Annotated in this window: 50 protein-coding genes and 7 tRNA genes (1 of these 57 running past the window's edge); 44 read left to right on the top strand and 13 right to left on the bottom strand. The window is 66.9% G+C overall.

What is annotated here, in order from left to right; translation table 11 throughout:
- The 6 genes from acnB to M0L44_RS05760 all read right to left on the bottom strand — a co-directional run.
- Window positions 1–2,306, bottom strand: the 5' portion of a protein-coding gene (gene acnB / locus M0L44_RS05785; RefSeq protein ID WP_252768706.1) for a bifunctional aconitate hydratase 2/2-methylisocitrate dehydratase. It extends 280 nt beyond the left edge of the window; only the first 2,306 of its 2,586 coding nucleotides appear in the window; the start codon lies at window positions 2,304–2,306; the stop codon falls past the left edge of the window.
- 36 nt (window positions 2,307–2,342) lie between these two features.
- On the bottom strand, window positions 2,343–2,747 hold the full coding sequence (locus M0L44_RS05780; RefSeq protein WP_252768705.1) for a type II toxin-antitoxin system VapC family toxin: 405 nt from the start codon (window positions 2,745–2,747) through the stop codon (window positions 2,343–2,345).
- Between the two features lie 6 nt (window positions 2,748–2,753).
- Window positions 2,754–2,999 carry an AbrB/MazE/SpoVT family DNA-binding domain-containing protein gene (locus M0L44_RS05775; protein ID WP_022981638.1) on the bottom strand — a complete coding sequence of 82 codons (246 nt, stop codon included), beginning with the start codon at window positions 2,997–2,999 and terminating at the stop codon, window positions 2,754–2,756.
- 147 nt (window positions 3,000–3,146) lie between these two features.
- Window positions 3,147–3,671, bottom strand: coding sequence for a hypothetical protein (locus tag M0L44_RS05770; RefSeq protein WP_252768704.1), 525 nt, complete (start codon window positions 3,669–3,671; stop codon window positions 3,147–3,149).
- An 83-nt stretch (window positions 3,672–3,754) separates the two neighbouring features.
- Entirely contained in the window at window positions 3,755–4,792 is a 1,038-nt protein-coding gene (locus M0L44_RS05765) for an HpcH/HpaI aldolase/citrate lyase family protein (protein ID WP_252768703.1), read from the bottom strand.
- A gap of 105 nt (window positions 4,793–4,897) precedes the next feature.
- Entirely contained in the window at window positions 4,898–5,884 is a 987-nt protein-coding gene (locus M0L44_RS05760) for a malate dehydrogenase (RefSeq protein ID WP_252768702.1), read from the bottom strand.
- A gap of 250 nt (window positions 5,885–6,134) precedes the next feature.
- On the opposite strand from M0L44_RS05760, the gene M0L44_RS05755 reads away from it, so the two are divergent.
- The 7 genes from M0L44_RS05755 to gltA all read left to right on the top strand — a co-directional run bounded on the left by M0L44_RS05755 (window position 6,135) and on the right by gltA (window position 12,074).
- Window positions 6,135–6,908: a GntR family transcriptional regulator gene (locus tag M0L44_RS05755; protein WP_252768701.1), complete on the top strand. Its 774-nt coding sequence runs from the start codon at window positions 6,135–6,137 to the stop codon at window positions 6,906–6,908.
- A 175-nt stretch (window positions 6,909–7,083) separates the two neighbouring features.
- Window positions 7,084–7,512 (top strand): succinate dehydrogenase, cytochrome b556 subunit, encoded by a 429-nt coding sequence (gene sdhC / locus M0L44_RS05750; protein ID WP_252768700.1) that lies wholly within the window; start codon window positions 7,084–7,086, stop codon window positions 7,510–7,512.
- A gap of 16 nt (window positions 7,513–7,528) precedes the next feature.
- Window positions 7,529–7,891, top strand: a complete 363-nt coding sequence (sdhD, locus tag M0L44_RS05745; RefSeq protein ID WP_252768699.1) for a succinate dehydrogenase, hydrophobic membrane anchor protein — start codon at window positions 7,529–7,531, stop codon at window positions 7,889–7,891.
- 5 nt (window positions 7,892–7,896) lie between these two features.
- Window positions 7,897–9,705 carry a succinate dehydrogenase flavoprotein subunit gene (gene sdhA, locus M0L44_RS05740; protein ID WP_252768698.1) on the top strand — a complete coding sequence of 603 codons (1,809 nt, stop codon included), beginning with the start codon at window positions 7,897–7,899 and terminating at the stop codon, window positions 9,703–9,705.
- A gap of 20 nt (window positions 9,706–9,725) precedes the next feature.
- Window positions 9,726–10,430 carry a succinate dehydrogenase iron-sulfur subunit gene (locus M0L44_RS05735; protein WP_252768697.1) on the top strand — a complete coding sequence of 235 codons (705 nt, stop codon included), beginning with the start codon at window positions 9,726–9,728 and terminating at the stop codon, window positions 10,428–10,430.
- 33 nt (window positions 10,431–10,463) lie between these two features.
- Window positions 10,464–10,736: an FAD assembly factor SdhE gene (locus M0L44_RS05730; RefSeq protein WP_252768696.1), complete on the top strand. Its 273-nt coding sequence runs from the start codon at window positions 10,464–10,466 to the stop codon at window positions 10,734–10,736.
- A gap of 27 nt (window positions 10,737–10,763) precedes the next feature.
- Window positions 10,764–12,074, top strand: coding sequence for a citrate synthase (gene gltA, locus M0L44_RS05725; protein WP_252768695.1), 1,311 nt, complete (start codon window positions 10,764–10,766; stop codon window positions 12,072–12,074).
- Between the two features lie 95 nt (window positions 12,075–12,169).
- On the opposite strand, the gene bla is transcribed toward gltA, so the two are convergent.
- Window positions 12,170–13,063 carry a class A beta-lactamase gene (bla, locus tag M0L44_RS05720; RefSeq protein ID WP_252768694.1) on the bottom strand — a complete coding sequence of 298 codons (894 nt, stop codon included), beginning with the start codon at window positions 13,061–13,063 and terminating at the stop codon, window positions 12,170–12,172.
- A 100-nt stretch (window positions 13,064–13,163) separates the two neighbouring features.
- Here bla and M0L44_RS05715 point away from each other — a divergent pair, with 100 nt between their 5' ends.
- Entirely contained in the window at window positions 13,164–14,045 is an 882-nt protein-coding gene (locus tag M0L44_RS05715) for a LysR family transcriptional regulator (RefSeq protein WP_252768693.1), read from the top strand.
- Here the strand turns inward: M0L44_RS05715 and M0L44_RS05710 are convergent.
- On the bottom strand, window positions 14,033–14,680 hold the full coding sequence (locus M0L44_RS05710; protein ID WP_252768692.1) for a GntR family transcriptional regulator: 648 nt from the start codon (window positions 14,678–14,680) through the stop codon (window positions 14,033–14,035). The genes M0L44_RS05715 and M0L44_RS05710 overlap by 13 nt on opposite strands.
- Window positions 14,681–14,823: 143 nt before the next feature.
- Between M0L44_RS05710 and scpA the strand changes: the two genes are divergently transcribed.
- The 10 genes from scpA (at window position 14,824) to bufB (ending at window position 29,068) form a co-directional block, all read left to right on the top strand.
- A complete protein-coding gene (scpA, locus tag M0L44_RS05705; protein WP_252768691.1) occupies window positions 14,824–16,977 on the top strand; it encodes a methylmalonyl-CoA mutase in 2,154 nt (717 codons plus the stop codon).
- 31 nt (window positions 16,978–17,008) lie between these two features.
- Window positions 17,009–17,497 carry a GNAT family N-acetyltransferase gene (locus M0L44_RS05700; protein WP_252768690.1) on the top strand — a complete coding sequence of 163 codons (489 nt, stop codon included), beginning with the start codon at window positions 17,009–17,011 and terminating at the stop codon, window positions 17,495–17,497.
- Between the two features lie 4 nt (window positions 17,498–17,501).
- Window positions 17,502–18,539 (top strand): methylmalonyl Co-A mutase-associated GTPase MeaB, encoded by a 1,038-nt coding sequence (gene meaB, locus M0L44_RS05695; protein ID WP_252768689.1) that lies wholly within the window; start codon window positions 17,502–17,504, stop codon window positions 18,537–18,539.
- Between the two features lie 41 nt (window positions 18,540–18,580).
- Entirely contained in the window at window positions 18,581–20,113 is a 1,533-nt protein-coding gene (locus M0L44_RS05690) for an acyl-CoA carboxylase subunit beta (protein ID WP_252768688.1), read from the top strand.
- A gap of 22 nt (window positions 20,114–20,135) precedes the next feature.
- Window positions 20,136–22,211: an acetyl-CoA carboxylase biotin carboxylase subunit gene (locus tag M0L44_RS05685; RefSeq protein WP_252768687.1), complete on the top strand. Its 2,076-nt coding sequence runs from the start codon at window positions 20,136–20,138 to the stop codon at window positions 22,209–22,211.
- Between the two features lie 10 nt (window positions 22,212–22,221).
- Entirely contained in the window at window positions 22,222–22,689 is a 468-nt protein-coding gene (locus tag M0L44_RS05680) for a VOC family protein (RefSeq protein ID WP_252768686.1), read from the top strand.
- Window positions 22,690–22,841: 152 nt separating this feature from the next.
- Window positions 22,842–24,788 carry a DUF1631 family protein gene (locus tag M0L44_RS05675; protein WP_252768685.1) on the top strand — a complete coding sequence of 649 codons (1,947 nt, stop codon included), beginning with the start codon at window positions 22,842–22,844 and terminating at the stop codon, window positions 24,786–24,788.
- Window positions 24,789–24,896: 108 nt separating this feature from the next.
- A complete protein-coding gene (locus tag M0L44_RS05670; protein WP_252768684.1) occupies window positions 24,897–26,807 on the top strand; it encodes a propionate--CoA ligase in 1,911 nt (636 codons plus the stop codon).
- 199 nt (window positions 26,808–27,006) lie between these two features.
- On the top strand, window positions 27,007–27,291 hold the full coding sequence (bufA2, locus tag M0L44_RS05665) for a BufA2 family periplasmic bufferin-type metallophore (RefSeq protein WP_252768683.1): 285 nt from the start codon (window positions 27,007–27,009) through the stop codon (window positions 27,289–27,291).
- 61 nt (window positions 27,292–27,352) lie between these two features.
- Window positions 27,353–29,068: an MNIO family bufferin maturase gene (gene bufB, locus M0L44_RS22155; protein ID WP_354004098.1), complete on the top strand. Its 1,716-nt coding sequence runs from the start codon at window positions 27,353–27,355 to the stop codon at window positions 29,066–29,068.
- Window positions 29,069–29,078: 10 nt separating this feature from the next.
- Here the strand turns inward: bufB and M0L44_RS05650 are convergent, their stop codons facing one another.
- The 5 genes from M0L44_RS05650 to M0L44_RS05630 form a co-directional block, all read right to left on the bottom strand.
- Entirely contained in the window at window positions 29,079–29,672 is a 594-nt protein-coding gene (locus tag M0L44_RS05650; RefSeq protein WP_252768682.1) for a CBS domain-containing protein, read from the bottom strand.
- A gap of 100 nt (window positions 29,673–29,772) precedes the next feature.
- Entirely contained in the window at window positions 29,773–30,396 is a 624-nt protein-coding gene (locus M0L44_RS05645; RefSeq protein WP_252768681.1) for a PqiC family protein, read from the bottom strand.
- A 21-nt stretch (window positions 30,397–30,417) separates the two neighbouring features.
- Complete coding sequence (locus M0L44_RS05640; protein ID WP_252768680.1) at window positions 30,418–31,425, bottom strand: MlaD family protein; 1,008 nt, start codon at window positions 31,423–31,425, stop codon at window positions 30,418–30,420.
- Window positions 31,422–32,204, bottom strand: a complete 783-nt coding sequence (locus M0L44_RS05635; protein ID WP_252768679.1) for an ABC transporter ATP-binding protein — start codon at window positions 32,202–32,204, stop codon at window positions 31,422–31,424. Before M0L44_RS05635 ends, M0L44_RS05640 begins: the two co-directional genes overlap by 4 nt.
- A gap of 2 nt (window positions 32,205–32,206) precedes the next feature.
- The gene (locus tag M0L44_RS05630) at window positions 32,207–33,340 is read right to left on the bottom strand and encodes an MlaE family ABC transporter permease (RefSeq protein ID WP_252768678.1); all 1,134 of its coding nucleotides are present in this window, start codon (window positions 33,338–33,340) and stop codon (window positions 32,207–32,209) included.
- A 228-nt stretch (window positions 33,341–33,568) separates the two neighbouring features.
- Here M0L44_RS05630 and M0L44_RS05625 point away from each other — a divergent pair, with 228 nt between their 5' ends.
- The 26 genes from M0L44_RS05625 to M0L44_RS05500 form a co-directional block, all read left to right on the top strand.
- Entirely contained in the window at window positions 33,569–34,468 is a 900-nt protein-coding gene (locus tag M0L44_RS05625) for a LysR family transcriptional regulator (protein ID WP_252768677.1), read from the top strand.
- Window positions 34,469–34,528: 60 nt separating this feature from the next.
- Window positions 34,529–35,941 (top strand): 3-isopropylmalate dehydratase large subunit, encoded by a 1,413-nt coding sequence (leuC, locus tag M0L44_RS05620; RefSeq protein WP_252768676.1) that lies wholly within the window; start codon window positions 34,529–34,531, stop codon window positions 35,939–35,941.
- An 11-nt stretch (window positions 35,942–35,952) separates the two neighbouring features.
- Entirely contained in the window at window positions 35,953–36,090 is a 138-nt protein-coding gene (locus M0L44_RS05615) for an entericidin A/B family lipoprotein (protein ID WP_435526388.1), read from the top strand.
- A 9-nt stretch (window positions 36,091–36,099) separates the two neighbouring features.
- Window positions 36,100–36,750, top strand: a complete 651-nt coding sequence (gene leuD / locus M0L44_RS05610) for a 3-isopropylmalate dehydratase small subunit (protein WP_252768675.1) — start codon at window positions 36,100–36,102, stop codon at window positions 36,748–36,750.
- A gap of 47 nt (window positions 36,751–36,797) precedes the next feature.
- Window positions 36,798–37,889, top strand: a complete 1,092-nt coding sequence (gene leuB / locus M0L44_RS05605; protein WP_252768905.1) for a 3-isopropylmalate dehydrogenase — start codon at window positions 36,798–36,800, stop codon at window positions 37,887–37,889.
- 97 nt (window positions 37,890–37,986) lie between these two features.
- Window positions 37,987–39,114: an aspartate-semialdehyde dehydrogenase gene (gene asd, locus M0L44_RS05600; protein WP_252768674.1), complete on the top strand. Its 1,128-nt coding sequence runs from the start codon at window positions 37,987–37,989 to the stop codon at window positions 39,112–39,114.
- A 298-nt stretch (window positions 39,115–39,412) separates the two neighbouring features.
- On the top strand, window positions 39,413–42,139 hold the full coding sequence (locus tag M0L44_RS05595) for a FimV/HubP family polar landmark protein (RefSeq protein ID WP_252768673.1): 2,727 nt from the start codon (window positions 39,413–39,415) through the stop codon (window positions 42,137–42,139).
- Window positions 42,126–42,965, top strand: a complete 840-nt coding sequence (gene truA, locus M0L44_RS05590; RefSeq protein ID WP_252768672.1) for a tRNA pseudouridine(38-40) synthase TruA — start codon at window positions 42,126–42,128, stop codon at window positions 42,963–42,965. Before M0L44_RS05595 ends, truA begins: the two co-directional genes overlap by 14 nt.
- A 19-nt stretch (window positions 42,966–42,984) precedes the next feature.
- On the top strand, window positions 42,985–43,644 hold the full coding sequence (locus tag M0L44_RS05585) for a phosphoribosylanthranilate isomerase (RefSeq protein ID WP_252768671.1): 660 nt from the start codon (window positions 42,985–42,987) through the stop codon (window positions 43,642–43,644).
- Between the two features lie 20 nt (window positions 43,645–43,664).
- On the top strand, window positions 43,665–44,876 hold the full coding sequence (gene trpB, locus M0L44_RS05580) for a tryptophan synthase subunit beta (protein ID WP_252768670.1): 1,212 nt from the start codon (window positions 43,665–43,667) through the stop codon (window positions 44,874–44,876).
- A complete protein-coding gene (trpA, locus tag M0L44_RS05575) occupies window positions 44,873–45,685 on the top strand; it encodes a tryptophan synthase subunit alpha (protein ID WP_252768669.1) in 813 nt (270 codons plus the stop codon). Before trpB ends, trpA begins: the two co-directional genes overlap by 4 nt.
- A gap of 31 nt (window positions 45,686–45,716) precedes the next feature.
- Window positions 45,717–46,589, top strand: a complete 873-nt coding sequence (accD, locus tag M0L44_RS05570) for an acetyl-CoA carboxylase, carboxyltransferase subunit beta (protein ID WP_252768668.1) — start codon at window positions 45,717–45,719, stop codon at window positions 46,587–46,589.
- 74 nt (window positions 46,590–46,663) lie between these two features.
- Window positions 46,664–47,956 (top strand): bifunctional tetrahydrofolate synthase/dihydrofolate synthase, encoded by a 1,293-nt coding sequence (folC, locus tag M0L44_RS05565; RefSeq protein WP_252768667.1) that lies wholly within the window; start codon window positions 46,664–46,666, stop codon window positions 47,954–47,956.
- Between the two features lie 74 nt (window positions 47,957–48,030).
- On the top strand, window positions 48,031–48,969 hold the full coding sequence (locus M0L44_RS05560; RefSeq protein ID WP_252768666.1) for an SPOR domain-containing protein: 939 nt from the start codon (window positions 48,031–48,033) through the stop codon (window positions 48,967–48,969).
- 7 nt (window positions 48,970–48,976) lie between these two features.
- Complete coding sequence (locus tag M0L44_RS05555) at window positions 48,977–49,510, top strand: CvpA family protein (RefSeq protein WP_252768665.1); 534 nt, start codon at window positions 48,977–48,979, stop codon at window positions 49,508–49,510.
- Between the two features lie 13 nt (window positions 49,511–49,523).
- Window positions 49,524–51,047, top strand: a complete 1,524-nt coding sequence (gene purF, locus M0L44_RS05550; protein WP_252768664.1) for an amidophosphoribosyltransferase — start codon at window positions 49,524–49,526, stop codon at window positions 51,045–51,047.
- The gene (locus M0L44_RS05545) at window positions 51,044–52,273 is read left to right on the top strand and encodes an O-succinylhomoserine sulfhydrylase (RefSeq protein ID WP_252768663.1); all 1,230 of its coding nucleotides are present in this window, start codon (window positions 51,044–51,046) and stop codon (window positions 52,271–52,273) included. The genes purF and M0L44_RS05545 overlap by 4 nt, the downstream gene beginning before the upstream one ends.
- Before the next feature lie 8 nt (window positions 52,274–52,281).
- On the top strand, window positions 52,282–53,676 hold the full coding sequence (gltX, locus tag M0L44_RS05540) for a glutamate--tRNA ligase (RefSeq protein WP_252768662.1): 1,395 nt from the start codon (window positions 52,282–52,284) through the stop codon (window positions 53,674–53,676).
- 96 nt (window positions 53,677–53,772) lie between these two features.
- A tRNA-Ala gene (locus M0L44_RS05535) sits at window positions 53,773–53,848 on the top strand.
- 33 nt (window positions 53,849–53,881) lie between these two features.
- Window positions 53,882–53,957 (top strand) — tRNA-Glu (locus M0L44_RS05530).
- 68 nt (window positions 53,958–54,025) lie between these two features.
- Window positions 54,026–54,102, top strand: a tRNA-Asp gene (locus M0L44_RS05525).
- Window positions 54,103–54,170: 68 nt separating this feature from the next.
- Window positions 54,171–54,246: transfer RNA gene (locus tag M0L44_RS05520), tRNA-Ala, on the top strand.
- Window positions 54,247–54,272: 26 nt separating this feature from the next.
- A tRNA-Glu gene (locus tag M0L44_RS05515) sits at window positions 54,273–54,348 on the top strand.
- Between the two features lie 69 nt (window positions 54,349–54,417).
- A tRNA-Asp gene (locus M0L44_RS05510) sits at window positions 54,418–54,494 on the top strand.
- A 97-nt stretch (window positions 54,495–54,591) separates the two neighbouring features.
- Window positions 54,592–54,668: transfer RNA gene (locus M0L44_RS05505), tRNA-Asp, on the top strand.
- A gap of 373 nt (window positions 54,669–55,041) precedes the next feature.
- Window positions 55,042–57,184: beta strand repeat-containing protein (locus M0L44_RS05500; protein ID WP_252768661.1), on the top strand; the 2,143-nt coding region annotated here is incomplete at its 3' end.

Raw genomic sequence — 57,184 nt, 5'->3', positions numbered from 1 at the left:
GGCATCTCGGTGCGGGCACCGGCCGCGCCGAAGGCGGCGTACTGGCCTTCCTTCATCAGCTCGGAGGCGTCCATCTTGGTCGGCGGGGCCACCCACAGCTTGACCGGGATGTCACGGGCGCCGCCCAGCACGGTGGCCGCCGCGCGGAAGTGGCCGATGTTGGTCATGCACGAGCCGATGAAGGCCTCGTCGATCTTGGTGCCGGCCACCTCGGACAGGGTCTTGGCGTCGTCCGGGTCGTTCGGGCAGCAGACGATGGGCTCCTTGATGTCGGCCAGATCGATCTCGATCACGGCGGCGTACTCGGCGTCCTTGTCGGCTTCCAGCAGATCGGGCTTGGCCAGCCAGGCTTCCACCTTCTCGATGCGGCGCTGCAGGGTCTTCGCGTCCTGGTAGCCGTCGGCGATCATGTTCTTCATCAGCACGATGTTGGAGCGCAGGTACTCCTTGATTGGCTCGGGGTTGAGCTTGATCGTGCAGCCGGCGGCCGAGCGCTCGGCCGAGGCGTCGGACAGCTCGAACGCCTGTTCCACCTTCAGGTCGGGCAGACCTTCGATTTCCAGGATGCGGCCCGAGAAGATGTTTTTCTTGCCGGCCTTGGCCACGGTCAGCAGACCGGCCTTGATGGCGTACAGCGGGATGGCATGCACCAGGTCACGCAGAGTGACGCCCGGCTGCATGCTGCCCTTGAAGCGCACCAGCACCGATTCGGGCATGTCCAGCGGCATCACGCCGGTGGCGGCGCCGAAGGCCACCAGGCCGGAGCCCGCCGGGAAGGAGATGCCGATCGGGAAGCGGGTGTGGCTGTCGCCGCCGGTGCCGACGGTATCGGGCAGCAGCAGGCGGTTGAGCCAGCTGTGGATCACGCCGTCGCCCGGGCGCAGGGCCACGCCGCCGCGGCTGCTGATGAAGGGCGGCAGCTCGCGGTGCATCTTGGCGTCCACCGGCTTCGGATAGGCCGCGGTGTGGCAGAAGGACTGCATCACCAAGTCGGCCGAGAAGCCCAGGCAGGCCAGGTCCTTCAGCTCGTCGCGGGTCATCGGGCCGGTGGTGTCCTGGCTGCCGACGGTGGTCATCTTGGGCTCGCAGTAGGTGCCCGGACGGATGCCCAGGCCTTCCGGCAGGCCGCAGGCGCGGCCGACCATCTTCTGGGCCAACGTGAAGCCCTTGCCGCTGTCCTTGGGGGCCACGGGCAGGCGGAAGGTGGTGGAGGCGGGCAGGCCCAGGGCCTCGCGGGCCTTGGCGGTCAGCGAGCGACCGATGATCAGGTTGATCCGGCCGCCGGCGCGCACTTCGTCGAACAGCACATCGCTCTTGAGCTTGAACTCGGCGACGGTCTCGCCGTTCTTCGCGATCTTGCCGTCATAGGGCAGCACATCGACCACATCGCCCATTTCCAGCTTGGAAACGTCGACCTCGATCGGCAGCGAGCCGGAGTCTTCCTGGGTGTTGAAGAAGATCGGGGCGATCTTGCCGCCCAGGGTGACGCCACCAAAGCGCTTGTTGGGCACGAAGGGGATGTCCTGGCCGGTGGCCCAGATCACCGAGTTCGTGGCGGACTTGCGGCTGGAGCCAGTGCCCACCACGTCGCCCACATAGGCCACCAGGTGGCCCTTCTTCTTCAGGTCCTCGATGAACTGCATCGGGCCGCGCTTGCCGTCTTCCTCGGGCTTGAAGGCCGCGTCGGGACGGGTGTTCTTCAGCATCGCCAGGTAGTGCAGCGGGATGTCCGGGCGGCTCCAGGCGTCCGGGGCGGGCGACAGGTCGTCGGTGTTCGTCTCGCCGGGCACCTTGAAGACGGTGATGGTGATCTTCTTCTCGACTTCGGGGCGGCTGGTGAACCACTCGGCATCGGCCCAGCTCTTCAGCACTTCCTGGGCCTTGGCGTTGCCGGCCTTGGCCTTGGCTGCCACGTCGTTGAAGTAGTCGAACATCAGCAGGGTCTTCTTCAGACCGGCGGCAGCGACGTCTGCCACTTCGGCGTCGTCCAGCAGTTCGATCAGCGGATGCACGTTGTAGCCACCCACCATGGTGCCCAGCAGCTCGGTGGCTTTGGCCTTGGAGATCAGGGCGACCTTCACCTCACCGTGAGCGACGGCGGCCAGGAAGCTGGCCTTGACCTTGGCGGCATCGTCCACGCCCGGGGGCACGCGGTGGGTCAGCAGGTCCAGCAGGAAGGCCTCTTCGCCGGCCGGCGGGTTCTTGATCAGCTCGATCAGCTCGGCCACTTGCTTGGCGTCGAGGGCCAGCGGCGGGATGCCGAGCGCGGCGCGTTCGGCGGCATGTTGGCGATAGGCTTGCAGCATGGTGTGCTCTCCAGGGGTGAAACGGAAACGGGGGCGTCAGGCCGCGTGCGGCACGATGACCTTGAGCCCCTTGAAGTAATCGCGAAAGAAGGTGTCGTCGCGGGTGATCAGGGCGTCGCACTGCAGCAGCGCGTGCGCGCCCACGAGAAAGTCGGGCAGGGTGCGCTCCCGGCGGCCGCCCCGCTGGCGGTAACGCCGCTGCATCTCGCCAGCCCGGATGGCCGATTTGGCTTCGGTGGCCGAGAAGCGCACGCCCATCTCCTCCAGCACCTCCAGCACCTCGGTGCCGTTGCGCAGGGCCGTGCAGACCTCGGTCAGGGCCACGTCGCAGACCACCACCGGCCCGACGCTGAGCGACTGGCGCAAGCAGGCCTCGGCCGCATCGGCCGCGGGGCCATCGGCCAGCAGGTCGATCAGCACGGAGGAGTCGATGGCGATCATGGGGGATCAGACGTCCAGGGGGTCGCCGGGCGCCCGGCCACGGATGCTGCGCATCGCGTCGTCGGTGTCGGCAAAGCCATCAAGCTTGAAGCGACCGCGGGCCTTGGAGATGGCGTCGGAGACATCCTTGCGCAGCACGATGCGCGCACCATCGAGCTCCACCTTGAGCACGGTGCCCTTGGTCAGGCCCAGGGCATCGCGCACGGCCTTGGGCAGGGTGATCTGCCCACGCTCGGCAACTGTGGCTTCCATCGGCGTCTCCGGGGTGATCCGAAAGATTCGGTATGCATGAATTCTACATACTTCGGATTGCATGCACAGCGGGAAGGGGCACGGTTTTGGTGGGGTGGCGGCGAAAAAAAACGGACCCGAGGGTCCGTTTCGTGCCAGCGCGAGGCCTTATTGCTTGGCTTCGGTCTTGCTGGCGTTCGGGTCGACCAGCAGGGCCTGCTGGGGCGCGCCCTCGGCGGCCTTCTTGGCGGCCAACTGCTTCTCGCTGACGCATTCGTCCACCAGGCGGCGGCCCACCTGGGTGTCCATCAGCATGGACTTGTAGGCGATCTGCAGCATCAGGGTCTTGCCGCGCACATCTTCCAGGCGCACGGCGCCGGTGGAGGACAGCACCGGCTTCATCGTGTAGACGTTCTTGCCGAACGTCACGTCCACGTAGCCTTCGTGCTTGGGATTCATCGCCACGTTGACCGTCTGGCTGAATTCGCAGTCGTAGTGGCCGAAGCCGACCAGCGCCGCAGCGGCGTTTTGGGGACCGTCGGCGTCAGGCAGCGCCAACTCGGGTTCGGGCACCGGCGCGGCAGCCTTCTTGGCGCTCTTGCTGGTCTTGGCCTTGGCGGGCTGGACGGCGTGAGCCGCCTGGGCGCCCAGCAGGCCCAGCGACAATGCAACGGTCAGGAACGCACGGATCATGCGTATCACTCCTCGGGAAACGGGTGGGTAGAAAACAGATGAGATTGTGCGCCTTAAAGCCTGATTTTTCGTGACCTTTGGTTTCATGCGCCGGCTGTCTCGGCGAAAAAGCGCGCCCTGACCTCGGCCGGCAACTGGGGTCCCTCGCTGAAGGATGTGCGGTGGGCGCGTTGCAGCACTTGCCAGAAGTAGCGGTAGCTGGCGCGGTCGTGCAACTGGTCCCGGCCCAGGTGCCGGTGGCGGATCGGTGCCCAGTCCGCGGCCTGCGCTGCCAGCAGAATTTCCGCGGCCTGGTCGATCTCGGCGGTCGTGGGGGAGAAGGCGTCGACGATGGGCCGGATCTGGTCAGGGTGGATGCTCCACATCCGCGTGTAGCCCAGTTGTCGGCAGGCCTTCTCGGCCGCTTGCTGCAGGGCGTCGCTGTCCTTGAATTCGGTCACCACGCAGTGCGAGGGCACCTTGCCGGCGGCGTGGCAGGCCGCGGTGATCTCCAGCTTGGCGCGCAGCACCAGGGGATGCTGGAACTGGCCTTCGACGCCCATGGCCGATTGCGGAATGGCGCCCCGGTGGGCCGAGACGAAGTCCATCAGCCCGAAGGACAGGGACTCGATGCGCGGGTGGGCCGCCATGGCGAACGCGTCGCGCAAGGCGCCATGGGTTTCGACCAACGCGTGCAGGGGCAGGGCGCGGGTGAGATTCGCCTGGGCTGACAGCGCGTCGATGGTGGTCACGGCCTGCTGGAGGTCGGCCAGGTGCCGCGGCTTGGGGATCATCAGGTACGCCAGGCGCTCGCCAGCGCGGGGCAGCAGCGCCTCCAGCATCGGCACGAAGGCGGGGTGGTCCACCGGCACCACCCGCGCGCCGACCCGGCCAAACCGGTTCTGTGCCGAGGTGGCCAGCTCCGCGATCAGGTGGGCGTGCTCGACTTCCCCCCCCACGGGGGCGCCGTCTTCGCCGTCCAGGGTGACGTCGAAGACCGGGCCGAGCTCGGCCTGCAGGTCCAGGCTCTTGCGCATGCGGGCTTCGACGCCGCAGTAGTGATCGCAGACAGGCAGGTCGGGCACGGCATCGCCTTCCTCGAAGAGCACGTCACGGGGATGGCGGAGCGAGGCGTCGGTCATGGCGGGCAAACTCTCAAACTCGGGTGGGCATGAAAAAAGCCGGTGGCGCGTGGGCGCCGACCGGCTTCGCAGCTTAGCGTGCCCTTCAGGAGAAGGGCTCGGGCATCACAGCAGGTGCTTGACGCCGTCCTTTTCGCCTTCCAGCTCGGCCAGGGTCTTGTTGATGCACTCTTGCGAGAAAGCGTCGATCTCCAGGCCTTCAACGACCTTGTACTCGCCGTTTTCGCAGGTCACCGGGAAGCCGAACATCACATCCTTGGGGATGCCGTACCAGCCTTGCGAGGGGATGCCCATCGTGACCCACTTGCCCTTGGTGCCCAGGGCCCAGTCGTGCATGTGGTCGATGGCGGCGTTGGCGGCCGAAGCGGCCGACGACAGGCCGCGGGCGGCGATGATGGCGGCGCCGCGCTTGCCCACGGTCGGCAGGAACACGTCCTTGTTCCAGACCTGGTCGTTGATGGCATCCTTGACCGACTTGCCGTTCACGGTGGCGAAGCGGTAGTCAGCGTACATGGTGGGCGAGTGGTTGCCCCAGACGGCCAGCTTCTCGATGTCACCGACGGCGCAGCCGATCTTGGTGGCGATCTGCGAGGCGGCGCGGTTGTGGTCCAGACGCAGCATGGCGGTGAAGTTGCCCGGCTTCAGGTCCGGAGCCGACTTCATGGCGATGTAGGCGTTGGTGTTGGCGGGGTTGCCGACGACCAGCACCTTGACGTTGCGCGAAGCCACGGCGTTCAGGGCCTTGCCCTGGGCGGTGAAGATCTGGGCGTTGGCGGCCAGCAGATCGGCGCGCTCCATGCCGGGGCCGCGGGGACGGGCACCGACCAGCAGGGCGTAGTCGGTGTCCTTGAAGGCGGTCATCGGATCGCTGTGGGCTTCGATGCCGGCCAGCAGCGGGAAGGCGCAGTCTTCCAGTTCCATGATCACGCCCTTGAGCGCGTTCTGGGCCTTTTCGTCCGGGATCTCCAGCAGTTGCAGGATCACGGGCTGGTCCTTGCCCAGCATCTCGCCAGAAGCGATGCGGAACAGCAGGGCGTAGCCGATCTGGCCTGCGGCGCCGGTCACGGCCACGCGCACGGGTTTCTTGCTCATGTGGAAATCTCCGAGGAAGGGTAGGGGAGCGGAATGGGTCGCGTGGCAGGGGCTTCCGACTGCGCGGACGGGCCGTGTCGCCACCGGCACTCTGTGAGCGGCGCGCACGCTGTGCAAGCGCGCACCGGCCATGAGTGTAGCTCGCGAGTCTAGGGGGGTGTTGACCCTCGGTCAAGAATCTTATGTCTTATATAAGACAACTTGCGATTGCGGTGGACGACCGGCCCCGCGTGTGCTGCAATGCCGCCCCATGCCTGCTCTGCCCGCCCCCGATTCGATGGACGCTGCGCCTGCCGCCGCCTCCGCGGGGCCGGCGTTCAGTCCGCTCTACCGCCAGATCAAGGCCTTGCTGGTCAAAAGCCTCAACAGCGGCGAGTGGAAGCCCGGTGAGTTGATCCCCAGCGAGCAGGAGCTCGCCGTCCGGTTTGGGGTCAGTCAAGGGACCGTGCGCAAGGCCATTGACGAGATGGCCATGGAGAACCTGCTGACCCGCCGTCAGGGCCGGGGCACCTTCGTGGCCACCCATACCGAGCAGAACATCCAGTACCGCTTCCTGCGGCTGGCGCCGGACAAGGGGCCCGCCAGCGGCATGGCGCGGCACTTCATGGACTGCCGGCGCATGCGGGCGCCAGCCGAGGTGGCCCGGGCGCTGGAGCTCAAACCGGGCGACAGCGTGCTGCAGATCCATCGCACGCTGTCGCGCATGGGACGGGCGGTGGTGCTGGACGAGATCTGGCTGCCCGCCACGCCCTTCAAGGGTCTCACGGCCGAGCGGCTGGCCCAGTACGCAGGGCCGATGTACGGGCTCTTCGAGACCGAATTCGGCGTGCGGATGATCCGGGCCGAGGAAAAAATCCGCGCCGTGGCGGCCGATGCGCGCACCGCGGAGATCCTTCAGGTGGCCGTCGGCGCGCCCCTGCTCAATGTGGAGCGGCTGTCGCACACCTATCACGACAAGCCCGTCGAATTGCGCCGGGGCTGGTACGACACCAGCACTCATTACTACAGGAACGAGCTCAATTGAAAACCTGTGATGTTCACCGGGCCTCCGGAAAGGCCCCTGAAAGCCTGGTGCGTTGCAATAAAATCATTCGGTTTCGCTGAGGTTACAGCCCCTCAACGTTCCGCTCGTTCCTTCGAATTTCTCGTTTCGACGAGAGACAACCACAACCAGGACTGACACAACCAGGACAGACGCCATGGCAGATACGCTCAAGCAACGTCCGGAGTTCCGCAACATCCATGTGACGGAAATCCGCAACTACCGGCTCCCTCCAGCCGGCATCGTTTCCATCCTGCACCGCGTCAGCGGCGCCATCCTGTTCGTGCTGCTGCCCTTCGTGGTGTGGCTGTTCGACGTCAGCGTGACCTCCGAAGTCTCGTTTGAATCCTTCCGCAGCGCCTTCGTGGCCGGCATCGGCTTCGTGCCGGGCTGGTTCGTGAAGCTGGTCTGCCTGGGTTTGATCTGGGGTTACCTGCACCACTTCACTGCGGGTGTGCGCCACCTCTGGATGGATGCCACCCACAGCGTCACCAAGGAACAGGGTCGCTCGTCGGCCATTGCGACTCTGGTGATCAGCCTGGCCCTGACCGTGCTGCTCGGCGCCAAGCTCTTCGGCCTGTACTGATCGGAGTTCTCAGCAAATGGCAATCAACTACGGAAGCAAGCGCACCGTCGTCGGTGCGCACTATGGTCTGCGCGACTGGCTGGCCCAGCGTGTCACGGCAGTGCTGATGGCGCTGTTCACGGTGGTCCTGCTGGTGCAGGTCCTGATGCCCGGTGAACTGGGCTACGACAAGTGGGCCGGCATCTTCGCGGCCCAGTGGATGAAGTTCCTGACCTTCACGGTCATCGTGGCGCTGGCCTACCACGCGTGGGTGGGTGTGCGCGACATCTGGATGGATTACATCAAGCCGGTGGGTCTGCGCCTGGCGCTGCAGGTCTTCTCCATCGTCTGGCTGGTGGGTTGTGCCGGCTGGGCTGTTCAAGTGCTCTGGAGGCTGTAAGCAAAATGGCACAGACCAACAATATTTCCAAGCGCAAGTTCGACGTCGTCATCGTCGGTGCCGGTGGTTCCGGCATGCGCGCCTCGCTGCAACTGGCCAAGGCTGGCCTGAACGTGGCGGTTCTGTCCAAGGTGTTCCCGACCCGCTCCCACACCGTGGCTGCGCAGGGCGGCATCGGTGCCTCGCTGGGCAACATGTCCGAGGACAACTGGCACTACCATTTCTACGACACGATCAAGGGCTCGGACTGGCTGGGTGACCAGGACGCCATCGAGTTCATGTGCCGTGAAGCGCCGAAGGTCGTCTACGAGCTGGAACACTTCGGCATGCCGTTCGACCGCAATGCGGACGGCACGATCTATCAACGCCCGTTCGGTGGCCACACCGCCAACTACGGCGAGAAGCCGGTGCAGCGTGCCTGTGCCGCAGCCGACCGCACCGGCCACGCCCTGCTGCACACCCTGTACCAGCAGAACGTGCGCGCCCGCACCAACTTCTTCGTGGAGTGGATGGCGCTGGACCTGATCCGCGACGCCGACGGCGACGTGGTGGGCGTGACCGCGCTGGAACTGGAAACCGGCGACATCCACGTCCTCGAAGCCAAGATCGTGCTGCTGGCCACCGGTGGTGCCGGCCGCATCTTCCAGGCCTCGACCAACGCCTTCATCAACACCGGTGACGGCCTGGGCATGGCGGCGCGTGCGGGCATCCCGCTGCAGGACATGGAGTTCTGGCAGTTCCACCCGACCGGCGTGGCCGGTGCGGGCGTGCTGCTGACCGAAGGCTGCCGCGGCGAGGGCGCCATCCTGCGCAACGCCAATGGCGAGCGCTTCATGGAGCGCTATGCCCCGACGCTGAAGGATCTGGCGCCGCGTGACTTCGTCTCGCGCTGCATGGACCAGGAGATCAAGGAAGGTCGCGGCTGCGGTCCCAACAAGGACTACGTGGTTCTGGACATGACCCACCTGGGTGCCGAGACCATCCTCAAGCGTCTGCCCTCGGTGTTCGAGATCGGCCACAACTTCGCCAACGTCGACATCACCAAGGAACCGATTCCCGTGGTGCCGACCATCCACTACCAGATGGGTGGCATCCCCACCAACATCCACGGTCAGGTGTCGGTGCCCAAGGGCGACGATCATCGCAGCCCCATCCCGGGCCTGTATGCCGTGGGTGAATGCTCCTGCGTGTCGGTGCACGGCGCCAACCGTCTGGGCACCAACTCGCTGCTGGATCTGGTGGTCTTCGGCCGTGCCGCCGGCAACCACATCGTCGAGTCGCTCAAGAACGAGCCCAAGGCGCACAAGCCGCTGCCGGCCGATGCGGCCGACAAGACCCTGGCCCGCCTGGCGCGCCTGGAGTCCAGCACCTCGGGCGAGTACGCGCAGACCGTCGCGAACGACCTGCGCGCCTGCATGCAGTCGCACGCCGGCGTGTTCCGCACCCAGGCCCTGATGGACGAAGGCGTGACGCGCATCGCCGAGATTCGCGAGCGCGTGAAGAACGTCACCCTGAAGGACAAGTCCAAGGTCTGGAACACCGCCCGCATGGAAGCGCTGGAAGTCGACAACCTGATCGAGGCCGCCCAGGCCACGATGGTGTCGGCCGCGGCGCGCAAGGAATGCCGTGGTGCCCACACCGTGAACGACTACGAGCGGGGCGCGGACGATGCGGAGTTCCCGCTGGGCCGCAACGACAAGGAGTGGCTCAAGCACACCCTGTGGGACAGCGCCTCGAACGGCCTGTCCTACAAGCCGGTGAACCTGAAGCCGCTCACCGTTGACAGCGTGCCCCCCAAGGTCCGTACCTTCTGAGCGCCCAAGGAGCAATTCACATGACCAAGCGCACCTTTCAGATCTACCGTTACGACCCGGACAAGGACGCCAAGCCCTACATGCAGACCATTGAGCTCGAGCTGCAAGGCAACGAGCGCATGCTGCTGGACGCCCTGATCAAGCTCAAGGAGGTCGATCCCTCGATCGCCTTCCGCCGCTCCTGCCGCGAAGGCGTCTGCGGTTCCGACGCGATGAACATCTGCGGCAAGAACGGCCTGGCCTGCCTGACCAACATGCGTTCGCTGCCCGACACCATCGTGCTGCGTCCGCTGCCGGGCCTGCCCGTGATCCGCGACCTGATCGTGGACATGACGCAGTTCTTCAAGCAGTACCACTCGATCAAGCCCTACCTGCTCACCGACGCGCCGCCGCCCGAGAAGGAGCGTCTGCAGACGCCCGAAGAGCGCGAAGAGCTCAACGGGCTGTACGAGTGCATCCTGTGCGCGAGCTGCTCGACGAGCTGCCCGAGCTTCTGGTGGAACCCCGACAAGTTCGTGGGTCCGGCGGGCCTGCTGCAGGCCTACCGCTTCATTGCGGACAGCCGCGACGAAGCCACCAGCGAGCGACTGGACAACCTGGAAGATCCGTACCGGCTGTTCCGTTGCCACACCATCATGAATTGCGTTGACGTGTGCCCCAAGGGTCTGAACCCGACCAGGGCCATCGGCAAGATCAAGGAATTGATGGTGCGTCGCGCCGTCTGAGCACGCACTTTGGTCTGCGTGGAGCAAGCCCCTATGGATGACACCACCCGCGTGGAGCCTTCCGTCGTCAGCCGCCTGAAATGGAGCTGCCGCCGGGGCTTGCTTGAAAACGACCTGTTCATGGAACGGTTCTTCCGCCGCTACGAAGAGACATTGACGGCGCGGCAGGTGGAAGGACTTCAATTGCTGATGGATCTGGCGGACAACGACCTCTTGGACCTGCTGCTTGCGCGGAAGGACCCCGAGGGCTCCCTGGACATCCCGGTGGTACGGGATGTGCTGGTGCAGTTGCGCCAACCCACTTGATGGTTTTGAGTGAGAAAGGACCCGACGATGACTCCCTCCGACGTGAAAGCCACCCTGTCGTTTTCCGACGGCAGCCCCAGCATGGAACTGCCGATCTACAAGGGCACGATCGGGCCCGATGTGATCGACATCCGCAAGCTGTACGGCCAGACCGGCAAGTTCACCTACGACCCCGGTTTCCTGTCGACGGCCTCGTGCAATTCGACCATCACCTACATCGACGGTGACAAGGGCGAACTGCTGTACCGCGGCTACCCGATCGAGCAGCTGGCGGTGAACTGCGACTACCTGGAAACCTGCTACCTGCTGCTGAACGGCGAACTGCCGAACGCGACGCAGAAGAGCGAGTTCCAGGCGCGCGTGACCAACCACACCATGGTCAACGAGCAGATGCAGTTCTTCCTGCGTGGCTTCCGCCGCGACGCGCACCCGATGGCCGTGATGACCGGCCTGGTGGGTGCCTTGTCGGCCTTCTACCACGACAGCACCGACATCAATAACCCCGAGCACCGCGAGATCGCGGCGATCCGCCTGATCGCCAAGATGCCGACGCTGGTGGCCATGGCCTACAAGTACACCGTCGGCCAGCCCTACATCTATCCGAAGAACGACCTGTCCTACTCGGGCAACTTCCTGCGGATGATGTTCGCCACGCCGTGCGAGGAGTACAAGGTCAGCCCGGTCATCGAGCGCGCCCTGGACCGCATCTTCATCCTGCACGCTGACCACGAGCAGAACGCCTCCACCTCGACCGTGCGTCTGTGCGGCTCGTCGGGCACCAACCCGTTTGCGGCCATCGCTGCTGGCGTGGCCTGCCTGTGGGGCCCGGCCCACGGCGGTGCGAACGAAGCCTGCCTGAACATGCTGGAGGACATCCAGAAGATGGGCGGCGTGGCCAAGGTCGGCGAGTTCATGAACCAGGTGAAGGACAAGAACTCGGGCGTGCGCCTGATGGGCTTCGGTCACCGCGTCTACAAGAACTACGACCCGCGTGCCAAGCTCATGCAGGAAACCTGCAAGGAAGTGCTGATGGAGCTGGGTCTGGAGAACGACCCGCTGTTCAAGCTGGCCATGGCGCTGGAAAAGATTGCGCTGGAAGACGATTACTTCGTCGCTCGCAAGCTGTACCCGAACGTGGACTTCTACTCGGGCATCGTGCAGCGCGCCATCGGCATCCCCGTACCGCTGTTCACCGCCATCTTCGCGCTCGCCCGCACGGTGGGCTGGATCGCCCAGCTCAACGAGATGATCGCCGACCCTGAGTACAAGATCGGTCGTCCGCGTCAGCTGTTCGTGGGCGCCGCCAACCGCGACGTCAAGCCGCTGGCACAGCGTTGATGCCTGCGGAGCGGGCAGGGCGTCCATGCCCTCCCGCTCCGAAGCGAAGGCCCCCTCGGGGGCCTTTTTTCATGCCGATTCGCCAGGCTTGATCGTCAGGTCTGCTGCCAGCGCGGCAGCAGCCGGCCCACCTCGGCCAGGCAGCTCTCCTGCACCTCGCGCGGGCTGCGGCAGTCACTCAGCAGCGCCACCACCACCCAGGGGGCAACTTGCCCCGGCGGCCAGACGATGGCCACATCGTTGCTGATGCCGTCTCCCGTGCCGGTCTTGTTGCCGATCTGCCAGCCCGCTGGCAGACCGGCGCGCAGGCGCTGGGCGCCCGTGATGCTGGCTTTCATCCAGGCCAGCAACTGGGCCTGCACTGTCGCGGGCAGGCCTGCGCCTAGGCTCAGCCGCTGCACGGTGTCCGCCATGGCCGCCGGAGTCGTTGTGTCCCACTCGCCGGTCGGGTCAGCGAGGTTGAGATCGGGCTCGCTGCGATCCAGACGGGTTTGGGTGTCGCCATGGGCGCGCAACCAGCGCGTCAGGCCGGCGGGGCCGCCTTGCGTCTTCAGCAGCAGCAGGGCCGCGGTGTTGTCGCTGGTGGTCATGGTGGCCTCGCACAGCTGGGCCACGCTCAGGTGGCCGCGGCCCACGGCCTTCTTGGTCACGGGTGACCACTCGACCAGGTCGCGACGATCGAACGAGAGCGGTCGGTCCAGCCGTTCTTCGCCAAGGGCTGCGCGCTCCAGCACCTGGGCACACAGCAGCAGCTTGAAGGTGCTGCACAAGAGAAAGCGTTCGTCGGCGCGATGGAGCCACCGGCGGCCGCTGCCGGTGTCCAGCACGGCCAGGCCCAGGCGCCCTTTGGCGCGGGCTTCGATGTCCCGCAGGGCCTGTTGGAGGGCAGGGGAAGGGGTTGGATTTTCCTGGGGCTCCAACGGATTGGCCAGCGCAGATCCCAGGCAGCCCAGGCCGAGCAGATGGGTCAGAAAGTCGCGTTTCTGCATGGTTCTCTCAGTGGTGAAGGTGACCGAAGGTTAGGGACTGGAGGGCGGAGGAACAAATGGGAAGAATGCAGGGGAGACCATCCATTTTCAGAGGTCAACCATGGATCTGCCCCTCAACGCTCTGCGGGCTTTCGCAGTGTCTGCCCGGCACCTGAACTTCGCGCGTGCCGCCGATGAACTGCACCTCAGTCCGACCGCCGTCAGCCAGCATGTCAAGAACCTGGAGGCGCGCTACGGGGTGCGCCTGTTCCACCGCCTGCCACGCGGCTTGGCATTGACCGATGAAGGGCGGGCCATCCTGCCGGCCGTGGCGGCCTCGTTCGAGCGCCTGGCCGAAAGCCTGCAGCAGCTGCGTGACGGGTGCCCCCGGGAGACGTTGACGTTGGGCGTGGTGGCCACCTACGCGGTCGGCTGGCTGCTGCCGCGGCTGGCGGGGTTCCAGGCGGCCTGCCCGCATGTGGACCTGCGCCTGCAGACGCACAACAACCGGGTGGATCTGGCCGCAGAGGGCCTGGATGCTGCCATCCGCTTTGGCGATGGCCACTGGCACGGCACCCAGGCCGTGCCACTGCTGCAGGCGCCGTTGGCACCGCTGTGCGGCCCCACGTTGGCGGCGCGGCTGAGGCGGCCGCAGGACCTGATGGATGTGCCCCTGCTGCGCTCCTACCGTGTCGACGAGTGGGACCGGTGGTGTGCCGCGGCGGGAGTGCGGGTTCCGCCGCTGCGGGGCATGGTGTTTGACAGCTCGCTGGCACTGGCCGAGGCCGCGGCCCAGGGGGCGGGAGTGGCCTTGTTGCCTGCCGTGATGTTCCAGCGGGATCTGGCGCAGGGGCGGCTGGTGCGTCCCTTCGAGGTGGAGGTGGCGGTGGGCCGCTATTGGCTCACCCGACTGGCCAGCCGGCCGGCCAGTCCGGCGTTGGCCAGTTTCGAGGCCTGGCTGACCGCGCAGACCCTGACCGGCAATGGGCCTCAGGCCGTTTGAGCCGCGGTCAGGCCGTTGTCGAAATGGGCCCGCATCAGCCGTGCCGCCTCCTCGGGCGTGCGCTGCTCCAGCGCGTTCAGCAAGGCGCGATGCTCTGCCAGCGATTCCTCGATCCGCCCCTGTCGGAACAGCGAATGGTGCCGGTTGAGTTTCATCACCTTGCGCAGGTCGTTGACGATCTGTTCGCGCCAGCGGTTGTGGGCCATGGCCAGCAGCCGCATGTGAAAGCGCTCGTTGGTGCGGAAGAAGTCGTCCCGCTGCCCCACCTCGGCCTCCAGCTGCTCGTGCAGCTGGCGCAACTCGGCCAGCTCGGCTGGGCTGGCCCCTTCGGCCACCTGGGCGGCCGCATCGCTCTCGAGCAGGGCCAGCAGCCGGTAGACCTGGCTGACGTCCTGAGCCGACATCTCGGTGACGTAGGCGCCCCGGCGCATCTTCATGGTCACCAGACCTTCGACGGCCAGCACCTTCAGGGCTTCCCGCAGGGGCGTGCGGCTGATGCCATAGTCCGCGGCCAGCTTCTGCTCGTCGATCCAGTTGCCGGGCTCAAGCTCGCGGTTGAAGATCTGCTCGCGCAGGCGCTCGGCCACCTGGAGGTACAGGGCTCGGGAGGCGAAAATCGAATCGTTGTCGGGCACGGCAGTGTCAGGCAGGGTTCAGTGAGCCATGTCAAGATGGGTTCATAATTATGCATTCTGTATCATTGTCAGCAAGCCAATCTGACAAGCAGATGCACAGGGACGTGTCCCAGGCGATTGCACGCCGGGCCCCAGGAGATTCCATGTCGAACCCGAACGAATTCAAGTCCGCCAACCTCGAACAATGGGCCCAGGCCGCCGCCAAGTCGGCCGGCGGGGATCTGGCCAAGCTCACCTGGCGCACGCCCGAGGGCATCGAGGTCAAGCCGCTGTACACCGCGGAGGACACCGCCAGCCTGCCCTACGCCAACACCCTGCCGGGATTCGAGCCCTTCATCCGCGGCCCGCAGGCCACGATGTACGCTGTGCGGCCCTGGACCATCCGCCAGTACGCCGGCTTCTCCACCGCCGAGGAATCCAACGCTTTCTACCGCAAGGCCCTGGCGGCCGGCGGGCAGGGCGTCTCGGTGGCCTTCGACCTGGCCACCCACCGCGGCTACGACAGCGACCATCTGCGCGTGACCGGCGACGTGGGCAAGGCCGGCGTGGCGATCGACTCCGTCGAGGACATGAAGATCCTGTTCGACGGCATCCCGCTGGACAAGGTCTCGGTCTCGATGACCATGAACGGTGCGGTGCTGCCGGTGCTGGCCGGCTACGTGATCGCCGCCGAAGAGCAGGGCGTGCCGCAGGACAAGCTGTCCGGGACCATCCAGAACGACATCCTCAAGGAGTTCATGGTCCGCAACACCTACATCTACCCGCCCGAGCCGTCGATGAAGATCATCGGCGACATCATCGAGTACACGAGTCAGAACATGCCCAAGTTCAACTCGATCTCGATCTCGGGCTACCACATGCAGGAGGCGGGGGCCAACCAAGCGCTGGAGCTGGCCTTCACGCTGGCCGACGGCAAGGAGTACGTCAAGACCGCCATCGCCAAGGGCCTGGACGTGGACGACTTTGCGGGCCGGCTGTCCTTCTTCTGGGCGGTCGGGATGAACTTCTACCTCGAGATCGCCAAGATGCGCGCGGCGCGTCTGCTGTGGTGCCGCATCATGAAGGGCTTCAACGCGAAGAACCCCAAGAGCCTGATGCTGCGCACCCACAGCCAGACCTCGGGCTGGTCGCTGACCGAGCAGGACCCGTACAACAACGTGGTGCGCACCACCATTGAAGCCATGGCGGCAGTGTTCGGCGGCACCCAGAGCCTGCACACCAACTCGCTGGACGAGGCCATCGCGCTGCCCACCGAGTTCTCGTCTCGCATCGCCCGCAACACCCAGCTCATCATCCAGGAAGAGACCCACATCACCAACGTGGTGGACCCCTGGGCCGGCTCCTACATGATGGAGGCGCTGACCCAGCAGATGGCCGAGAAGGCCTGGGCCATCATCGAAGAGGTCGAGGCCATGGGCGGCATGACCAAGGCGGTGGACAGTGGCTGGGCCAAGCTCAAGATCGAGGCCAGCGCAGCCGAGAAGCAGGCCCGCATCGACTCCGGCAAGGACGTCATCGTCGGTGTCAACAAATACAAGCTGGCCAAGGAGGATCCGGTCGAGATCCTCGAGGTGGACAACGTCAAGGTGCGTGAATCCCAGATCGCCCGCTTGAAGCAGATCAAGGCGACGCGGGACAACGCCAAGGTCCAATCGGCCCTGGACGCGCTGACTGCCAGTGCCCAAAGCGGGCAGGGCAACCTGCTCGACCTGTCGATCCAGGCCATCCGCCTGCGCGCCACCGTGGGCGAGGTCAGCGATGCGCTGGAGAAGGTGTTCGGCCGCCACCGTGCGGACATCCAGAAGGTGACCGGTGTGTACGCAGCTGCCTATGACTCGGCCGAAGGCTGGGAAAAGCTCAAGGGCGAGATCAATGCCTTCGCCGAGCAGGCCGGGCGCCGTCCGCGCGTGATGATCGCCAAGCTGGGCCAGGACGGCCACGACCGCGGCGCCAAGGTGGTGGCCACGGCCTTCGCCGACCTGGGCTTCGATGTGGACATGGGCCCGCTGTTCCAGACGCCTGAAGAATGTGCCCGTCAGGCCATCGAGAACGATGTCCACGCGGTCGGCATCTCCACGCTGGCGGCCGGCCACAAGACCCTGGTGCCAGCCATCATCGCCGAGCTGAAGAAGCAGGGCGCCGACGACATCATCGTCTTCGTCGGGGGCGTGATTCCGGCGCAGGACTACGATTACCTGTATGAATCCGGCGTCAAGGGCATTTATGGCCCCGGCACGCCGATCCCGGTCAGTGCCAAGGACGTGCTGGAGCAGATCCGCAGCGCCCAGCAGGCCTGAGTTTCTTCACTGTTCATTCCGCACCGCCACCATGCCCACCAAGTCGCCACCGCCCGGACTCTCTCTCAGGCCCGCGAGCGACGACGACTTCGAAGCCCTGCTGCTGCTGCGGCTGGCCGCCATGCGCGAGAGCCTGGAACAGGTGGGTCGCTTTGATCCGCAGCGCGCCCGAGAGCGCCTCTCGCGTGGCTTCCAGCCCAAGTTCACCCGCAACATCCTGCTCGACGGCGAGTTGGTGGGCTTCGTCGTGGTGGTCCCGCTGGAAGACAGCGGCGAATGGCTGCTCGACCACCTCTACATCCACCCCAACGCGCAGAAACTGGGCATCGGGTCCTGGGTGATGGAGCAGGTGCTACAGGAGGCTGATCGCCACGGCAAGGCCGTGCGCGTCACTGCCTTGCGCCTGAGCGACGCCAACCGCTTCTACCAGCGGCACGGCTTCCAGCTGCAGGCCGAGGGCGAGTGGGATCTGTATTACCTGCGGCCCGCTGTCTCTGACGGGCAGACCGACCTCCGCTGATCCGATGACGAGCCTTCTCAACGACGGCACCCTGGAGGCCGGCGAGCAGCGGCTGTGCGAGCAGGTGCTGGGGCCTGACCCGGTGCTGCGCCGCCGCGCCATCGCCAAGACCATCACGCTGCTGGAATCGACCCGACCGGACCACCGGCTGCGAGCCGATGCCCTGCTCAACGCCTTGCTGCCACATGGCGGTCAGTCCTTCCGACTGGGCATCTCCGGCGTGCCCGGCGTGGGCAAGAGCACTTTCATCGAGGCCCTGGGCCTGCACCTGATCGGCCAGGGGCATCGGGTGGCGGTGCTGGCGGTGGATCCATCGTCCAGCGTGTCCGGCGGCTCCATCCTGGGTGACAAGACCCGCATGGAGCAGCTCTCCATCCAGGACGCCGCCTACATCCGTCCAAGCCCCTCCGGCGGCACGCTGGGCGGCGTGGCCGAACGCACCCGCGAGGCGATGATCGTCTGCGAGGCGGCCGGCTACGACGTGGTGATCGTCGAGACCGTGGGTGTCGGCCAGAGCGAGACGGCCGTGCATGGCATGACCGACATGTTCTGCCTGCTGCAGTTGCCCAACGCAGGCGACGACCTGCAGGCCATCAAGAAGGGCGTGATGGAGCTGGCCGATCTGGTGGTCATCAACAAGGCCGACATCGACGTGAACGCGGCCACCCGCGCCCGCGCCCAGATCACCAGCGCCCTGCGGCTCCTGGGCCAGCATGGCAACCCCGAGCATGCCCATCACCTGGACGACTTGTGGCATCCCCAGGTGCTGCAGCTCAGTGCCCTCAAGAACACCGGCGTGCCCGAGTTCTGGCAGACCGTGAGCCACTACCGCGAACTGCAGCAGCGCAGCGGCCGGCTGGCTGCCCGCCGCCATGCCCAGGACGAAGCCTGGATGTGGGAGCGCATCGACGCCGGGCTCAAGGCCCGTTTCCGGGCCCATGCCCAGGTCCGCGAGGCCCTGGCACCCCTGACCACCGAGGTCCGGGCCGGGCGCGTGGCAGCCTCCGTGGCTGCGCGCCGCCTGCTCGACCTGTTCCACTGACCCATTCCAAGTACCCCCGAGAGACCGAGGAGTGAACCATCATGCATGACATTCAGCAGATGCTCGAAGACAAGCGCGCCAAGGCGCGCCTGGGCGGCGGCGAGAAGCGCATTGCCGCTCAGCACAAGAAGGGCAAGCTGACCGCCCGTGAGCGGCTGGAGCTGCTGTTCGACCAGGGCACGTTCGAGGAATGGGACATGTTCGTCGAGCACCGCTGCGTGGACTTCGGCATGGCCGATAGCAAGATCCCGGGCGACGGCGTGGTGACCGGCTACGGCATGATCAACGGCCGCCTGGCCTTTGCGTTCAGCCAGGACTTCACCGTCTTCGGCGGCGCTTTGAGCGAATCGCACGCCGAGAAGATCTGCAAGATCATGGACCAGGCCATGAAGGTCGGTGCCCCGGTGATCGGCCTGAACGACTCGGGCGGTGCCCGCATCCAGGAAGGCGTGGCCTCGCTGGGCGGCTATGCCGACGTGTTCCAGAAGAACGTGATGGCCTCGGGCGTGATCCCGCAGATCAGCATGATCATGGGCCCCTGCGCTGGCGGTGCGGTGTACTCGCCTTCGATGACCGACTTCATCTTCATGGTGAAGGACAGTTCCTACATGTTCGTCACCGGTCCCGAGGTGGTGAAGACCGTGACCCACGAGGAGGTGACGGCCGAGGAACTGGGTGGCGCCAGCACCCACACCGCCAAGAGCGGCGTGGCCGACCTGGCCTTCGAAAATGACGTGGAGGCGCTGCTGATGCTGCGCCGCTTCTTCAACTACCTGCCGCTGAACAACAAGGACAAGCCGCCGGTGCGTCCCAGTGGCGACCCGGCCACGCGCCTGGACCACTCGCTCGACACGCTGGTCCCGGACAACCCCAACAAGCCCTACGACATCAAGGAACTGATCCTGAAGGTCGTGGACGATGGCGACTTCTTCGAGCTGCAGCCCGACTACGCGGCCAACATCGTGATCGGCATGGCCCGCATGGAAGGCCAGACCGTGGGCATTGTGGCCAACAACCCGCTGGTGCTGGCCGGCTGCCTGGACATCAAGAGCTCGATCAAGGCGGCCCGCTTCGTGCGTTTCTGCGATGCCTTCAACATCCCGGTGATCACCTTCGTGGACGTGCCCGGCTTCATGCCCGGCACCGCGCAGGAGTACGGCGGCATCATCAAGCACGGCGCCAAGCTGCTCTACGCCTACGCCGAGTGCACGGTGCCCAAGGTCACCGTCATCACCCGCAAGGCCTACGGCGGCGCGTACGACGTGATGGCCTCTAAGCACCTGCGCGGCGACGTGAACTTCGCCTGGCCGAACGCTGAGATCGCGGTGATGGGGGCCAAGGGCGCGGTGGAGATCATCTTCCGCGAGGACAAGGGCGACCCCGAGAAGCTCGCGGCCCGCGAGGCCGAATACAAGGCCCGCTTCGCCAACCCCTTCGTGGCGGGCGCCCGCGGCTTCATCGACGACGTCATCCAACCGCACGAGACCCGCAAGCGCATCTGCCGCTCGCTGATGATGCTCAAGGACAAGAAGCTGGAGAACCCGTGGCGCAAGCACGGGAACATCCCCCTCTGATCCAGCCGCGGAGATTCACACCATGTTCAAGAAGATTCTGATTGCCAACCGCGGCGAGATTGCTTGCCGCGTGATCAAGACCGCCCGCAAGATGGGCATCCAGACGGTGGCCGTCTATTCGGAGGCCGACAAGGACGCCCGCCACGTCGAACTGGCCGACGAGGCCGTGCTGCTGGGGCCGGCGCCCTCGCGCGAGTCCTATCTGGTGGCCGACAAGATCATCGCCGCCTGCAAGGCCACTGGGGCCGAGGCACTGCACCCGGGCTACGGCTTCCTGTCGGAGAACGAGGACTTCGCCCGTCGTTGCGAAGAAGAGGGCATCGTCTTCATCGGTCCGAAGCACTACAGCATCGCGGCCATGGGCGACAAGATCGCCTCGAAGAAGCTGGCGGGCGAAGCCCAGGTCAGCACCATCCCGGGCCACAACCAACCCATCCTCTCGCCCGAGGAAGCCGTGGGCATCGCCCAGAAGATCGGCTACCCGGTGATGATCAAGGCCTCGGCCGGCGGTGGCGGCAAGGGCCTGCGCGTGGCCTACAACGACAAGGAGTGCTTCGAAGGCTTCTCGTCCTGCCGCAACGAGGCGCGCAACAGCTTTGGCGATGACCGCGTCTTCATGGAGAAGTACGTCCAGGAGCCGCGCCACATCGAGATCCAGATCCTGGGCGACAGCCACGGCAACGTGGTCTACCTGCACGAGCGCGAATGCTCGATCCAGCGCCGCCACCAGAAGGTCATTGAAGAGGCACCTTCGCCCTTCATCAGCGACGCCACCCGCAAGGCCATGGGCGAACAGGCCGTGGCCCTGGCCAAGGCGGTGAAGTACCAGAGCGCCGGCACGGTGGAGTTCGTGGTCGGCAAGGACCAGGACTTCTACTTCCTGGAGATGAACACCCGCCTGCAGGTGGAGCACCCGGTGACCGAGTGCATCACCGGCCTGGATCTGGTTGAGCAGATGATCCGCGTGGCCGCCGGCGAGAAGCTGGGCTTCACCCAGGGCGAGATCAAGAAGGAAGGCTGGGCCATCGAGTGCCGCATCAATGCGGAAGACCCGTTCCGCAACTTCCTGCCTTCCACCGGTCGCCTGGTGAAGTACCAGCCGCCGGCCGCCAACCTGGAGCAAGGCACCGAAACGCTGCAGGGCCTGGCCTACGCCAACGGCCACTTCGGTGGCGTGCGCGTGGACACCGGCGTCTACGAGGGCGGCGAGATTCCGATGTTCTACGACTCGATGATCGCCAAGCTCATCGTGCACGGCAGCGACCGCAATGACGCCATCGACAAGATGCGCGCCGCGCTCAATGCCTTCGTGATTCGCGGCATCAACAGCAACATCCCCTTCCAGGCGGCGTTGCTGGCCCATCCGAAGTTCGTCACCGGCCAGTTCAACACCGGCTTCATCGCCGAGCACTACAGCCAGGGCTTCCGGGCCGAGGACGTGCCACACGATGATCCGCTGTTCCTGGTGGCACTGGCGGCCTTCATCCGTCGCAAGTCGCGCGCCCGCGCTGCTTCGATGACTGGGCAGTTGCCGGGGCACGAGGTGGCCTTCGCCGATCAGGTGGTGGTCGTGCAGTTGGGCGCCGAGGGGCAGAACACCTACCACCCGGTGCAACTGGGCGCCTTCGATGATGGCGCCGGCACGCTGGAGGTGACGGTCGGTCACAAGACCTACGCCATCCAGAGCCAGGCCAAGCTGGGCGAGGTGCTGATGACCGGTCTGGTCAACGGCCAGCCCTTTGCCGCCCAGGTCGAACGTGGTTCCGCCAAGAAGCCGCTGGCCCTGCGCATCGCCCACAACGGCACCGCCATCGAGGCGCTGGTGCTGCTGCCGCGTGCGGCCGAACTGCACAAGCTGATGCCCTACAAGGCACCGCCCGATCTGTCCAAGTTCCTGCTCTCGCCCATGCCGGGCCTGTTGGTGGATGTGGCGGTCAAGGTGGGCCAGAAGGTGCTGGCCGGCGAGAAGCTGGCCGTCATCGAAGCCATGAAGATGGAGAACATCCTGGTCGCCACGCAGGACTGCGTGGTCCAGGAAGTCCGTGCGCAGAAGGGCGAGAGCCTCAGCGTGGACCAGGCCATCATCGCCTTCGAGTGAGGAGCCACGCATGAGCAGCGCCAAGCCCTTCAAGATCCTGGGCATCCAGCAGATCGCCATTGGCGGGCCGGACAAGACCCGACTCAAGTCCCTGTGGGTCGACATGTTCGGCCTGTCGGTCAAGAGCACCTTCGTCTCCGAACGCGAGAACGTGGACGAGGACATCTGTGCCCTGGGTTCCGGCCCGACGGCCGTCGAGGTGGACCTGATGCAGCCGCTCGACCCGGAGAAGAAGCCGGCCGTGCATGCCACGCCGCTCAACCACGTGGGCCTGTGGGTGGATGACCTGCCCAAGGCCGTCGAGTGGATGACGGCCCACGGCGTGCGCTTTGCGCCCGGCGGGATCCGCCAGGGCGCGGCCGGCTACGACATCTGCTTCATCCACCCCAAGGGCAATGAGGAGTTCCCGGTGGGCGGTGACGGTGTGCTGATCGAGTTGGTTCAGGCCCCGCCGGAGGTGGTGGCTGCACTGGGCTGAGCTTCGCTGCCGTCGCCACAGAGGCCTGCCTTCCGGCAGGCCTTCTTGTTTCTGTGCTTCACACGGGCTTGCGCTTCGGGAACCCGGCCTTTACGCAGTGGTCATACACTCTGACGCTGATTCAGAAATCACCGACATTTCGCTCAAGCGCCATGAACCGCAGCTGTAACTTCCAGGCCTTGTGGCTCCACATCGTGGAGGGACTCCCCGCTTGGGCGGGTGAGGTGGAGCGGGGGACCAAGGACAGCTTGCTCAACAGCCTGTCCAACCCCTGGGAACATGCGGGTGGGCGCGGCGAGGCGAGCCAGGCACTGTCGTGGCTGAAGGCGCGCAACGGCGTGGTGGCTCACGCCCTGGTCCGGGCCCTGGCCCAGCGGGTCAAGGAGGAGCTGGCTCCGCCCAAGGCGCCGGACCTGCAGATGCGCGAGTTTCTGCTGGACTCCTCACCGATGCTGTCGCTGATGGACGAGTCCTCCATGCAGGAGGGCATCGAGACCGGTCGCCTGGCCCAGCAGGTCACACACCTGACCGAGAACACCTTGCGCGAGCTGCGCTCGCTCTGCGCGGTGCTGCCGGGGCGCCCGATGCACGAGCCGGAGCTGGCCTATCCCCTCAATCCGGCGATGGTGGCCGAGTCCTTCAGCCAGGCCCTGGTGGATCTGGGGGCGGAGCCCGAATTGCGACTGCCCATCCTGCGCGCCGGTGCGACCGTGCTGGGCGCTCGGACGCTGCAACTGTTCGAGCAGCATCTGCAGTGGCTGCGCGACCAGGGCGTGCGGCCTGCGTCGGCGTCGATGCGGCCCGCCACGGCCATCGGGGGCTCGGCCTACGTGGGCATCGAGCGCCTCTTCTCCGCGCCTGCGGGCGAGTCGCTGGGGGCGATCGGCATTGCCGGCAGTGGCGTGGGCGCGGTGGCCGCGCAGGCCGGCCTGGCGCCGCCGCTGGTGCGCAAACTGGAGCAACTGACCCGCGTGCTGGCACGCCAGACCCATGCAGGCGCGGCCATGGATTCGGTCTGGCAGCGGCTGCTGGCCCAGGTGGAACGCCTGAGTCCGAAGGAGCTCTCTGCCCTGCAGCAGACCAGCCACCCCTTCTGGCGCCTCCTGGACCGACTGGCGGCCCTCAGCGCTGTCCAGTCCCCCAACGACCCCGACATGCGGGATCTGGCAGCCCGCCTGGGGCCGATGTTGGCCCAGCTGGAGCGGCCGCAGGAGCTGTCCCTGGAGGCCTTCGACAGCGCGCTGAGCGAGCTTGACAGCGTGCCGGGTGACTTCGGCACCACCCGGCCCGCCGAACTGGAGACGGCCTTCGATTTCGAGTCCAAGCGGCGGGAGCTGGAGCCCACGGTGAGGGCGCAACTGGCGGACCAGTTGCGCAAGACACCGGTGCCGGACGATGTGCGTCAGTTCCTTCAGGGCCCCTGGGTCCAGGTGATGACCCATGCACTGGTGCGCGAGGGGCCGGGCTCTCCTGCGGCCCTGCGCTACATGAACCTGGTGCCCGATCTGCTCACCGCGGTGGGGCGCATTCGGCGCGGCGCCGTGCCAACGTTGATCGAACGGCAGGCCCTGCTGGACGGCGCCAGCGATGGCATGCGGGCGGCCGGCTTTGGCCTGCACCAGGTAGAGGGGCATGTGGCCGACCTCACCCGGTTGTTGTCGGGCATCGAGAAGATCTCGCTCATGGAATCCAACCCCGCGACGGTGGTGGTGCCCAGCGCCCCGACGGTGGCAGACCTGCCCGGCCTGGCCGATCTGCAGGGGGATGAGTGGGCCGGTCATGCCGAGCTGGCCACGGTGCCCATGGCCATGGACGAGGAGGATGACGACAGCCTCGTCGAGCGAGAGGCCTGGCTGGACGGACTCAAGGTGGGTGACCTCTGCCGCCTGATGCTGCAGGGCCGCTGGGTGACGGCACTGCTCAACTGGCGCAGCGACAACGGCCAGTTCTTCATGTTCAAGAGCCGCCGGGGCAGTGGGGCTCACACCATCACCCGCCGCATGCTGGACAGGCTGCGCAGCGAGGGCCTGGCCACCAAGGTGGAGCCCGGACAACTGCTGGCCCGCGCACTGGAGACCATGCTTCCTTCGGAACAGTGATCTGCATCAAGGGGCGGGGCGCCTCTGACAGCGCAATGTCAGGCTGCATGCGTTCAATCGGAGGTTTGTCTGAAGTGCAGACACCGCCGCCCGCAAGAGGAGACAAGCATGAGCCTGACCTACCACTCCTACCAGGAGTTTCACCGCGCTTCCATCGACCAACGCGACGCCTTCTGGGCGGAGCAGGCCCAGCTGATCGACTGGCACAAGCCCTACGAGCAGGTGTGCGACTACAGCCAGCCGCCGTTCGCCAAGTGGTTCGCCGGTGGGCAGACCAATCTGTGTCACAACGCGGTCGACCGCCACCTGGCGACGCGTCCGGACCAGAACGCGCTGATCTTCGTTTCCACCGAGACGAACACGGAAAAGACCTACAGCTTCCGTGAGCTGCATGCCGAGGTGCAGCGCATGGCTGCCATCCTGAAGGCCCAGGGCGTGGTCAAGGGCGACCGCGTGCTGATCTACATGCCGATGATCGCCGAGGCCTGCTTTGCGATGCTGGCCTGTGTGCGCATCGGTGCCATCCACTCGGTTGTGTTCGGCGGCTTTGCCAGCCACTCGCTGGCCACCCGCATCGACGATGCACAGCCCAAGGTCATCGTCAGCGCCGATGCCGGCATGCGTGGCGGCAAGGTGGTGCCCTACAAGCATCTGCTGGACGAGGCCATCAACCTGTCCAGCCACAAGCCCACCGCGGTGCTGATGGTCAACCGCGGTCTGGCCGATTTCGCCAAGGTCGAGGGCCGCGACATCGACTACGCCAGCGAGCGTGAACGTCACCTGAATGCCGAGGTGCCCTGCGAGTGGGTGGACAGCACCCACCCGAGCTACATCCTCTACACCAGCGGCACCACCGGCAAGCCCAAGGGCGTGCAGCGCGATACCGCCGGCTATGCGGTGGCCCTGGCCGCGTCGATGAAGCACATCTACCTGGGCGAGCCGGGTGAAACCTATTTCTCCACCAGCGACATCGGCTGGGTGGTGGGCCACAGCTACATCATCTACGGCCCGCTGATCAACGGCATGGCCACCATCATGTACGAAGGCCTGCCCATCCGTCCGGATGCCGGCATCTGGTGGAGCCTGGTCGAGAAGTACAAGGTTTCGGTGATGTTCTCGGCGCCCACCGCGGCCCGCGTGCTCAAGAAGCAGGACCCGGCCTACCTCAGCAAGTACGACCTCTCCAGCCTGAAGGCCCTGTTCCTGGCCGGCGAGCCGCTGGACGAGCCCACCGCCACCTGGATGGCCGACGCGATCAAGAAGCCCATCATCGACAACTATTGGCAGACCGAAACCGGCTGGCCCATCATGGCCATCTGCAATGGCGTCGAGAAGGCGCCCACCAAGTTCGGCTCGCCGGGCAAGGCGGTCTATGGCTACGACATCAAGCTGATCGACGAAGTCTCCGGCGAGGAGATCACCGAGGCGAACAAGAAGGGTGTGATCGCGGTCGAGGGGCCGCTGCCCCCGGGCTGCCTGCAGACCATCTGGGGCGACGACGCCCGCTTCGTCAAGACCTACTGGTCCAGCATCCACAACCGGGTCATGTACAGCACCTTCGACTGGGGCGTGCGCGACGCGGACGGCTACTTCTACATCCTGGGTCGCACCGACGACGTGATCAACGTGGCCGGCCACCGCCTGGGCACCCGCGAGATCGAGGAGAGCATCTCCAGCCACCCGAACGTGGCCGAAGTGGCGGTGGTGGGCGTGGCCGACCAGCTCAAGGGCCAGGTGGCCGTGGCCTTCGCGGTGCTGAAGGACCCGGGCAAGGCGGCCACGGCCGAGCAGGCCAAGGCGCACGAGGCCGAGATCATGAAGGTCGTCGACGATCAGCTGGGGGCCGTGGCTCGGCCGGCCATGGTCAAGTTCGTCAACGTGCTGCCCAAGACCCGCAGCGGCAAGCTGCTGCGGCGCGCCATTCAGGCGGTGTGCGAGGGCCGCGACCCTGGCGACCTGACCACCATGGAGGATCCGGCCGCGCTGCAACAGGTCAAGGATCTGGTCTCGACCCAGTGAGTGCCTTCGAGGCCTCGGAACCAGCCGCCTTCGGGCGGCTTTTTTCTTGGGCCTTTCAGCTTTCTCGCGTGGGGTGTGTAAGGAACGCCGTGGGTCGGCGACAGAGTCCTGTCGGCCCCAGAGGATCGCGCAGGCGATGACGAGGGCAGGCATTCCACACCCGTGTGCCCACGGCACCCATCGATCGAGGAACTGAACCATGAACAGCAAGCTTGCCACCCTGTCTTCCTACCTGCTGGGCGCCAGCGCCCTGGCGGTCTCCGGCCTGGCCGCGGCGGCCACGGCCCCTGCCGGTGCCACCGGCGCTGCCGTGGGCGCAGCCGACACCGTGCACTGCTACGAGGTCAACAGCTGCAAGGGCATGTCCGACTGCAAGACCACCGACCACGCTTGCAAGGGCCAGAACAGCTGCAAGGGGCAGGGCTTCAAGGCCATGGACGCCAAGAGCTGCCTGGTCAAGGGCGGGGTCATCAGCGATCTGTGAGCCCGATGTCCTGAGCCCAGGCCGGGGCGGCGGTTTGCCGCCTCGGCCGGAAAGTCGCGTCATGCACCACATCGCTCCCCCCGTTTGCACGCCCGCTCTGCAGCCCAGGTTTGGACTGGGACTGCGGAGCGCGCATTACGCCGATGTCCTGGCTGCGCCCCAGCCGGTGGATTGGCTGGAGATCATCACCGACAACTTTTTGGTCGAAGGGGGCAAGCCCCTGGCCCTGCTGGAGCGCTTTCGCGCCGCCTACCCCATGGCCCTGCATGGCGTGGCCCTGTCCCTGGGGGGCACCGATCCGCTGGATCTGGACTACTTGCGGCGGGTGCGACGCCTGGCCGATCGCGTTGAGCCGATGTGGGTGTCCGAGCACCTGTGCTGGACAGGGCAGGGTGGGCGGGTGCTGCACGACCTCTACCCCTTGCCGTACACCGAGGAATGCGCGTGCCACCTGGTGTCCCGCATCCGCCAGGCCCAGGATGTGCTGGGCCGGCACCTGGTGCTGGAGAACGTTTCCAGCTACATCCGCTACCGCGCGTCCGAGGCCACCGAGTGGGACTTCCTGGCCCATGTGGCCGAAGAGGCCGATTGCGAGCTGCTGGTGGATGTGAACAACATCCATGTCAGCAGCGTCAACCATGGCTTTGACCCGCTCGCTTACCTGGCGGCCCTGCCGGCCCACCGCGTGCGGCAGATCCACCTGGCCGGGCATTCCCGCCAGGGGGACTTTCTGATCGACACCCACGACCAGCCTGTGGCGCCGGAGGTCTGGTCACTCTATGCCGAGGCCTGTCGTCGCTTCGGCCCGGTGGCCACGATGATCGAGCGTGACGATGACATTCCGCCGCTGGCGGATCTGCTCCAGGAGCTGGACCAGGCCCGGGCCGTCGCCCGCGAGGCCTTGGCCATTCGGATCGACCCTGCGGCGGACCGCGGCGGTCTGGCGCCGGCCCCGCCGGGCCTGGCCGCGCCACAGGCGCTCGAGACTGTGCAGGCCGCGCTGGCCGAGATGGTGCTCGCGTCCGAAGCGCCTGTGCACGCACCTGAGATGCTGGCGGCGGAGGGGCCGCTGCCGGGCCTGCGCGGTGCGCAGGTCTACCACCACGCCTACCGGGCCCGCTTGCATGACGCGCTGGCAGACAGCTTCCCCTGCCTGCACCGCTACCTGGGCGATGCACAGTTCGCCGAGCTGGCCTGCTGGCATGCCGAGACCCTTCCACCCCGGGTGAGGAGCCTGGGCGAGTATGGGGCGGACCTTCCGGCCCGTCTGGCCGCGCGGTACCGCCGGCATCCGGAGGTGGCTGAACTGGCCGCTCTGGAATGGGCACTGCGCCGCGTCTTCGACGCCGCCGATGTGCCGGCCTGGACCCCTGCCGACATCGCATCAGAAGGGCCGGAGGCCTGCCTGGCGCAGTGGCCGGTGCAGCACCCCACGCTGAGCTTGCTGTGGTTGCACACTGCCGCGCCGACCCTTTGGCAAGCGCTGCACACCCTGCCGGGTGGGCAGGACGATGAATCACCGACGCTGCCCGCGTTGCAACAGCCTGCCGAGCCGCGTCCAGTCCTGGTCTGGCGCAAAGGACTGCAGCCTCACTTCATGAGCCTGGTCGACCCGGCCGAGGCCGCCTGGCTGGCTTTGTTGGGCGAGCCGGGGCAGAGCATCGCCCGGTCTCTGGTCGAACTGGAGGCGCGCGGCCAGGCGCCAGCGCAGGCCGTGTTCGCGCAGTGGCTGGCCCGCTGCTGGGAGCAGGGCTGGCTGCGCAAGGACGGTGGCTGAAGAGGCGGTCTCAGCGTTCGGCGGCTGGCATGCCCGGCGTGCCCCAGGGCTTGAACACCACCCGGCGGGGTGTGGCGGCAACCGCGGGTTGGGGCGCCGGCGCGGCAGGCCCCTGGTGGCTGGCCGCCGACGGGGTTGGCGGCGCCGTCAGTGCGCCCCGCTCCTGTGTTTCGCGCAGCAGCCCGCTGCGCAGGGCCTGAGCCAGCTCGGTGAGCTCACCGGCCATGGCTTCCAGCAGGTCGTCGGCAGAGATCAGACCGACCAGGGCATGTTCCTCGTTGACCACCAGCAGTCGCCGCACGCCGGCTTCGCGCATCGCGTGGGCGGCTTCGCCCAGGCTGGACCGGGCAGGCACGACCACCGGCTCGCCGCCCACCAGGGCGCCGACGTGCAACTGATCGATGGGCAGTTCCCGGGCCAGCACCTCCACGGCCAGGTCGCGGTCGGTCAGCATGCCCAGTACATGCGGGTGCGGGCCATCCTGGCGGTTCACCACCACCAGGGCGCCCACATGCTGGGTGCGCATCAGCCGCGCGGCATCGGCCAGCGTGGCAGTGTCATCAACCGCCACCAGGGGGTGGTGGCACAGGCGGGTCAGGCTCATGGGGTGGCTCCAGATGGGACAAATCCAGCATGGATTCGATCACCTGTGCCCTTGTGAGTCTTGATGTCGCTCAATCGGCGATGGGGTTGGGGCCGCCGGCTCAGGGTTGGTCCGCGGTCCGTGCAATGTCCTGGGCCAGCGCCCACAGCGCCTCGCGGTGGGCGGTCACCAGCGTATCGGGGGCGGCGTCCTTCAGGGGGCGTCGAAGCTCGAACTGGCGCACCAGCGCAGGCGTGTGCCCGTCGCCGTCGGCCAGCCACCAACGCGCGGCCAGATCGAACTGTTGGCCATCGGCGGACACCTCGAAGGTCAGCACCTCGACCCTCAGCACCCGTTGTGCGCGCAGGCCTGTGGGCAAGGGGGCGGCCCAGACCTTGTCGGTGCCCCTGAGGCGGGCCAGGTCGGCGCGCAGCACCCGCGGCACGGCATCACGCAAGGGCTCGGCCCAGCGCTGGCCCGGCAGGGCGCGCAGGCCGGTGGCGCCACTGGGCCACAGCAGGGCGTCCCGGTCCAGGTACTCGGGCAGCCGCACGCTGGACAGCAGCCAGACGTCTGCGGCGGCCGCAACCCCCGGCGCGGGGACTGCGCCCGGGGGGGCGCTGGGCAGGCGGTAGAGCGCCACGGGCGGCGAACTGCCGCAGGCCGCCAGGGCCAGCAGCAGGGAGACGATGGCGCCACCCAGGGCGAGCCGCGCTTTGGATTGGGGGGGGCAGGGTGTGGACATGGGCTGCTTTCCGGGCACCGCTCAGCGGCGGCCCTTGATCACCGATTCGGGCTGCTCGTCCAGGGTGTTGGCCAGCTCGCGCAGCTCGCGTGCGGCCTGGGAGACGTCGTGCAAGGCGCGCTGGAGGTTCTGGTTCATCGGCGAGTCGTCGCCAACGGCGTCGCGCAGGGCGGCCGCGCTGCGGGAGAGCTCGTCGGCCGAGCGGTTGAGGTTCAGCATCAGCGGCGAATCGGGCCCGAAGTTGGCTCCCACGCGCTGCGACGTCCCTTTCACGCTGCTGGCGGCCTCTCCCACCCGTTGCATGCTCAGCTTGGTGGTGGCCAGGGTGTCCTGGGCCGAATCCAGCAGCGGGTTGAGCCGCTTGTCCAGCGTGTTGCTGACCCGGCGCAGGTTGTCCGTCGCGACCTCGAGGTTCTTCAGCACATGGTCGGCCTCGGGCCCGCTGACCATGCGGCGGGTGGAACTGGCGATGGCTGACACGTCGTCCACCAGGCGCCGCAGGTCCAGGTTGTCCACCTGGTTGCGCAGCTCCTGAAAGGCGGTGGCGATGGTGGGGATCTCGCTTTGCGTGTTGTCGCTGATGTAGTGGGCGGGCTTCTCGGGGCGGAAGTCCAGGTCCACATAGAGCTGGCCGGTCAGCAGGCTCTGGGTGGCCAGCTGGGCCCGCAGGCCGCGCTGCACCAGACCGGGCAAGGTGTTTTCTCCGCCGCTGTCGGCCTTGTGGCCGGTGATGCTGGCCACCAGCTCGCGGTCCAGTTCCGCGGTCACGGGGATGGTCACGTTGCGGGTGTCGGCGTCATAGGCCACGCCGATGGCGCTGACGCTGCCCAGGCGCACGCCGCGGAAGACGACCGGCGCGCCGACCTGCAGCCCGTAGACCGAGCCGGCGTAGTGCATCACGACCTTCTGCTTGTGCACCAGCAGCCGACCGCCGGCCAGCGTGACGACGGCCACGAACAGCACGACCAGCCCGATCACCACGAACAGGCCCAGCATGGCGGGATGGGTCTTGCGGTGGGCGGCGCTCATGGTCGGTTCCCCCGGCGCAGGAACTGGCGCACCGGCTCGGGGCCGTGTTCCAGCAATGCGCGCGGCGCGTCGATTGCGGTCATCGTCTTCTCCTTGGCATCCAGGAACAGGGCGCGGTCGGCCACGGCAAAGATGCTGTCGAGTTCGTGGGTCACCATCACGATGGTGGTGCCCAGGTGGTCGCGCAGGCTGAGGATGAGCTCGTCCAGCCGCGCAGAGGTGAGGGGGTCGAGCCCGGCAGAGGGTTCATCCAGGTAGAGCAGGGGGGCGTCCAGGGCCATGGCGCGGGCGATGGCGGCACGCTTCTTCATGCCGCCCGAAAGCGCTGCGGGCGAGGCATCGAAGGCGCCATCCAGTCCCACCAGGGCCAGCTTGAAGCGTGCCAGGGTCTCGATCTGGTCGTCTTCCAGGTCGGTGTACTCGCGCAGCGGCAGCATCACGTTCTCGCCCACGCTCATGCTGCTCCACAGTGCGCCGGCCTGGAACATCACGCCGAAGGAGCGCCGCACGGTGTCGAGCTGGTCCTCGTCGGCTTCGGCCAGGTCGATGTCGCCATAGTGGATGTGTCCGGCAGCCGGGGCCTGCAGGCCGATCAGGTGGCGCAGCAGGGTGCTCTTGCCGCAGCCGCTGCCGCCCACCAGCACCAGGATCTCGCCGGGCTGCACCGCAAAGCTCAGGTCGTGCTGGACGACCTTCTCGCCAAAGGCCATGGTCAGTCCCTCCACCCGGACCAAGGGCGGGGGCGATGCAGGCGCAGTGGATGGCGTGTCGGTGCCCATGTTCACCACCCCAGGCGCTGGAACATGATGGTCAGCACGGAGGCGGCCAGCACCATCCAGACGATGGACTGCACCACCGCGGCAGTGGTGGCATCGCCCACGGCCTGGGCGCTGCGGCCCGCGTTCAGGCCCTGACGGCAGCCGGCCAGTGCCACCAGCAGCGCATAGACGGTGCCCTTGAGCAGGCCGATCCCCAGGTGGGTCAGCGTCAGGGCCTGGCCGCTGCGCACCAGGTACTCGGCCGATTCCACGTGGTAGATGCCCACGGCCACCAGCCAGCCCGCCGCGACGCCGACGATCGCGGCATAGAGGGTGAGCAGCGGGGCCATCAGCACCATGGCCAGCACCCGCGGCAGCACCAGGTGCTCCATCGGTGGCAGGCCCAGCGAGGCCAGGGCGTCGATCTCCTCGTTGGCCTGCATGCTGCCCAGCTGGGCCGCGAAGGCGGCACCCACCCGACCGGCCAGGATGATGCCGGTCATCAGCGCGGCAATCTCGCGCACCACGCCGATGGTGACCAGGTCGGCGATGTAGATCTGGGCGCCCAGGCGCTGCAGCTGCGCTGCGCCCATGTAGGCCACGATCAGGCCGACCAGGAAACTCACCAGCGAGACGATGGGCAGGCTGGCCGGGCCGGTGGCATGCAACTGGAGCATCAGGTCCTCGGCCCGCATGGCGCTGCGCCCGCGCAGGCTGCGCAGCAGGGCCTGGATCAGTTCGCCGATGAAACCCAGCGTGACGCGCAGCCGGCCCTGGGATTCGGTCAGCCGCAGCCCGACACGCGCCAGCCAGCCATGGGCGGGCGGGGGCGCGCCTGGGCTGGCTTCGGCGGCCTGGGCCAGGGCCAGGACCTCGCCCAGGCCTGCGGGCAGTCCCTCCCAGCGCAGCCGGCCGCCCGACTCGCGTGCCAGGGCCCAGAGCCGGGCCGCCAGCAGGCTGTCGAAATGGGTCAGGCCCCGCCCATCCACCACCAGCGGGCCGGTGGAGGGGGCGGCCGGCCACCGCAACCCGCCGTCACGGCCATCCCCCGTCAGCACCAAGCGGGATTCCGCATCCCCCTGCTGCTGCCAGCGGAGCGTGGCGTCAGCGGGGGGCGCGTGTGGGGACGGGGCTGCTGCGGGCGGGGTCTCGGTCATGCGTGAGAGGCGGGGCGGCTGGAGAGGCGGCCTGAGGGTCGACTGTAGTCGCTGCCAGGGCCTGCTGCCCGAAAGGCAAGTGGACTGACGCGGGCGAGGCGCTTGCGGGCGGTGTCGCAGACGCGAGAGAATTCGCTGTACACGAACGCTCGGTGGTCGATCTCCGAGTGCATGTTTTTGAGCCTTCGTGCAATATCGCGTTTCTCCCCTCAGGGAGCCCTTGCCACCATGCGCTTCGATCTGGTCACGCTCAATCTGGTGCTCGCCATCGCCGAGACCCGCAACATCACGCGGGCCGCGGAGCGCGAGCATCTGGCGCTGGCCGCCGCGAGCAAGCGCCTGAAGGACCTGGAGACCCGCCTGGGCGTGCAGCTGTTCGAACGCCGCGCCCGCGGGGTGGAGACGACCGAGGCCGGGCGTGCGCTGGTGCGTCACATCCGCAGCCTCAATGCATCCCTGCATGCGCTGGAGAGCGAGGTGGTCGAGTTCAGTCGCGGCATCAAGGGGCACCTGCGGGTGGCGGCCAACGCGGCAGCCATCGCGGAATCCCTGCCGGGCGACCTGGCGGCCTTTTCGCGGGAGCATCCGCAGATCCGCATCAGCCTGGAAGACCTGACCAGCGCGGAAGTGCAGGCGGCCGTGGCCGAGGGCCGCGCCGATGTGGGCATCTTCGTCGGCCCGGCCACCGATGGCCGCCTGAGCACCTGGCCCTACCGTGCCGGTGACCTGGCCGTGGCCCTGCCGCACGGCCATGTGCTGGCGGCCTCGGGCGGTGCGCTGAACTTCGACCAACTGCTCGATTTCGACATCGTCGGCTTGCCCAGCGGTGCTTCGGTGCACCAACGCATGCTGCAGCGCGCCCTGGAGGCCGGCCGCACCCTGAATGCGCGCCTGCAGGTGCGGGGCTTCGACGCCATTGCCCAGCTGGTGGATGCCGGCCTGGGGGTGGCGGTGCTGCCCGCGGCCGTGGCCCAACGTTTTGCCCGCCTGTTCGCCATCGAGGTGCGTCCGCTGGACGAGCCCTGGGCGCACCGGCGCTATCTGCTGGCCGCGCGCAGCCAGCCCGTGCTGCCCACGGTGGTGCAGCGTTTTATCGACGCCCTGGTGGCCCGTGCCGCCGAGGCCTGAATCCCCGACAATCCCGCCTCTGGCTTTTTCGCCATTTCTCCAGCCACAGAAGCCCTTGCCATGACCGCTCGCACCCTCTACGACAAGCTGTGGGACGACCATGTCGTCCACACCGAGGAAGACGGCACTGCCGTGCTCTACATCGACCGCCAGCTGCTGCACGAAGTGACCAGCCCGCAGGCCTTCGAAGGCCTGGACCTGGCCGGCCGCAAGGTCTGGCGCCTGTCGGCCAACCTGGCGGTGAGCGACCACAACGTGCCCACCACCGACCGCAGCCAGGGCATTGCCGACCCGGTCTCCAAGCTGCAGGTGGACACGCTGGATGCCAACTGCGACCGCGTGGGCATCACCCAGTTCAAGATGGGCGATGTGCGCCAAGGCATCGTGCACGTGATCGGCCCGGAGCAGGGCGCCACGCTGCCCGGCATGACGGTGGTCTGCGGTGACAGCCACACCTCCACCCACGGCGCCTTCGGCGCGCTGGCCCACGGTATCGGCACCTCCGAGGTGGAGCATGTGCTGGCCACCCAGACCCTGCTGGCCAAGAAGGCCAGGAACATGCTGGTCAAGGTCGACGGCCAGGTGGCCAAGGGCGTTGGCGCCAAGGACATCGTGCTGGCCATCATCGGCAAGATCGGCACGGCCGGTGGCACCGGCTACACCATCGAGTTCGCCGGCTCGGCCATCCGCGCGCTGAGCATGGAAGGCCGCATGACGGTGTGCAACATGGCCATTGAGGCGGGCGCGCGCGCCGGCCTGGTGGCGGTGGACGACACCACGATCCGCTACGTCCAGGGCCGCCCCTTCAGCCCCAGCGGCGTGGAGCTGGAGCAGGCCATCGCCTACTGGCGCACGCTGCACTCCGACCCTGGTGCCCACTTCGACAAGGTGGTGGAGCTGGACGCCGCGCAGATCCGTCCGCAGGTCACCTGGGGTACCTCGCCCGAGATGGTGCTGTCCATCGAGGACCGCGTGCCCGATCCCGACAAGGAGAAGGATGCCGTCAAGCGCGACGCGATGGAACGCGCGCTGACCTACATGGGCCTGGAGCCCAACAAGGCGCTGGCCGATGTGCGCATCGACAAGGTCTTCATCGGCTCGTGCACCAACAGCCGCATCGAGGACATGCGGGAGGCCGCCGCGGTGGTCAAGCGCGTGGGCGGGCGCATCGCCGCCAACGTCAAGCTGGCGCTGGTGGTGCCGGGCTCCGGCCTGGTGAAGGCGCAGGCCGAGGCCGAGGGCCTGGACCAGGTCTTCAAGGCTGCCGGCTTCGAGTGGCGCGAGCCGGGCTGCAGCATGTGCCTGGCGATGAACGCCGACCGGCTGGAGCCGGGCGAGCGTTGCGCGTCCACTTCCAACCGCAATTTCGAGGGCCGTCAGGGCGCGGGGGGGCGCACCCACCTGGTGAGCCCAGCCATGGCCGCCGCCGCCGCGATGGCCGGTCATTTCGTCGATGTGCGTCGCATCGCCTGAAGGAGCCCACCGTGATCAAGAAGCTGCTGTTCGTGCTGGCCGGTCTGTCGGTGGTGCTGCTGACCGCCTGCAACACCATCGAGGGCATGGGCAAGGACATCCAGAAGGCTGGCGAGAGCATCGAAGGTGCTGCGGCCAAGAAGAAGTGAGGCACTGACATGGACCAATTCACCGTGCACAAGGGCTTGGTGGCCCCGATGGACCGCGAGAACGTCGACACCGACGCGATCATCCCCAAGCAATTCCTGAAGTCGATCAAGCGCACCGGCTTCGGCCCGAACCTGTTCGACGAGTGGCGCTACCTGGACCACGGCGAGCCCGGGCAGGATCCGGCCACGCGCAAGCCCAACCCGGACTTCGTGCTGAACCAGCCGCGTTACCAAGGCGCCTCGGTGCTGCTGGCGCGTGCCAATTTCGGGTGTGGCTCCAGCCGCGAGCACGCCCCCTGGGCGCTGCAGCAGTACGGCTTTCGCGCCATCCTGGCGCCGAGCTTCGCCGACATCTTCTTCAACAATTGCTTTAAGAACGGCGTGCTGCCCATCGTGCTGCCGGCCTCGCAGATCGCCCGCCTGTTCGACGAGGTGGCGGCCTTCCCGGGCTATCAGCTGACCATCGACCTGCCGCGCCAGGTGGTGGTCCAGGCCGACGGCAGCGAACTGCCCTTCGAGGTGCAGCCCTTCCGCAAGTACTGCCTGGTCAACGGCTTCGACGACATCGGCCTGACCCTGCGCCACGCCGACAAGATCAAGACCTACGAGGCCGAGCGCCTGGCCCGGATGCCCTGGCTGAACCACCGCCTGCCGGGCTGAGCGCCTTCGCTTCGCCTCGAACCAAGAACCAAGGAATCCCCATGAGCATGAAGATCGCCGTGTTGCCGGGTGACGGCATTGGCACCGAAATCGTCGCCGAGGCCGTCAAGGTCCTGAAGGTGCTGGACCTGCCCTTCGAGATGGATGAGGCCAAGGTCGGCGGCGCCGCCTACGAGGCCCATGGCCACCCGCTGCCCGAGAGCACGCTGGCCCTGGCCAAGTCGGCCGACGCCATCCTGTTCGGCGCCGTGGGCGACTGGAAGTACGACACCCTGGACCGCCCGCTGCGTCCGGAGCAGGCCATCCTGGGCCTGCGCAAGCACCTGGGTTTGTTTGCCAACTTCCGCCCGGCCCTGTGCTACGAGCAGCTGACGCACGCGTCGAGCCTCAAGCCCGAGCTGGTGGCCGGCCTGGACATCCTGATCATCCGCGAGCTGACCGGCGACATCTACTTCGGCCAGCCGCGCGGCCGCCGCACCGCGGTGGACGGGCACTTCCCTGGCGCCGAAGAGGCCTTCGACACCATGCGCTACTCGCGCCCGGAGATCGAGCGCATCGCCCACGTCGCCTTCCAGGCCGCCCGCAAGCGCAACAAGAAGGTCACCAGCGTCGACAAGGCCAATGTGCTGGAGACATTCCAGTTCTGGAAGGACGTGGTCACCGAGGTCCACAAGGACTACCCGGACGTCGCGCTGGAGCACATGTACGTGGACAACGCGGCCATGCAACTGGTACGCGCGCCCAAGAAGTTCGACGTGGTGGTGACCGGCAACATGTTCGGCGACATCCTCTCGGACGAGGCCGCGATGCTGACCGGCTCCATCGGCATGCTGCCGTCGGCGTCGCTCAATGCCGAGAACCGTGGCCTGTACGAACCCAGCCACGGCAGTGCGCCGGACATCGCGGGCCAGGGCATCGCCAACCCTTTGGCTACAATCCTGTCCGCTGCCATGATGCTCCGTTTCTCACTCCAACAGCCTGAAGCCGCCGACCGGATCGAGTCGGCCGTGCGCGCTGTGCTGGCCGCGGGCTATCGCACCGTGGACATCTGGAGCGAGGGCACCCAGAAGGTGGGCACGCGTGAGATGGGTGATGCGGTCGTGGCCGCGATCACCGGCAAAACCATTACCAAGAGCTGACAGCTCGGTTTCGTCTCGCCCCCACACCCTGGACCCCGGCGAACGAGCCGGGGGGAGTCAGGGGTCCGGGACAACACGCTTCACAAGGAAACTGGAAATGGCACTCGTAGGTTTGGTCGGCTGGCGCGGCATGGTCGGCTCGGTCCTGATGGACCGCATGGCGGCGGAAAACGACTTCGCCCACTTCGAACCCCTGTTCTTCTCGACCTCGAACGCCGGCGGCCAGGCCCCGGCCCAGGCCAAGAACGAAACCAAGCTGCAGGACGCCTTCGACATCGACGCGCTCAAGCGCTGCGACATCGTGCTGACCTGCCAGGGCGGTGACTACACCTCCGAGGTCTTCCCCAAGCTGCGCGCCGCCGGCTGGAACGGCCATTGGATCGACGCCGCCTCGACCCTGCGCATGAAGGACGACGCGGTCATCGTGCTGGATCCGGTCAACCTGCCGGTGATCAAGGATTCCCTGGCCAAGGGCGGTCGCAACTGGATCGGCGGCAACTGCACCGTGTCCTGCATGCTGATGGGCGTGGGCGCGCTGTACAAGGCCGGTCTGGTCGAGTGGATGTCCACCCAGACCTATCAAGCCGCGTCCGGTGGCGGCGCCCAGCACATGCGCGAACTGCTGACCCAGTTCGGCACCCTCAACGCCGAGGTCAAGGCCCTGCTGGACGACCCCAAGAGCGCCATCCTGGAGATCGACCGCAAGGTCATCGCCAAGCAGCGCAGCCTGTCGGCCGCCGAGACCGCCAACTTCGGCGTGCCGCTGGGTGGCTCGCTGATCCCCTGGATCGACAAGGATCTGGGCAACGGCATGAGCCGCGAAGAGTGGAAGGGCATGGCCGAAACCAACAAGATCCTCGGCCAGGGCGAGGGCTTTGGCGCCGCTGCGGTGCCGGTGGATGGCTTCTGCGTGCGGGTGGGCGCCATGCGCTGCCACAGCCAGGCCCTGACCTTCAAGCTCAAGAAGGACGTGCCGGTGGCCGACCTGGAGGCCATGATCGCCGCGGACAACGAGTGGGTGAAGGTGGTGCCCAACACCCGCGAAGCCACGATGCAGGACCTGACCCCGGTGGCCACCACCGGCACGCTGACGATTCCCGTGGGCCGCATCCGCAAGATGGCGATGGGGCCGGAGTACGTCGGCGCCTTCACCATCGGCGACCAACTGCTGTGGGGCGCGGCCGAACCGCTGCGCCGCATGCTGCGCATCCTGCTGGAAGCTTGATGTCGATCGGATTCGGCGCTTGCCGTGCCGTGTAGGCTGGTGGGCCGATCCCGCAAGACGCCTCCATCGATCGGGCGTTGTCGCAAGGCAACGCCCTTTCTTTTGGCTGTTACCAATTGCGTCAGGTGGGGGCTACTCGGGGCTACCTTAGGGATTGGATGAGTTTGGCAAGCTATATGCTTGATACATTTCGTATTTCCAGAGATGCGGCCACATTGGTGTGTCCGGGTCTGGAGCAGCCAGTCGTTGAGGTCCTGTCTCCTCACAGCTTTTGACGGATCGCGATTTCGGAGACGCTTTGAAGAATCCCACCACACCCGCCCGTGGCTACCTGCTCAGCGCCGTTGGCGCGGCAGCCTTGCTGTTTTGCCACACCTCGGCGTCGGCGTTCAGCCTGGGCCGCATGACCGTTCAGTCTGCACTGGGTGAGAACCTGCGTGCCGAGATTGAGGTCACCAACCTGTCGCCGGAAGAGGCGGCCACGCTGCAGAGCGCGATCGCTTCCGGCGAGGCCTTCCGGGCTGCCGGGGTGGACTTCAACCCCGCGCTGTCGGGGGCAGAGGCCACGCTGCAGCGCCGTTCAGACGGCCGCGCCGTGATCCGCATCGCCGGCACCCGTGCGGTCTCCGAGCCTTTCGTCGACCTGATCCTGAACTTCACCTGGTCGGGGGGGCGGCTGCAGCGTTCCTACACGCTGCTGATCGACCCGCCGACCACGAAGGCGGCGCCAGCGCCGGCCGCGCCGACCACCTCGCCTGTCCTGTCGGCCCCCCCCGCACCACGCGCGGCGGCCCCGGCGGCGGCCCGTCCGCCTGCAGCGGAGCCCGCCGCGCCCAAGCCGGTGGCTGCGGCACCCCGGCCGTCCAGCAAGCCGGCGGCGCCGGCCTCGGAGGCCTCCGACACGTACTACGTCCGTGCCGGTGACACGCTGTCTGGCATCGCCCGCCGCCATGTCCAGTCTGGTGTTTCGCTGGACCAGATGCTGGTGGGCTTGTACCGCAGCAACCCGGATGCCTTTGCCGGCAACAACATGAACCGGCTGAAGGCGGGGAGCAGGTTGTCGGTGCCCGACGCCCAGGCCGCAGGCGCCATCAGCAGCGAAGAGGCGCGGCAGGTCATCCAGGCGCAGAGTTCTGACTTCGCGGCTTTCCGTCAGCGGCTGGCCCAGTCGGCGCCTGCGGTGAAGTCGAGCCAGCCCGAACGCCAGACGTCGGGCAAGGTCGAGGCGGCCGTGCAGGACCGCAAGGCCCCGGCAGCCGGACCGGCTGACGAGCTCAAGCTGTCACGCCCCAGCGTGAAGCCGGGGGCCGAGGCCAAGGTGTCCAAGGAGACCGAGCGCAAGGCGGCCGAGGCCCGCGTGGCCGAACTGTCCCGCAACGTTCAGGAGCTGAAGAAGCTCTCCCAAGGCACAGCCGCTGCCGTGGGAGGGGCGGCGTCGACGCCGGCCAAGCCAGGCGTCGCTGTGCCGGCTGCCACCGCATCGGTGGCGGCGCCTGTGCCTGCGCCCGCGCCAGCTCCGGTGGCGTCAGCACCGATGCCGCCGGTGGCCGCCAGCACCGCCACGGTGGCGTCCTCCGTGGCTTCTGCGGTGGCTGAAGCCGCCTCGCTGCCCGCGTCCGAACCTGTCAAGCCCAAGCCGAAGGCCAAGCCGCCGGTCATGCCTGCGCCGGTCCAGGAAGAGAGCTTCGTCTCTTCCATGATGAGCAACCCCATCGTGCCGGTGGCAGGCATCAGCATCGTGGCCTTGCTGGCCGGTCTGGGCGTGACCCGGTTGCTGCGTCGGCGCAAGCAGGGGAGCGCCAGCGAGACCTCGTTTGTCGAGAGCCGCATGCAGCCGGATTCCTTCTTCGGGGTGAGTGGCGGGCAGCGGGTGGACACCCGGGATGGGGCCAGCAGTTCCTCGTCCCTGAGCTACTCACTCAGCCAGCTCGATGCCATCGGTGACGTCGATCCGGTGGCCGAGGCCGACGTGTACCTGGCCTATGGGCGTGATCTCCAGGCCGAGGAAATTCTGAAGGAGGCTCTGCGGGCGGATGGCGGTCGCGTGGCCATCCGCAGCAAGCTGCTGGAGGTCTATGCCAAGCGCGCCGACGCTCGCAGCTTCGAGACCCAGGCTCGCCAGGTGCTTGAGATGACCGGTGGCGTGGGCGACGAATGGGAGCGCGCCAAGGAACTGGGCCGCCAGGTGGATCCCGCCAACGAGCTGTACCAGCAGGGCGGCCCGATCACCGAGGTGGACATCGACACCTCCTCCGAGCCGCCGCCCGATCTGCGTGGCGACCCCGAGGACGATGCCCCCCGTGCCGCACCGATGGCTGTCGCGCCCGTGATGGCGGCTGCCCTGGAGTCGTCGGAGCATGGCCCAGACACGCAGCCGTCCGAACTGCCGCCGCTGGATCTGGACATCGATCTCGCTGCTGCATCGAAGCTGACGGGCCTGGAAAGCACCCGTCCGCTGCCCACCACCAGCGGTCTGCCAGACCTGCCTGCGGCCGAAGACGCTGCTGCAGCCCAGCACCTGCCCGAGGTGCCGGTGACCGGCATGGAGCCGTTGCCCGATCTGGCCGAGCTGCCCCCCTTCGAGGCGACGCCGGAGGCGTCCCCCCTGACGGCTGAAGAGGCCCTGCCGCAGCCCGAGGTGGAGCAGGTGAGCGAGAGCAAGTCGATGGACTTTGATTTCGGTGACCTCTCTCTGGATCTGGGGACCTCGACGGTGTCGCCGGCAGGCGATGCGGACGAGGTCACCACGGCATCGCCGGAGACGCTGGACCTGCCGCCGGTGGAATCGGCGGCTCCGGTCGCAGCAGCGCCCGCCGACACCGCGGCGGACGACTTCACCGACTCGATCGCCTTCGACCTGGAGGGCGATGCGGCCGATCCGCTGCAGCGCAAGGTCGAGCTGGCTGACGAGTTCCGCCGCATCGGCGATGTGGAAGGCGCCCGTGACCTGCTGGAAGAGGTGGTGAGCAAGGCCGCCGAACCGCTGCGCAGCAAGGCGCAGGCCATGCTGGATGAGCTTGGCTGACACCGCAGTGGCTGGCGTGCCACCGCACGCCGGCCCGGCGGTGCGGCGCATCGCCCTGGGCGTGGCCTACCGGGGCGACGCCTACCACGGTTGGCAGAGCCAGCCCAGCGGTCGGACTGTCCAGGACCATCTGGAATCCGCCCTGTCCCAGTTTGCCGCCATGCCGGTGCAGACGGTCTGCGCTGGCCGCACCGACACCGGGGTTCATGGCCTGAACCAGGTGGTCCACCTGGACACCCCGCTGCACCGCGAGCCCTTCTCCTGGGTGCGTGGCACCAACCGCTATCTGCCGCCGGACATCGCCGTCCAATGGTCGCGCGAGGTGCCGGCCAGCTTCCACGCGCGCAACAGCGCCCGCGGGCGCCGCTACTGCTACATGCTGCTGGAATCCCCCGTTCGGCCCGCCATCGAGCGGGGTGGGGTGGGGTGGATCTTCCGGCCGCTTGATGGCGAGGCCATGCGCAGCGCCGCGGCCTGCCTGATCGGTGAGCACGATTTCAGCTCCTTCCGTTCGGCCGAATGCCAGGCGCTGTCGCCCGTCAAGCGGATGGACCGGATCGCCATCGAGCGGCGTGGCGCCTACTGGCGCTTCGAGTTCGAGGCGGTGGCCTTTCTGCACCACATGGTGCGCAACCTGATGGGTTGCCTGGTGGCGGTGGGCACCGGGACGCGGCCAGCCAGCTGGATGGCCGAGGTGCTGGCAGCCCGCTCGCGGGATGCCGCGGCGCCGACCTTTGCGCCAGACGGGCTTTACTTTCTCGGGCCGAATTACGATGCCGAGCTGGATCTGCCGCGGCACACGCCCGCGATGGACTGGCTTCCCTGAGATTGAACCGCTTTCCGCCATGCGTCCCATCCCCGGCACCCCGACCCGCATCAAGATCTGTGGCCTCACCCGCGAGGTCGATGTCGATGCGGCCGTGGCCGCCGGCGCCGATGCATTGGGTTTTGTCCTCTATCCGGGCAGTGCGCGTGCGGTGACGGCCGAGCGGGCAGGGGAGTTGGCTCGGCGTCTGCCGCCCTTCGTCACGCCGGTGCTGCTGTTCGTGAACGCCGCGGACGAGGAGATCGCCCGCGGCGTGGCCGCAGTGCCTCAGGCCTTGCTCCAGTTCCATGGCGACGAGACGCCTGCCGACTGCGACCGTGTGGGGCGGCCCTACCTGCGGGCGGCACGGATGGCACCCGGATTCGATTTGTTAAACTTCGCTTCTCTCTACCCCCGTGCCAGCGGATTGCTGCTGGATGCCCATGTGGACGGCTACGGGGGCGGTGGAAAGGCATTCGATTGGTCACTCATTCCCGCAAACGTTCCCTCTCCGGTCGTTTTGTCTGGTGGGTTGAATCCTGCAAACGTGATCGAAGGGGTGATGCACGTCCGGCCCTGGGCCGTTGACGTCAGCACCGGCGTGGAAGAGGCCAAGGGCATCAAGGATGCCGGCCTGATGCGCCGGTTCTGCGAGGCGGTGCGCGAGGCCGATGCCCGCATCGCCGATGCACTCACCTGATTGCCAAGGATTCTTTGACCATGTTCGAGTACCACCAGCCCGATGCGTCGGGCCACTTCGGGCCGTATGGCGGTCGCTTCGTTTCCGAGACGCTGACCCATGCGCTCGACGAGCTGCAGGCCGCCTACGAGCACTACCGCCAGGACCCGGAGTTCCAGCGCGAGTACGCCTACGAGCTCAAGCACTTCGTCGGCCGGCCCAGCCCGATCTACCACGCCGCGCGCCTGTCGCGCGAGGTGGGGGGGGCGCAGATCTACCTCAAGCGCGAAGACCTGAACCACACCGGCGCCCACAAGGTGAACAACACCATCGGCCAGGCCCTGCTGGCCCGCCGCATGGGCAAGCCCCGGGTGATCGCCGAAACCGGTGCCGGCCAGCACGGCGTGGCCACGGCCACCGTGTGTGCGCGCTACGGCATGGAGTGCGTGGTCTACATGGGCTCCGAGGACGTCAAGCGGCAAAGCCCCAACGTCTACCGCATGCACCTGCTGGGCGCCAAGGTGGTGCCGGTGGAAAGCGGCAGCAAGACCCTGAAGGACGCGCTCAACGAGGCGCTGCGCGACTGGGTCGCCAACGTCGAGAACACCTTCTACATCATCGGCACGGTGGCCGGCCCGGCCCCGTACCCGGCCATGGTGCGCGACTTCCAGCGCATCATCGGTGACGAGTGCCTGGTGCAGATGCCCGAGATGCTGGGGGGCGACCGCCAGCCCGATGCCGTGGTCGCGGCCGTGGGCGGCGGCAGCAACGCCATGGGCATCTTCTACCCCTACATCCCGCATGAGAACGTGCGCCTGATCGGCGTCGAGGCGGCGGGCCTGGGCCTGGAGAGCGGCAAGCACGCCGCCAGCATCTCCGCCGGCACGCCGGGGGTGCTGCACGGCAACCGCACCTACCTGATGCAGGACGACAACGGCCAGATCATCGAGACGCACTCGGTGTCGGCCGGCCTGGACTATCCCGGCGTCGGTCCCGAACACGCCTATCTGCACGACATCGGCCGGGCCGAATATGTCGGCTGCACCGACGACGAGGCGCTGACCGCCTTCCACCGCCTGTGCCGCACCGAGGGCATCATCCCGGCGCTGGAGTCCAGCCACGCCGTGGCGCATGCCATGAAGCTGGCCGCCACCATGCGGCCGGACCAGCATGTGCTGGTCAACCTCTCCGGTCGGGGCGACAAGGACATCAACACCGTCGCGAAGCTGGCGGGCCTGGAGGGCATCGCATGAGCCGGATCGCCACCACCTTCGAGAAGCTCGGCGCCTCGGGCCGCAAGGCGCTGATTCCTTATATTTGTGCGGGCGACCCGTTGGCCGACGGCACGGTGGACCTGATGCACGCGCTGGTTGCCGGCGGTGCGGACGTGATCGAGCTGGGCGTGCCCTTTTCGGACCCGATGGCCGACGGCCCGGTGATCCAGAAGGCGGCCGAGCGCGCGCTGGCCAAGGGCATCGGCATGGTGCAGGTGCTGGACATGGTCCGCGCGTTCCGCCAGAAAGACGCCACCACGCCCGTCGTGCTGATGGGCTACGCCAACCCGGTGGAGCGCTACGACCAGAAGCACGGCGCCGACGCCTTCGTGAAGGATGCCGCGGCGGCTGGTGTGGACGGGGTGCTGATCGTCGACTATCCGCCCGAGGAATGCGTCGAGTTCGCGGCCAAGCTGAAGGCGCACGGGCTGGATCTCATCTTCCTGCTGGCCCCCACCTCCACCGAGGCCCGCATGGCCCAGGTGGGGAAGATCGCCACCGGCTACGTTTACTACGTCTCGCTCAAGGGCGTGACCGGCGCGGGCAACCTCGACACCGCCGCGGTGGCCGAGGCCGTGCCGCGCATTCAGCAGCACGTCAAGGTGCCGGTGGGTGTGGGCTTTGGTATCCGGGACGCCGCCTCGGCCCAGGCCGTGGGCCGGGTGTCCGATGGCGTGGTCATCGGCTCGCGGCTGATCCAGCTGATCGAGAACGAATCCCGCGAACGGGTACCGGCCATCGCGACTGCTTTTCTGCGGGATATCCGCAATGCACTGGATGCGCTATAAACGCGCGTCGTTTTGAAAGGAGCCTTGATCCATGAGCTGGCTTGAAAAACTGCTGCCGCCGAAGATTCAGCACACCGACCCGAGCGAACGGCGCTCGGTCCCGGAAGGCCTGTGGATCAAGTGCCCCTCCTGCGAGTCGGTGCTCTACAAGACCGACCTGGAAGGCAACCAGAACGTCTGCCCCAAGTGCAGCCATCACCACCGCATCGGTGCGCGTGCGCGTTTGGATGCCTTCCTGGATGCCGAAGGGCGCTACGAGATCGGCCAGGAAGTGCTGCCGGTCGATGCCTTGAAGTTCAAGGACAGCAAAAAGTACCCGGAGCGGCTGAAGGCGGCGCTGGAGTCCACCGGCGAGACCGATGCCCTGATCGTGATGGGCGGCTCGGTCATGAGCGTGCCGGTGGTCACCGCCTGCTTCGAGTTCGACTTCCTGGGCGGCTCGATGGGCTCCGTGGTGGGCGAGCGCTTCGTCCGCGGCGTGGAGGCCGCCATCGAGCAGAAGGTGCCCTTCATCAGCTTTGCTGCCAGCGGCGGTGCCCGCATGCAGGAAGGCCTGCTGAGCCTGATGCAGATGGCCAAGACCAACGCGGCCCTGACCTACTTGGCCAAGGCCAAGCTGCCCTACATCAGCGTGCTGACCGACCCGACCATGGGGGGGGTTTCGGCCAGCTTCGCCTTCGTGGGCGATGTGGTGATTGCCGAGCCCAAGGCCCTGATCGGCTTTGCCGGCCCCCGCGTGATCGAGAACACCGTGCGCGAGAAGCTGCCCGAAGGCTTCCAGCGCGCCGAGTTCCTGGTGACCAAGGGTGCGATCGACATGATCGTGGACCGCCGTCAGCTGCGCCATACCATTGCTCACCAGCTGGCCATGCTGCAGCGTCAGAGCGCCGACGCCGTCGCCTGAGTATCCTCTCGGTCTTTCGATGCGCCCCGGCCCGCGCGCAGCGGTCCGGGGCGTTGCATTTGAAGAGTCCTGACGTGTCCTTGCCTGTTTTCCTCGACGACTGGCTCGCCCATTGCGAGCGCCTGCACCCCAAGACCATCGACATGACGCTGGACCGCGTGGCGGCGGTCAAGGCGCGCATGGGGCTGCATTTCGACTGTCCGGTGATCGCCGTGGCGGGCACCAACGGCAAGGGCTCCACCTGCGCGATGATCGACAGCATCGCCCGGGCCGCGGGCTGGCGGGTGGGGCTGTACAGCAAGCCCCATCTGGTCCACTTCGAGGAGCGTTGCCGCATCAACGGCGAAGAAATCACCGCCGAGGCCCTGGCGCCGCATTTCGCGGCGGTGGAGGCGGCCCGTGGCGACACCACGCTGACCTACTTCGAGTTCACCACGCTCGCGATCGCCCGAGCCCTGGCCACGGCCGGGCTGGATCTGGTGATCCTGGAAGTCGGTCTGGGCGGCCGTCTCGACGCCGTGAACGCTTTCGATGCCGATTGCAGTGTCATCACCAGCGTGGACATCGACCATGTCGAGTACCTGGGGTCGGACCGTGAGAGCATCGGCCGCGAGAAGGCGGGCATCCTGCGGGCCGGCCGTCCGGCCATCATCGCCGACCCGGTGCCGCCGGCCAGCGTCATCGCCGCAGGCGAAGCCCTGGGAGCTGACCTGTGGCTGGTGGGGCGCGACTTCAACCAGCAGGGCGACCGCCAGCAGTGGTCCTGGAGCGGCCGCGGGCGGCGCTACCACGCGCTGTCCTATCCGGCGCTGCGGGGCGCCAACCAGTTGCTCAACGCCTCCGGGGCGATCGCTGCCCTGGAGAGCCTGCGCGACCGCGTGCCGGTGAATGCCCAGGCGGTGCGGGTGGGCCTGGCCACGGTGGAGCTGCCCGGGCGCTTCCAGATCGTTCCGGGCCAGCCGACCCTGGTGCTGGACGTGGCCCACAACGCCCAGTCGGTGGGGGCGCTGGCGCTGAACCTGGATCAGATGGGCTTTTATCCCCGCACCATCGCCGTGCTGGGGGCGATGCATGACAAGGATCTGGCCTCGTTGGTCGCCCGCCTGGCGCCCCTGGTGGACGTCTGGCATGTGACCGATCTGCCTTTGCCGCGTGCGGCGACGGCGACCCAACTGGCCGAGGTGGTGCGCGCGGCGGCACCGAAGGCGCCGCCGGCCGAGTGTCACGCCGACCCGGCCAGCGCCCTGGCCGCCGCCCTGAAGGGGGCGGACCCGGCTGATAGAATCGTGGTCTTCGGTTCGTTCTACACCGTGGGCGGCGTGCTGAAAGAGGGATTGCCTCGCCTGGGGGCACCTCATCAGGCGTGACGGCTGGTTGCCGAGCTTGAGCAACCGACGGCTCCCACCCGCCTGCCCGGCCCCAACGCACGCAGCTGCCACGCATGGGATTGCTCTCCAAGTTCAAGATCCGCCGCTCTGACAAACCCGCTCCGCGAGGCGCGGCGTCCGACCCCGCCGAGCAGGTGCGCGAAGTGCGGGTCAAGGCCCGTCGGCGCCTGATCGGCGTCACGCTGCTGCTGGTGGCCGGGATCATCGGTTTTCCGCTGTTGTTCGAGACGCAGCCGCGCCCCATCCCGGTCGACATTCCGATCGAGATTCCTTCGCGTGACGGGGCCGCACCGCTGCATGTGCCTGCGCCGGAAGCCTCTTCTGCCCGCTCCACCGTGGTGGCACCGCCACCCGTCGAGCCCACGGGCAGCGATGCGGGTGCCGACGAGGTGATCGAGCCCACGGTGCCTGCGTCGGCTCCTGCTGCAGTGCTTGCGCCGGTGCCCGTCCCCAAGCCCGAGGTGAGGAAAGCCGAGCCCAAGATCGAGCAGAAGACCGCGGCTGTTGCTGTACCCAAGGCCGCCGAGCCAGCGCACGACAAGAAGCCGGACAGTCGCAGCAGCGACAAGGCCCCTGATGCGCACAAGGATGGCGGCAAGACCGCCTCGGCGGACACCGCCAAGCCCAAGGACAGCAAGCCGACAGACACCAAGCCGGCCAAGTCCTCGGCCGCCAGCAAGCCGACCGACGCCAAGCCCGCGGACACCAAATCCACCGATGCCAAGCCGGCCGAGGCCAAGGTCACCGACAGCAAGTCCGATGAAGGGCGCTTCGTGGTCCAGATCGGTGCATTCGCAGAGGCCAGCAGCGCGCGCGATGCGCGCGGCAAGGTCGAGCTGCTGGGGCTGTCCACTTACACCCAGGTGATCGAGTCGTCCTCGGGGCGGCGCATCCGGGTGCGGGTGGGGCCTTTCACGACCAAGGCCGAGGCTGACAAGGCCGCGGCGAAGATCAAGACGGCTGGCCTGCAGGCCGCCGTGCTGAAGCTCTGAGCAGGCCATGGCCTGGTCGAACAACCTGACCCCGCTGGACGCGGTGCTGTTGGCACTGCTGCTGCTGTCCGTGGTCATCGGGGTCTGGCGCGGGCTGGTGTTCGAGGTGCTGTCGCTGGCCGGCTGGGTCGCTGCCTGGTGGGTGGCCAGTCATGGGGCCGAGACGGCCGGCCAACTGGTCCATTTGGGCGAGGAGGGCAGTGCCCTGCGCCTGGGCGGTGGATTCCTGCTGGCCTTCGCGGTGGTGCTGCTGGCCTGGGGCCTGGCGGCCCGCCTGATCAAGATGCTGATTGCTGCTACACCGCTGACCGTGCCGGACCGTGTTCTCGGCGGCGGCTTCGGCCTGCTGCGTGGTGTGTTGCTGCTGCTGTTGCTGGTCACCGCCGTGGGTTGGACGCCCCTGGCCGGGTCGGGCGGCTGGCGGGCTTCCCGCGTGGTGGCCTGGACCCTGATCCTGCACCAGGCCCTCGAGCCCTGGCTGCCCCAACCGTCGCGGGCGACGTCGCCCGGAACGCGCTTCCTGAATCTCTCCTCCTCTTGAACGGACTCCTCCCATGTGCGGCATCGTCGGCGTGATCTCCAACCAGCCGGTCAACCAACTCATCTATGACGCGCTGCTGCTGCTGCAGCACCGCGGACAGGATGCAGCCGGCATCGTCACCATGCAGGGCACCAAGTGCTACATGCACAAGGCCCGTGGCATGGTGCGGGACGTCTTCCGCACCCGCAACATGCGGGGCCTGCCGGGCAATGTCGGCCTGGGCCAGGTGCGCTATCCCACGGCTGGCAACGCCTACAGCGAGGAGGAGGCCCAGCCCTTCTACGTCAACGCGCCCTTCGGCATCGTGCTGGTGCACAACGGCAACCTGACCAACGCCCATGCCTTGAAGAAGGAGCTGTTCGACATCGACCGCCGCCACATCAACACCGAGAGCGACACCGAGGTGCTGATCAACATCCTGGCGCACGAACTGGAGCAGAAGGCCCGTGACCTGCCGTTGACGCCCGAGGAGGTCTTCAAGGCCGTGGCGGCCGTGCACAAGCGCATCAAGGGTTCCTATGCGGTCATCGCGCTGATCGCCGGCTACGGCCTGCTGGCCTTCCGCGATCCCTACGGCATCCGTCCGCTGTGCCTGGGCACCATCGACACCCCCGAAGGGCAGGAGGTGATGGTGGCCAGCGAGTCCGTCACGCTGGAAGGCACCGGCCACAAGATCCTGCGTGACGTGGCGCCGGGCGAGGCCGTCTTCATCGACATGAAGGGCCAGATCCACAGCCGCCAGTGCGCCGAGAACCCGACGCTCAACCCCTGCATGTTCGAGTTCGTCTACCTGGCCCGCCCGGATTCGGTGATGGACGGTGTGTCGGTGTACCAGGCCCGCCTGAACATGGGCGAGACCCTGGCTCAGCGCGTGATCTCCACGATGCCGCCCTCCGAGATCGACGTGGTGATTCCGATCCCGGAATCCAGCCGTCCGTCGGCCATGCAGCTGGCGCAGAAGATCGGCAAGCCCTACCGCGAGGGCTTCGTGAAGAACCGCTATGTCGGCCGTACCTTCATCATGCCGGGGCAGGCGGTGCGCAAGAAGAGCGTGCGCCAGAAGCTCAACGCCATTGGCGTGGAGTTCAAGGGTCGCAACGTGCTGTTGGTGGATGACTCCATCGTGCGAGGCACCACCTCCAAGGAGATCGTGCAGATGGCGCGCGAGGCAGGGGCCAACAAGGTCTACATGGCCTCGGCGGCGCCGCCGGTGCGTTACCCCAACGTCTATGGCATCGACATGCCGACGCAGGAGGAGCTGGTGGCCCACAACCGCACCATGGAGGAAATCCGCCAGTTCATCGGTGCCGACGCGCTGATCTACCAGGACGTCGATGCGATGAAGCGTGTCGTGCATGCTCTCAACCCGTCGCTCAAGGGCTTCGAGGCCTCCTGCTTCGACGGCCGCTATGTGACGGGCGATGTGTCGATCGAGGATTTCGCGACGATGAAGGCGCAACGTGCCTCCCAGCCCGAGGAGGAGGATGGCCCGGCGCGTACCCGTCTGGCGCTGCAGAGCGGGGAGGATGCGCAATGAGCGAGAAGAAGCGTCTGCCCCATGTCGAGTTGCCTGAAGGCGTGGGCCTGTCCACGCGGGCCCTGCGCGAGGGCCTGCCGCCTTCGCAATGGGGCGAGAACTCCGAGGCCCTGTACCTGACCAGCAGCTTCGTCTATCCGGATGCGGCCACGGCCGCCCGCCGCTTCGCCGATGAGGAGGAGGCCTTCACCTACAGCCGCTTCTCCAATCCGACGGTGATGATGATGGAGCGCCGCCTGGCCGCGCTGGAAGGCACCAGCGGTTGCATTGCCACGGCCAGCGGCATGGGCGCCATCACGTTGCTGGCCATGGGCCTGCTGAAGGCCGGTGACCACGTCATCTGCTCGCGAAGCGTCTTCGGGTCCACCATCAAGTTGCTGGGGGACATCTTCGGTCGCTTCGGCGTCGAATCCAGTTTTGTCTCGCAGACCGATGTGGCCGAGTGGCGCGCTGCCTTGCGGCCGACCACGCGCCTGCTGTTTGCTGAGTCACCGACCAACCCGCTGACCGAGGTCTGCGATATTGCTGCACTGGCCGAGGTGGCGCATGGCGCGGGGGCCTGGCTGGCCGTGGACAACTGTTTCTGCTCGCCAGCCCTGCAGCAGCCCGCCAAGTGGGGGGCGGACTTCATCATTCATTCGGGCACCAAGTACCTGGATGGCCAGGGCCGCGTGATTGCGGGCGCCGTCTGCGGTCCGGAGGAACTGATCCAGTCCAAGCTGCTGCCGGTGCAGCGCTCGGCGGGGTTGACGCTCTCGCCCTTCAATGCCTGGGTGGTGCTCAAGGGCATGGAGACCCTGGTGGTGCGCATGAAGGCCCAGAGCGCCAACGCGCTGGCCGTGGCCCAGTGGCTGGAGGCCCATCCCGCCGTGGCGCGGGTGCACTACCCTGGCCTGGCCTCGCATCCCCAGCACGCGCTCGCGATGAAGCAGCAGTCCGGCCTGGGGGCCGCCGTGGTGTCCTTCGAAGTCAAGGGCAACAGCCCCGAGCAGTTGCGTGCCCAGGCCTTCGCGGTGCTGGACGCGGCCCAGGTGTGCTCGCGCACCACCAACCTGGGTGACACCAAGACCACCATCAGCCACCCGGCCACCACCTCGCACGGGCGCCTGTCCGAGGCCCAGCGCCAGGCTGCCGGCATCGGCCAGGGCCTGATCCGCCTGGCTGTGGGCCTGGACGATGTGGCCGACATCACCGCCGACCTGGCGCGTGGCCTCGATTCCCTGTGAACTTTTCCATGACTCAGAAGATCCGCACCCGCATCGCCCCGTCGCCGACGGGCTTCCTGCACCTGGGCACGGCCCGCACGGCCCTGTTCTCCTGGGCCTTCGCCCGTCACTTCGGCGGGGACTTCGTGCTGCGCATCGAAGACACCGACGTGGCCCGTTCGACCCAGGCCTCGGTCGAGCAGATCCTGCAGGCCATGCACTGGCTGGGCCTGGATTACGACGAGGGCCCGTTCTACCAGATGCAACGCCTGGAGCGTTACCAGGCTGTGGTCGAGCAGATGCTGGCGGCCGGCACCGCCTACCGCTGCTACTGCACGCCCGAAGAGCTGGACGCGATGCGCGAGGCCCAGAAGGCCCGTGGCGAGAAGACCGGCTACGACGGCCGCTGGCGTCCCGAGCCGGGCAAGGTGCTGCCCCCCGTGCCCGACGGCGTGAAGCCGGTGGTGCGCTTCCGCAATCCGGCGGAGGGCGACGTGACCTGGAACGACCTGGTCAAGGGCCCGATCACCATCAACAACCGCGAGATCGATGATCTGATCATCCTGCGGCCCGATGGTGTGCCGACCTACAACTTCGCCGTGGTGGTGGACGACTGGGACATGGCCATCACCCACGTCTTCCGTGGCGACGAGCACGTCAACAACACGCCCTGGCAGATCAACATCTTCCGCGCGCTGGGTGCGCCGCTGCCGCAGTTCGGCCATGTGCCGGTCATCCTGGGCGACGACGGTCTGAAGCTGTCCAAGCGCCGTGGCGCGGTGAGTGTCACCGCCTACGAGGAGATGGGCTACCTGCCCGAAGCCATGCTGAACTACTTGGCCCGCCTGGGCTGGAGCCACGGCGACGACGAGCTGTTCAGCCGCGAGCAGCTGGTGAGCTGGTTTGATGGCGAGCACCTGTCCAAGAGCCCGGCCCAATGGGATGCCGCCAAGCTGGCCTGGGTCAACGCCCAGTACCTGAAGCAGGCGGACGACGCTCGCCTGGCCACGCTGGCCACGGCGCAGCTCCGCCGCAAGGGCGTGGCCGCGTCCGATGCCCAGGTGACCCCGGCCCATTGCGCGCTGTTCAAGGACCGCTGCACCACCACCGCCGATCTGGCCGACTGGCTGGCCATGTACTTCGCGCCGGTCACGCCCTCGCCCGAGGAACAGGCCCAGCACGTCACCGAGGCGGTGAAGCCTGCGCTGCTGGCTCTGGCTGCCCGTCTGGCGACGGTGGACTGGGAGAAGGCTGCGATCAACCAGGCCATCAAGGACACCATTGCCGAACACGGCCTGAAGATGCCCCAACTGGCGATTCCGGTGCGCGTGCTGGTGTGCGGCCGGGCACAGACGCCCTCGGTCGACGCTGTGCTGTCGCTGTTCGATCGAAAAATTGTCATCGACCGCTTGCAAGCTCTTTGAAAAGCGGTATATACTTTTGGTCTTGCTTGAACGGCGTAACCGATTCAGCAAATCAAGCGACAGATGCAGATTGCAGAAGTTGATTGATGCGCGAATGGGGGTATAGCTCAGCTGGGAGAGCGCTTGCATGGCATGCAAGAGGTCAGCGGTTCGATCCCGCTTACCTCCACCAAAATCTGGTGGCGTCGTGATGGCAACAACCTTGGCGCCCTTCGTCTAGAGGCCTAGGACACCACCCTTTCACGGTGGTTACAGGGGTTCGAATCCCCTAGGGCGTACCAGTCACACTGGTCAGGTTCGCAGAAGCCTGGAGTCGTCGGTAACGCGGCTTGAAGTTCAGCACCACTGCGGAGTGGTAGTTCAGTTGGTTAGAATACCGGCCTGTCACGCCGGGGGTCGCGGGTTCGAGTCCCGTCCACTCCGCCATCGAACAGCAGCGCCTGCTGGAAGAGATTCCTGCAGGCGTTTCAAATTCGATGTCGTCATCGACCCGTGGGGGTATAGCTCAGCTGGGAGAGCGCTTGCATGGCATGCAAGAGGTCAGCGGTTCGATCCCGCTTACCTCCACCACCTTCGATGGCAACAACGGGTTTTAGGCGCCCTTCGTCTAGAGGCCTAGGACACCACCCTTTCACGGTGGTTACAGGGGTTCGAATCCCCTAGGGCGTACCAGTCACACTGGTCAGGTGGTCGGCACCTGGGTGGACATCGCAACGATGTTGCCAAAGCCGGCACCACTGCGGAGTGGTAGTTCAGTTGGTTAGAATACCGGCCTGTCACGCCGGGGGTCGCGGGTTCGAGTCCCGTCCACTCCGCCACCCCTCTTATTCTCCTGTTCCTCTTGTCCAGAGGCTTTGAATACAAGCCTTTCATCGGCATATGCAGGGGGTCGAATCCCTTGAGAGATACCACTGCGGAGTGGTAGTTCAGTTGGTTAGAATACCGGCCTGTCACGCCGGGGGTCGCGGGTTCGAGTCCCGTCCACTCCGCCAAAACAGCGAACGCCTTGTAGTGCCGAAAGTTTCGGTGACTGCAAGGCGTTTTTGCTTTGGGATGCCAACTCCGCTCAGCTGGCGAAACGGAACGATTTTTTGATCGAGATGACTTTTCCACAAGGCATTCTCGAGAACAACGTCATGCTTTCTGTGCTCCCCTAAGTCTTGTTAACAGGCCTTGGACATGCTGTTTTTGTCCAATGAAAGCCTGTCCATCACCAGGCTTCATGGCTAACATGGCGAACAGACCTCAGCCAAGCAATGTCCATGCCTTGGCTACGGGTCTGTTTCAGGACGAGCGCTTGCCGGTAAACCAGCACGCCCGCAGGGCTTGATCGCCCGAGCTCCCTCCGGTTCAAGGAAACCACAGATGTCCAAGTTGCGCCTTCGAATCACTTCCGCCAACGGAAGTGTGCAAAACATTGCACTCGACCAGCGAGTGGTGGTCCCGACCGAGCCCGGTGTCACCTACGCGGTGGTGGATGACGAGAGCGGGCAACCGGGCAAGGACCTCGTCCTGAAGAAGCAAGGCGATGCGTTGATCATCGAGGAGAAGGGGCAGGAGGTCGTCGAGCTGGATCACTACTACAGCCAGAGCGAGCATCCGGCTTTTGTCGATGTGGGGAGCAAGGACAGCGTGGGCCAGGCGGTCTTGGTCAGCCCAGCAACGCCCGAGAGCGAAGGCAGTCATGTCGTGTGGCACGCCGAGGGGATCACCACGGGCTCGGCGGGGGGCTCGGAGGTGTCGCCTCTGTGGTATGCCGCGGGCGGGCTTGGGGGCGTGGCCCTGGCGACATCCGGTGGCGGGGGCGGTTCGGGGGGGAGCGCAACTCCGGCGGTGTCCACCGTCGTGGCCAGTGTGGTTGGCGGTCCGGCTGTGGCGGGCAACGACCTTCAGGCCACCCTCTATGCAGCGGATGGCAAGACCGTGCTGGGCACCGGCTCCGTCCATGCCGATGGCACCGTCACCGTGTCGGTTGGCGGCTACACCGGGGTGGTCATCGTCAAGGTCGAGAGCCTGGGCGGTCATGCTGACTACATCGATGAGACGACCGGTCTGGGCAAGGACCTGGGCACGACCGTTCTCTACAGCACGGGTGTCGTCACCGCGTCGGGCAGCACCCTCAACCTCAACGTGAACGTGCTCACGTCGCTGGCTTACCACGAGGCGGCGTCTGCCGTTGGCGCGAGCCAGTCTCTGGATGCCACGACGGTGAGCAATACCAATGCGGCCATCGCTCACGCCTTCGGGCTGACAGACCTGACTGGTGGTGCGATCCAGACCACCGTCGACAGCGCCGGCCATGCGCAAACTCCGAACACCTACGGCCAGCTGCTCGCGGCGCTGTCCGGGATGGACCAGAACAATGGCGGCAACACCCAGACCACCATCGAGAGTCTGGTGGCTGGCACCAGCATCAGCGGTACCGGTGCCAGTCTGAGCATTGCTGTGCAGCAGCGCCTGATCGAAGGCGCCAACTCAGCCGACCCCACCCATAGCAGCGGGCTGGTGGATGCCGTTTCTAACGCGACGACTCAGACCTCGGCCAGCCTGACCATCGGTGCTGTTGCCGGCGACAACATCATCACGGCCAGCGAGCAAGGGACCACGATCAGCGGCACGAACGAAGCCGGCGCCGCGGTCGAGCTGAGTTTGGGGGGCAACACCCGTGTAGCCACCGTGACCGGCACCACCTGGTCTTACACCCTGACGGCCGCCGACATCGCCGCCATGGGGCAGGGGAGTGAAGCTCTCATCGTGACGGGCGCGCTCGGCGGCACGACGGTCCAGGCGGTGCGTGGCATCTATATCGATACGCTCCTGCCAAACACTCCGAGTTTCTCGGGCAACAACCTGACCACCGACAGCACCCCAGCACTGAGCGGGACAGCCGACGCGGGCACCACCGTCACGATGGTCATCGGGGGGGCAACCTACATCACCACCGCAGACGCCAGCGGGCACTGGGCGGTGGACACGGGCACCGCTGCCCCAGTCAGCGGCATCTACACCCCGCTTGCTGAAGGCGGAAACACCGTCACGGTGACCAGCACCGATACCGTCGGCAACAGCGCCAGCGCCACGACCACGTTGACCCTTGATACCACGGCACCCAGCGCGCCGGGGCTCTCGTTGACGACCGACACAGGCAGCAGTGCCTCGGATCACATCACCAGCAATGGCGCACTGACCCTGAGCGGCGTCGAGGCCGGTGCCACCGTCCAGTACAGCACCGACGGCAGCACCTGGAGCGCCAGCTTCACGCCGGTCGAAGGCAGCAACACCGTGTACGTGCGCCAGACGGATGCGGCGGGCAATGTCTCGGCGGTCAGCACCGCCTACACCTTCACGCTGGACACTGCCGCGCCCAGCGCACCGGGGCTCTCGCTGACGACCGACACAGGCAGCAGTGCCTCGGATCACATCACCAGCAATGGCGCACTGACCCTGAGCGGCGTCGAGGCCGGTGCCACCGTCCAGTACAGCACCGACGGCAGCACCTGGAGCGCCA

Source organism: Ideonella oryzae (assembly GCF_024055665.1).
Taxonomy (GTDB): domain Bacteria; phylum Pseudomonadota; class Gammaproteobacteria; order Burkholderiales; family Burkholderiaceae_C; genus Ideonella; species Ideonella oryzae.
Note: the sequence above shows the minus strand (reverse complement) of the source record. Positions and strands in the feature narration are given on the sequence as shown.

Coding starts and splice junctions, on each gene's coding strand:
- trpA (WP_252768669.1), top strand. CDS start 44,873: ATGAGCCGGATCGCCACCACCTTCGAGAAGCTCGGCGCCTCGGGCCGC.
- gltX (WP_252768662.1), top strand. CDS start 52,282: ATGACTCAGAAGATCCGCACCCGCATCGCCCCGTCGCCGACGGGCTTC.
- sdhD (WP_252768699.1), top strand. CDS start 7,529: ATGGCAATCAACTACGGAAGCAAGCGCACCGTCGTCGGTGCGCACTAT.
- M0L44_RS05650 (WP_252768682.1), bottom strand. CDS start 29,672: ATGAGCCTGACCCGCCTGTGCCACCACCCCCTGGTGGCGGTTGATGAC.
- M0L44_RS05730 (WP_252768696.1), top strand. CDS start 10,464: ATGGATGACACCACCCGCGTGGAGCCTTCCGTCGTCAGCCGCCTGAAA.
- M0L44_RS05685 (WP_252768687.1), top strand. CDS start 20,136: ATGTTCAAGAAGATTCTGATTGCCAACCGCGGCGAGATTGCTTGCCGC.
- bufB (WP_354004098.1), top strand. CDS start 27,353: ATGCACCACATCGCTCCCCCCGTTTGCACGCCCGCTCTGCAGCCCAGG.
- M0L44_RS05630 (WP_252768678.1), bottom strand. CDS start 33,340: ATGACCGAGACCCCGCCCGCAGCAGCCCCGTCCCCACACGCGCCCCCC.
- accD (WP_252768668.1), top strand. CDS start 45,717: ATGAGCTGGCTTGAAAAACTGCTGCCGCCGAAGATTCAGCACACCGAC.
- M0L44_RS05765 (WP_252768703.1), bottom strand. CDS start 4,792: ATGACCGACGCCTCGCTCCGCCATCCCCGTGACGTGCTCTTCGAGGAA.
- M0L44_RS05775 (WP_022981638.1), bottom strand. CDS start 2,999: ATGGAAGCCACAGTTGCCGAGCGTGGGCAGATCACCCTGCCCAAGGCC.
- M0L44_RS05755 (WP_252768701.1), top strand. CDS start 6,135: ATGCCTGCTCTGCCCGCCCCCGATTCGATGGACGCTGCGCCTGCCGCC.
- M0L44_RS05770 (WP_252768704.1), bottom strand. CDS start 3,671: ATGATCCGTGCGTTCCTGACCGTTGCATTGTCGCTGGGCCTGCTGGGC.
- M0L44_RS05545 (WP_252768663.1), top strand. CDS start 51,044: ATGAGCGAGAAGAAGCGTCTGCCCCATGTCGAGTTGCCTGAAGGCGTG.
- M0L44_RS05715 (WP_252768693.1), top strand. CDS start 13,164: ATGGATCTGCCCCTCAACGCTCTGCGGGCTTTCGCAGTGTCTGCCCGG.
- M0L44_RS05690 (WP_252768688.1), top strand. CDS start 18,581: ATGCATGACATTCAGCAGATGCTCGAAGACAAGCGCGCCAAGGCGCGC.
- M0L44_RS05670 (WP_252768684.1), top strand. CDS start 24,897: ATGAGCCTGACCTACCACTCCTACCAGGAGTTTCACCGCGCTTCCATC.
- M0L44_RS05625 (WP_252768677.1), top strand. CDS start 33,569: ATGCGCTTCGATCTGGTCACGCTCAATCTGGTGCTCGCCATCGCCGAG.
- leuB (WP_252768905.1), top strand. CDS start 36,798: ATGAAGATCGCCGTGTTGCCGGGTGACGGCATTGGCACCGAAATCGTC.
- bufA2 (WP_252768683.1), top strand. CDS start 27,007: ATGAACAGCAAGCTTGCCACCCTGTCTTCCTACCTGCTGGGCGCCAGC.
- scpA (WP_252768691.1), top strand. CDS start 14,824: ATGTCGAACCCGAACGAATTCAAGTCCGCCAACCTCGAACAATGGGCC.
- gltA (WP_252768695.1), top strand. CDS start 10,764: ATGACTCCCTCCGACGTGAAAGCCACCCTGTCGTTTTCCGACGGCAGC.
- leuD (WP_252768675.1), top strand. CDS start 36,100: ATGGACCAATTCACCGTGCACAAGGGCTTGGTGGCCCCGATGGACCGC.
- M0L44_RS05555 (WP_252768665.1), top strand. CDS start 48,977: ATGGCCTGGTCGAACAACCTGACCCCGCTGGACGCGGTGCTGTTGGCA.
- M0L44_RS05735 (WP_252768697.1), top strand. CDS start 9,726: ATGACCAAGCGCACCTTTCAGATCTACCGTTACGACCCGGACAAGGAC.
- M0L44_RS05645 (WP_252768681.1), bottom strand. CDS start 30,396: ATGTCCACACCCTGCCCCCCCCAATCCAAAGCGCGGCTCGCCCTGGGT.
- M0L44_RS05640 (WP_252768680.1), bottom strand. CDS start 31,425: ATGAGCGCCGCCCACCGCAAGACCCATCCCGCCATGCTGGGCCTGTTC.
- M0L44_RS05700 (WP_252768690.1), top strand. CDS start 17,009: ATGCCCACCAAGTCGCCACCGCCCGGACTCTCTCTCAGGCCCGCGAGC.
- purF (WP_252768664.1), top strand. CDS start 49,524: ATGTGCGGCATCGTCGGCGTGATCTCCAACCAGCCGGTCAACCAACTC.
- asd (WP_252768674.1), top strand. CDS start 37,987: ATGGCACTCGTAGGTTTGGTCGGCTGGCGCGGCATGGTCGGCTCGGTC.
- M0L44_RS05560 (WP_252768666.1), top strand. CDS start 48,031: ATGGGATTGCTCTCCAAGTTCAAGATCCGCCGCTCTGACAAACCCGCT.
- sdhA (WP_252768698.1), top strand. CDS start 7,897: ATGGCACAGACCAACAATATTTCCAAGCGCAAGTTCGACGTCGTCATC.
- bla (WP_252768694.1), bottom strand. CDS start 13,063: ATGCAGAAACGCGACTTTCTGACCCATCTGCTCGGCCTGGGCTGCCTG.
- leuC (WP_252768676.1), top strand. CDS start 34,529: ATGACCGCTCGCACCCTCTACGACAAGCTGTGGGACGACCATGTCGTC.
- truA (WP_252768672.1), top strand. CDS start 42,126: ATGAGCTTGGCTGACACCGCAGTGGCTGGCGTGCCACCGCACGCCGGC.
- M0L44_RS05680 (WP_252768686.1), top strand. CDS start 22,222: ATGAGCAGCGCCAAGCCCTTCAAGATCCTGGGCATCCAGCAGATCGCC.
- M0L44_RS05760 (WP_252768702.1), bottom strand. CDS start 5,884: ATGAGCAAGAAACCCGTGCGCGTGGCCGTGACCGGCGCCGCAGGCCAG.
- sdhC (WP_252768700.1), top strand. CDS start 7,084: ATGGCAGATACGCTCAAGCAACGTCCGGAGTTCCGCAACATCCATGTG.
- M0L44_RS05780 (WP_252768705.1), bottom strand. CDS start 2,747: ATGATCGCCATCGACTCCTCCGTGCTGATCGACCTGCTGGCCGATGGC.
- meaB (WP_252768689.1), top strand. CDS start 17,502: ATGACGAGCCTTCTCAACGACGGCACCCTGGAGGCCGGCGAGCAGCGG.
- M0L44_RS05675 (WP_252768685.1), top strand. CDS start 22,842: ATGAACCGCAGCTGTAACTTCCAGGCCTTGTGGCTCCACATCGTGGAG.
- M0L44_RS05635 (WP_252768679.1), bottom strand. CDS start 32,204: ATGGGCACCGACACGCCATCCACTGCGCCTGCATCGCCCCCGCCCTTG.
- M0L44_RS05585 (WP_252768671.1), top strand. CDS start 42,985: ATGCGTCCCATCCCCGGCACCCCGACCCGCATCAAGATCTGTGGCCTC.
- trpB (WP_252768670.1), top strand. CDS start 43,665: ATGTTCGAGTACCACCAGCCCGATGCGTCGGGCCACTTCGGGCCGTAT.